This is a genomic window from Pinisolibacter sp. (assembly GCF_036782435.1).
Classification (GTDB): Bacteria; Pseudomonadota; Alphaproteobacteria; order Rhizobiales; family Ancalomicrobiaceae; genus CALBKH01.
This window is the reverse complement of sequence record NZ_DAIPZB010000045.1, coordinates 1-40,493: the sequence shown is the minus strand read 5'-3', so window position 1 is coordinate 40,493 and position 40,493 is coordinate 1. Positions and strand designations below refer to the sequence as shown.

Annotated in this window: 37 protein-coding genes; 14 read left to right on the top strand and 23 right to left on the bottom strand. The window is 68.9% G+C overall.

Annotation, left to right across the window (positions count from 1 at the left end; translation table 11 throughout):
* Positions 1 to 175: 175 nt before the first annotated feature.
* Both V7Q42_RS17220 and V7Q42_RS17215 read right to left on the bottom strand, forming a co-directional pair.
* Positions 176 to 628, bottom strand: a complete 453-nt coding sequence (locus V7Q42_RS17220) for a hypothetical protein (RefSeq protein WP_333825344.1) — start codon at positions 626 to 628, stop codon at positions 176 to 178.
* The gene (locus V7Q42_RS17215; protein ID WP_333825343.1) at positions 625 to 870 is read right to left on the bottom strand and encodes a hypothetical protein; all 246 of its coding nucleotides are present in this window, start codon (positions 868 to 870) and stop codon (positions 625 to 627) included. The genes V7Q42_RS17220 and V7Q42_RS17215 overlap by 4 nt, the downstream gene beginning before the upstream one ends.
* Positions 871 to 986: 116 nt before the next feature.
* Here V7Q42_RS17215 and V7Q42_RS17210 point away from each other — a divergent pair, with 116 nt between their 5' ends.
* Positions 987 to 2,831, top strand: coding sequence for a cation:proton antiporter domain-containing protein (locus V7Q42_RS17210; protein ID WP_333825342.1), 1,845 nt, complete (start codon positions 987 to 989; stop codon positions 2,829 to 2,831).
* Between the two features lie 108 nt (positions 2,832 to 2,939).
* On the top strand, positions 2,940 to 3,839 hold the full coding sequence (locus V7Q42_RS17205; RefSeq protein WP_333825341.1) for a PfkB family carbohydrate kinase: 900 nt from the start codon (positions 2,940 to 2,942) through the stop codon (positions 3,837 to 3,839).
* Between the two features lie 78 nt (positions 3,840 to 3,917).
* Here the strand turns inward: V7Q42_RS17205 and V7Q42_RS17200 are convergent, their stop codons facing one another.
* From V7Q42_RS17200 to V7Q42_RS17165, 8 genes are all read right to left on the bottom strand, one after another.
* Positions 3,918 to 4,613 carry a cytochrome b/b6 domain-containing protein gene (locus tag V7Q42_RS17200; protein ID WP_333825340.1) on the bottom strand — a complete coding sequence of 232 codons (696 nt, stop codon included), beginning with the start codon at positions 4,611 to 4,613 and terminating at the stop codon, positions 3,918 to 3,920.
* 4 nt (positions 4,614 to 4,617) lie between these two features.
* Positions 4,618 to 5,052: a c-type cytochrome gene (locus V7Q42_RS17195; RefSeq protein ID WP_333825339.1), complete on the bottom strand. Its 435-nt coding sequence runs from the start codon at positions 5,050 to 5,052 to the stop codon at positions 4,618 to 4,620.
* A 222-nt stretch (positions 5,053 to 5,274) separates the two neighbouring features.
* A complete protein-coding gene (locus tag V7Q42_RS17190) occupies positions 5,275 to 6,867 on the bottom strand; it encodes a peptide chain release factor 3 (RefSeq protein ID WP_333825338.1) in 1,593 nt (530 codons plus the stop codon).
* Positions 6,868 to 6,949: 82 nt separating this feature from the next.
* Positions 6,950 to 7,510, bottom strand: coding sequence for an HPP family protein (locus tag V7Q42_RS17185; protein WP_333825337.1), 561 nt, complete (start codon positions 7,508 to 7,510; stop codon positions 6,950 to 6,952).
* A gap of 1 nt (position 7,511) precedes the next feature.
* Positions 7,512 to 8,396, bottom strand: coding sequence for an RNA polymerase sigma factor RpoH (gene rpoH / locus V7Q42_RS17180; protein WP_333825336.1), 885 nt, complete (start codon positions 8,394 to 8,396; stop codon positions 7,512 to 7,514).
* Positions 8,397 to 8,592: 196 nt separating this feature from the next.
* The gene (locus tag V7Q42_RS17175) at positions 8,593 to 9,396 is read right to left on the bottom strand and encodes a creatininase family protein (RefSeq protein WP_333825335.1); all 804 of its coding nucleotides are present in this window, start codon (positions 9,394 to 9,396) and stop codon (positions 8,593 to 8,595) included.
* A 67-nt stretch (positions 9,397 to 9,463) separates the two neighbouring features.
* Positions 9,464 to 10,267 carry a hypothetical protein gene (locus V7Q42_RS17170; RefSeq protein ID WP_333825334.1) on the bottom strand — a complete coding sequence of 268 codons (804 nt, stop codon included), beginning with the start codon at positions 10,265 to 10,267 and terminating at the stop codon, positions 9,464 to 9,466.
* Between the two features lie 49 nt (positions 10,268 to 10,316).
* Entirely contained in the window at positions 10,317 to 11,657 is a 1,341-nt protein-coding gene (locus V7Q42_RS17165; protein ID WP_333825333.1) for an 8-oxoguanine deaminase, read from the bottom strand.
* A gap of 83 nt (positions 11,658 to 11,740) precedes the next feature.
* Here V7Q42_RS17165 and V7Q42_RS17160 point away from each other — a divergent pair, with 83 nt between their 5' ends.
* The 4 genes from V7Q42_RS17160 (at position 11,741) to V7Q42_RS17145 (ending at position 15,388) form a co-directional block, all read left to right on the top strand.
* Entirely contained in the window at positions 11,741 to 12,532 is a 792-nt protein-coding gene (locus tag V7Q42_RS17160) for an ABC transporter ATP-binding protein (RefSeq protein WP_333825332.1), read from the top strand.
* A 67-nt stretch (positions 12,533 to 12,599) separates the two neighbouring features.
* Complete coding sequence (locus V7Q42_RS17155) at positions 12,600 to 13,088, top strand: MarR family winged helix-turn-helix transcriptional regulator (RefSeq protein WP_333825331.1); 489 nt, start codon at positions 12,600 to 12,602, stop codon at positions 13,086 to 13,088.
* Positions 13,089 to 13,312: 224 nt separating this feature from the next.
* Complete coding sequence (locus V7Q42_RS17150) at positions 13,313 to 14,221, top strand: DMT family transporter (RefSeq protein ID WP_333825330.1); 909 nt, start codon at positions 13,313 to 13,315, stop codon at positions 14,219 to 14,221.
* Between the two features lie 120 nt (positions 14,222 to 14,341).
* Entirely contained in the window at positions 14,342 to 15,388 is a 1,047-nt protein-coding gene (locus V7Q42_RS17145) for a LacI family DNA-binding transcriptional regulator (protein WP_333825329.1), read from the top strand.
* A gap of 245 nt (positions 15,389 to 15,633) precedes the next feature.
* Here V7Q42_RS17145 and V7Q42_RS17140 read toward each other — a convergent pair whose 3' ends face one another.
* The 5 genes from V7Q42_RS17140 to V7Q42_RS17120 all read right to left on the bottom strand — a co-directional run bounded on the left by V7Q42_RS17140 (position 15,634) and on the right by V7Q42_RS17120 (position 22,610).
* The gene (locus V7Q42_RS17140; protein ID WP_333825328.1) at positions 15,634 to 16,071 is read right to left on the bottom strand and encodes a GlcG/HbpS family heme-binding protein; all 438 of its coding nucleotides are present in this window, start codon (positions 16,069 to 16,071) and stop codon (positions 15,634 to 15,636) included.
* 121 nt (positions 16,072 to 16,192) lie between these two features.
* Entirely contained in the window at positions 16,193 to 17,509 is a 1,317-nt protein-coding gene (gene glcF / locus V7Q42_RS17135; protein WP_333825327.1) for a glycolate oxidase subunit GlcF, read from the bottom strand.
* A 4-nt stretch (positions 17,510 to 17,513) separates the two neighbouring features.
* The gene (locus tag V7Q42_RS17130; protein WP_333825326.1) at positions 17,514 to 18,716 is read right to left on the bottom strand and encodes an FAD-binding protein; all 1,203 of its coding nucleotides are present in this window, start codon (positions 18,714 to 18,716) and stop codon (positions 17,514 to 17,516) included.
* 4 nt (positions 18,717 to 18,720) lie between these two features.
* Positions 18,721 to 20,214 (bottom strand): FAD-linked oxidase C-terminal domain-containing protein, encoded by a 1,494-nt coding sequence (locus tag V7Q42_RS17125; RefSeq protein ID WP_333825325.1) that lies wholly within the window; start codon positions 20,212 to 20,214, stop codon positions 18,721 to 18,723.
* Between the two features lie 227 nt (positions 20,215 to 20,441).
* Positions 20,442 to 22,610: a malate synthase G gene (locus V7Q42_RS17120; RefSeq protein WP_333825324.1), complete on the bottom strand. Its 2,169-nt coding sequence runs from the start codon at positions 22,608 to 22,610 to the stop codon at positions 20,442 to 20,444.
* 232 nt (positions 22,611 to 22,842) lie between these two features.
* Here V7Q42_RS17120 and bhcR point away from each other — a divergent pair, with 232 nt between their 5' ends.
* Both bhcR and V7Q42_RS17110 read left to right on the top strand, forming a co-directional pair.
* A complete protein-coding gene (bhcR, locus tag V7Q42_RS17115) occupies positions 22,843 to 23,700 on the top strand; it encodes an HTH-type transcriptional regulator BhcR (protein ID WP_333825323.1) in 858 nt (285 codons plus the stop codon).
* Between the two features lie 76 nt (positions 23,701 to 23,776).
* Positions 23,777 to 24,319, top strand: coding sequence for a DUF3124 domain-containing protein (locus tag V7Q42_RS17110; RefSeq protein ID WP_333825322.1), 543 nt, complete (start codon positions 23,777 to 23,779; stop codon positions 24,317 to 24,319).
* Between the two features lie 112 nt (positions 24,320 to 24,431).
* On the opposite strand, the gene bcsN is transcribed toward V7Q42_RS17110, so the two are convergent.
* From bcsN to bcsA, 5 genes are read right to left on the bottom strand one after another with little or no spacing between them, the layout of a single operon-like run.
* The gene (gene bcsN, locus V7Q42_RS17105) at positions 24,432 to 25,370 is read right to left on the bottom strand and encodes a cellulose biosynthesis protein BcsN (protein ID WP_333825321.1); all 939 of its coding nucleotides are present in this window, start codon (positions 25,368 to 25,370) and stop codon (positions 24,432 to 24,434) included.
* Between the two features lie 4 nt (positions 25,371 to 25,374).
* On the bottom strand, positions 25,375 to 27,339 hold the full coding sequence (locus V7Q42_RS17100) for a hypothetical protein (RefSeq protein WP_333825320.1): 1,965 nt from the start codon (positions 27,337 to 27,339) through the stop codon (positions 25,375 to 25,377).
* Positions 27,330 to 28,460, bottom strand: a complete 1,131-nt coding sequence (locus tag V7Q42_RS17095; protein WP_333825319.1) for a glycosyl hydrolase family 8 — start codon at positions 28,458 to 28,460, stop codon at positions 27,330 to 27,332. Before V7Q42_RS17095 ends, V7Q42_RS17100 begins: the two co-directional genes overlap by 10 nt.
* The gene (locus V7Q42_RS17090) at positions 28,457 to 30,835 is read right to left on the bottom strand and encodes a cellulose biosynthesis cyclic di-GMP-binding regulatory protein BcsB (protein WP_333825318.1); all 2,379 of its coding nucleotides are present in this window, start codon (positions 30,833 to 30,835) and stop codon (positions 28,457 to 28,459) included. Before V7Q42_RS17090 ends, V7Q42_RS17095 begins: the two co-directional genes overlap by 4 nt.
* 49 nt (positions 30,836 to 30,884) lie before the next feature.
* Positions 30,885 to 33,107, bottom strand: coding sequence for a UDP-forming cellulose synthase catalytic subunit (gene bcsA, locus V7Q42_RS17085; protein WP_333825317.1), 2,223 nt, complete (start codon positions 33,105 to 33,107; stop codon positions 30,885 to 30,887).
* 493 nt (positions 33,108 to 33,600) lie between these two features.
* Here bcsA and ykgO point away from each other — a divergent pair, with 493 nt between their 5' ends.
* The 4 genes from ykgO (at position 33,601) to V7Q42_RS17065 (ending at position 35,878) form a co-directional block, all read left to right on the top strand.
* Positions 33,601 to 33,726 carry a type B 50S ribosomal protein L36 gene (gene ykgO / locus V7Q42_RS17080; RefSeq protein ID WP_333825316.1) on the top strand — a complete coding sequence of 42 codons (126 nt, stop codon included), beginning with the start codon at positions 33,601 to 33,603 and terminating at the stop codon, positions 33,724 to 33,726.
* 122 nt (positions 33,727 to 33,848) lie between these two features.
* Positions 33,849 to 34,499, top strand: coding sequence for a tetratricopeptide repeat protein (locus tag V7Q42_RS17075; protein WP_333825315.1), 651 nt, complete (start codon positions 33,849 to 33,851; stop codon positions 34,497 to 34,499).
* 33 nt (positions 34,500 to 34,532) lie between these two features.
* Positions 34,533 to 34,925 carry a YbaN family protein gene (locus V7Q42_RS17070; protein WP_333825314.1) on the top strand — a complete coding sequence of 131 codons (393 nt, stop codon included), beginning with the start codon at positions 34,533 to 34,535 and terminating at the stop codon, positions 34,923 to 34,925.
* Positions 34,922 to 35,878 carry an alpha/beta fold hydrolase gene (locus tag V7Q42_RS17065; RefSeq protein WP_333825313.1) on the top strand — a complete coding sequence of 319 codons (957 nt, stop codon included), beginning with the start codon at positions 34,922 to 34,924 and terminating at the stop codon, positions 35,876 to 35,878. The genes V7Q42_RS17070 and V7Q42_RS17065 overlap by 4 nt, the downstream gene beginning before the upstream one ends.
* A gap of 22 nt (positions 35,879 to 35,900) precedes the next feature.
* Here V7Q42_RS17065 and pyk read toward each other — a convergent pair whose 3' ends face one another.
* The 3 genes from pyk to V7Q42_RS17050 all read right to left on the bottom strand — a co-directional run bounded on the left by pyk (position 35,901) and on the right by V7Q42_RS17050 (position 39,069).
* Positions 35,901 to 37,340, bottom strand: coding sequence for a pyruvate kinase (gene pyk, locus V7Q42_RS17060; RefSeq protein WP_333825312.1), 1,440 nt, complete (start codon positions 37,338 to 37,340; stop codon positions 35,901 to 35,903).
* Positions 37,341 to 37,526: 186 nt separating this feature from the next.
* Positions 37,527 to 38,015, bottom strand: a complete 489-nt coding sequence (locus V7Q42_RS17055; RefSeq protein ID WP_333825311.1) for a DUF1036 domain-containing protein — start codon at positions 38,013 to 38,015, stop codon at positions 37,527 to 37,529.
* Positions 38,016 to 38,172: 157 nt separating this feature from the next.
* Positions 38,173 to 39,069, bottom strand: a complete 897-nt coding sequence (locus V7Q42_RS17050; RefSeq protein ID WP_333825310.1) for a DMT family transporter — start codon at positions 39,067 to 39,069, stop codon at positions 38,173 to 38,175.
* Positions 39,070 to 39,183: 114 nt separating this feature from the next.
* On the opposite strand from V7Q42_RS17050, the gene V7Q42_RS17045 reads away from it, so the two are divergent.
* Together V7Q42_RS17045 and V7Q42_RS17040 are read left to right on the top strand one after the other, a co-directional pair.
* Positions 39,184 to 40,014, top strand: coding sequence for an N-formylglutamate amidohydrolase (locus V7Q42_RS17045; RefSeq protein ID WP_333825309.1), 831 nt, complete (start codon positions 39,184 to 39,186; stop codon positions 40,012 to 40,014).
* A 163-nt stretch (positions 40,015 to 40,177) separates the two neighbouring features.
* Complete coding sequence (locus tag V7Q42_RS17040) at positions 40,178 to 40,441, top strand: DUF2312 domain-containing protein (protein WP_333825308.1); 264 nt, start codon at positions 40,178 to 40,180, stop codon at positions 40,439 to 40,441.
* The last annotated feature ends 52 nt before the right edge of the window (positions 40,442 to 40,493 follow it).

Sequence of the window (40,493 nt, the reverse complement as noted above, 5' to 3'; positions counted from 1 at the left end):
AATCACGTCAGTAGACGGTCGTCGAGGGCTATCCGCGCACAGGTCTCCTCATACCGAGCGGATGAAGTTCCGACCTGTTCGGAACTTCATCCGCGAAGGCGAGCCCGAACGGGCGTCGGCCGGTCAGGCCGCAACCCACGAAATTCGGACGAGTCCGAATTTCGTGGGCTCGGTATCAGGCGGCGCGCGCCAAGGATGCTTCGATTTCCACGCGCCAGCCGCCGATCATCGCGGCGAAGCGCGTCTCGTCGAGGTCGGCGAGGTAGGCTTCGCCCGCCGCCGTCAACGCGGTGTGGTCGTAGCCGACCGCGACCTCGGTCCGCTCCGCCCCGATGGCGCGGCAGACGACGTCGACGAAACCGAAGCGCGACGTCGGCGTCACCCGCGCATAGCGCACGTGATGCGCCTCGGGCCGCCACAGGACGCAGCCCCACAGCGTCGTCTCGTCGTCGTGGAAGGTCCGGAAGACCATTCCCTCGGCGATCTCGCCATCCGCCGGATGGAGATACTCCGGCGCCCATCCCGGCGCCCAGGCTTCCTCGCCCTTCGGCGTGAACAGTGGAAAGACCCGATCGATCGGACGGTCGATCTCGATCGTGTGGCGACGCTCGACACGGGTCGCGGTCATGTTCCCTCCTCCTCCAGTCGGTGGGCGTCCGCCGCCGTGAGGTCGAGGCCGTAGATCTCCTTCAATCTGCGGATCACCTCGAGCGTCTCCACTGAGAACGGCGCCTTGCCCTCGAAGGCGTGGAGCACGATGCCCTCGACGAGGTCGCCGAGACCGATGTCCTTCGCCTCCGCCAGTCCCTTGAGGACCTTGACGAGACGCCTCTCGAGCCGGATGCCGGTTTGGATGCGTTCGATCTTCATGGTACCTTTGTACCAAAATAACACCCTGATCGCAACCGGTCGGTCCGTCGCTCGGGTCTTTCTCGCGCCGCACACATGGTCCACTGTGAACCGAACGCAACGGGACGGATTCGGACATGGCGGGCGCGGCGGTCGACATCGCGGTGATGAAGGACGTGTTGGTGGTGCTCGGCACCGCCGGCGTCGTCGTGCCGTTGATGCACCGCTTCAAGGTCGGCTCGGTGCTCGGCTTCCTCCTCGCCGGCGCGGTGCTCGGACCGCACGGCCTCGCCCGGTTCGAAACCGCCGTGCCCTGGCTCGACTGGTTCACCGTCGACAAACGCGAGGAACTCGCCGGCATCGCCGACCTCGGCGTCGTCTTCCTGCTCTTCGTCATAGGTCTCGAGCTGTCGGTCTCCCGCCTCGTCGCCATGCGGCGTCTGGTGTTCGGGCTCGGTCCGCTCCAGGTGTTGCTCTCGGGTGCGCTGATCGGCGCCGCCGCCCTCCAATTCGGCCAGAAGCCCGCCGCCGCGCTGGTGCTCGCGGCCTGCCTCGCCCTGTCGTCGACGGCCGTCGTCGTCGAGGTGCTCGCCGAGCAGAAGCGCCTCGCGTCGACCACCGGCCGCACCGCCTTCTCGATCCTGCTGTTCCAGGATCTCGCGGTGATCCCGATCCTCTTCATGGTGGAGACCCTCGGCTCCACCGGCGCCGCCGCCCGCGGTGTCTGGGGCGGCCTCGGCTGGGCCCTGCTCCAGGGCCTCGTCGCCGTCGCGGTCATCGTCGTCATCGGCCGGGTGCTGCTCAGACCGCTCTTCCGCGTCGTCGCCGAGACGTCCTCGTCCGAGCTGTTCATGGCGGTCATCCTCTTCGTCGCCATCGGCACCGGCGTCGCCGCGTCCCTCGCCGGCATGTCGATGGCGCTGGGCGCTTTCGTCGCCGGCCTCCTCCTCGCCGAGACCGAATACCGCCGCGCCATCGAGACCTCGATCGAACCGTTCAAGGGCCTGCTGCTCGGGGTCTACTTCTTCTCCGTCGGCATGAGTGTCGATCTCGACTTCGTCGCCGCCCATCCGCTCTCCGTCCTCGCCGGCGCCTTCGCCCTGGTGGCGGTCAAAGGCACCGTCACGACGCTCGGCGCCCGCCTCTTCGGCGTCGCGCCGTCCAACGCCGTCAAGACCGGCCTGCTCATCGGTGCCGGCGGCGAATTCGCCTTCATCGTCGTCGGTCTCGCCGCGTCGCTGAAGATCGTCGACGCCACCACCGCCACCTGGGTGATCGCCGTGGTGTCGCTCTCCATGGCGGCGATCCCCTTCTTCGACGTCGTCGGCCGCCGCCTGTCGCGCGAGATCGACCGCCGCGCCCCTCCCGATCCGGCCCTCCTCGCCACCCCACCGGAGAACCTCGAGGCGCGCGCCCTGATCGTCGGCTTCGGCCGTGTCGGCTCCCTCGTCGCCGCCATGCTGGAGGAGCACGGCATCACCTATGTCGCCGTCGACCGCGACGCCGGCAACGTCGTCGACGGCCGCAACGCCGGAAAGCCGGTCTACTTCGGCGATGCCACCAATCCCATGTTCCTCAGGAGCTGCGGCGTCGAGACCGTCTCGGCGGTGATCGTCACCATGCACGCCACGGCCGGTGTCGACGCCGTGGTCGAGGCGGTCCGCGGCTTCCGGCCCGACGTCCCCCTGGTGGCGCGCGCCCGCGACGCCTCCCACGCCCGCCGCCTCTATCGCAAGGGCGTCAGCGACGCCGTCCCCGAAACCATCGAGGCGAGCCTGCAACTGTCGGAGGCGGCTCTCCTCGGCCTCGGCGTCGCCATGGGACCGATCATCGCCTCGATCCACGAGAAACGCGACGAATTCCGCCGCGACCTGACGAGCGCCGCCGTGAACGCGCCGGCGGCCTCGGAGAATGCCCGCAAGGGGCGCACCCTGCGCGGCCGCCGCTCTGCCTCCGAAGCGGGCGGTGCGCCCACCTCCTGACGTTGCCGCACGAGTCCCGCCGTGGTCTCCTCGGCGCGTCGTCCTCGAAATGGTAACAATTCGAGGTATAGAGATTTCTTGCCGAATCGAGCCCTGGGGGAATCCGAGATGCCGACCGTCCTCGTCGCCGGCGCCGCCGTGCAGGACTTCATCTATCGCTTCGACGCCGCGCCTGCCCGCGGCACCAAGGGGCGCGCCAAGGACTTCATCTCCATCGGCGGCGGCTCGGGCGCCAACGCCGCCGTCACCGTCGTCCGCCTCGGCGGCGCCGGCCAGGTTCTCGCCCCTCTCGGCGACGATCTGATCGGCGAGATGATCGTCCGCGGCCTCGTCACCGAGGGCGTCGACACCTCCAAGATCCTGCGCATCCCGGGGCGCGAATCGCCGGTCTGTTCGTCGATCGTCGACGGCGACGGCGAGCGCACGATCCTCACCTGGCATCCGCCGCACGTCGCCCCGCCGGTGATCGACGACGCCGATGTGCTCGTCGCCGACGTCGACGCGCTCCTGACCGACGACCGCTATCCCTCCCTCGCGGTGCCGCTGCTCGAAGCCGCCAGGAAGCGCGGCATCCCCGGCGTCCTCGACGGCGACCGCGCCGAAGGCGACGCGCCGCAGATGATTCGCGCCGCCAGTCACGTGGTCTTCGGCACGCCCGGCCTGCGCGGCACCTCCGGCATCTCCGATCCGACCAAAGGTCTCCTCGCCATCCGCAAGCTGACCGACGCCTTCCTCGCCGTCACTCTCGGCTCCGGCGGCGTGCTGTGGCTCGACGGCGATCGGGTGCGGCGCCTGCAGTCCTTCCCGGTCCACGCCGTCGACACGCTCGGCGCCGGTGACGTCTTCCACGGCTCCTTCGCCCTGGCGCTGGCCGAGAAGATGTCCGAACCCGATGCGCTGCGCTTCGCCTCCGCCGTCGCCGCCATCAAGTGCTCGCGCTTCGGCGGCCGCGCCGGCGTGCCGACCCGCCCCGAGGTCGAGGAGTTCCTGGCGATGCATCCCGCCTGAGGCGGCGGTTCCTCGAGCCCGCAACGACGACGGGGGCCTCGCGGCCCCCGTTTCTGTTGCGATCACGGCAGGAGTGGCTCACCCGCCCGCGGCGCGGATGCCGAGCCAGACGATCGCCGTCGCCGCGGCGAGACAGGCGAGCGCCGTACCGATCGCCCCCGGCGTCGCCGCGGCCGCGTCGACGTAGGAGCCGGCCGGCTTCTTGCCGGTCACCATCGCCGGCACCAGCCGCTCCTTCTTGACCACGGCGTGGAACACCACCGCCGCGACGTGCAGCACGACGGCGATGATCAACACGTCGAAGAGCTTGTGATGGAGCTTGTGGGCGAGCGTCACCGTCGCGTCGGACACGGTCTTGGCGAGCGGCCCCTCGATGATCATGCGATCGACGTCGGCGTTGTAGAGGCCGGTCAGTGCCATCGCCGCCGGCAACGCCAGGAGCGCCAGCACCATCCAGGCGCCGAGCGGGTTGTGGCCGAGATAGTGGCCCTCCCGCCCCTTCAGGAGCGCCAATCCGTAGCCGATCGACGTCCCCGGCGACGGGACGAAACGCGTGAACCGCGCCGTCGAGCCGCCGACGACCCCCCACAACACGCGGAACACCACCAGGATCAGGACGATCCGACCGTTGAGCTTGTGGAGGTCCGGATTGCCGCCACCGATCTTGTCGCTGGCCCAGGCGACGACGATCGTCGCCACCAGGGCCCACTTGAACAGCCGAGTCGGCAGATCCCAGGCGAGTACCTTCGCCGTCGTCGTGGGGGTGTCGGTCATGGCGTCACTTCTTCTCCCGGAAGTCGTCGTGGCAACCCTTGCAGTTGCCGAGAACCTTGGGGAAATTGGCCTTGAGGCTCGCCTCGTCGGTGATCGCCGCTTCGGCCGCCGAGGCCTCCTTGGCGAGCTTGGCGAAGAGCCCGTCGAAACGCGCCTTCTCCGCCCAGATACGCGGTGAAGCCTCGGTTTTACCTGTCCGCGAGTTGTCCGGGAAGAGCGCCGGCAGCTTGGCCGCCCCGTCGGCATAGGCCGCGAGCGCCGCCTTGGCCTTGGCCACGTCGACAGGCGCCTCGCCCTTGAGCATGGCGGCGACCGGGCGGGTGGCGTCGCCCCAGCCCTTGAAGATCGCCTGGCGATCGGTCATCGGATCGGCCGCGAAGGCCGTGGACGTGGCGAGGAAGCCGACGAAACCGGCGGCGGCGAGGGAAAGAAGCTTCATGACGGGAAAATCCTCTGGTCGTGCGGCGCGGGCCCGAGCCCGCGAGGAGGAGAAGGAGGAGAGATCGCCGGCGCGGCCGACGACCTACCTCGGCGCGCCGGCTCGACGGCCGACGCGAGGTCCGTGACGACCCGATGGTTGCACCGGCCGCCACTCGAATTCCAATGAATTTCCGGTAATCTTTCGCACCGCGGTACGAAGCGTCGCGACGAAGCCGGCACTCTACTTCTGATAGTCCTTCACGTCCGTGAACTTCAGCATCTCCCAGCGATCCTCTTCGTACTTGAGCGCGAAGGGCGAGGTGGCGAGATGGACCGGATCGCCGTCGAGGTCGGTGCAATTGGCCGAACTGTCGCGCCGCGAGAACTCCTCGATCTTCGCCGGCTCCTCCGACGTCACCCATCGGGCGACCGAGAACCGCGTCGTCTCGAACGAGATCTCGAGACCGTATTCGGCGGCGAGCCGTTCCTTCAGCACGTCGAGCTGAAGATTGCCGACGACCCCGACGATCGGCTGCGAGCCGTCGCGCGGCTGGAACACCTGGACGACGCCCTCCTCGGCCATCTGCTGGAGCGCCTCCTTGAGCTTCTTCGCCTTCATCGCGTCGCCGACGCGGACGCGACGCAGGATCTCCGGCGCGAAGGACGGGACGCCGCGGAAGACCAGATCCTCGCCTTCCGTCAGCGTGTCGCCGATGCGCAGCGTGCCGTGGTTGGGGATGCCGACGATGTCGCCGGCGAAAGCCTCGTCGGCCACCGTCCGGTCCTGGGCGAAGAAGAACTGCGGCGCGGTCAGCGCGATGTTCTTGCCCGTGCGGACGAGCTTCGCCTTCATGCCGCGCTGCAGCCGCCCCGAGCACACCCGCATGAAGGCGATGCGGTCGCGATGGTTCGGATCCATGTTCGCCTGGATCTTGAAGACGAAGCCGGTCATCTTCGGCTCCCCGGCCTCGACGACGCGGGTCGCGGCGTGCTGCTCGCGCGGCGACGGCGCGAACTTGCCGAGCGCGTCGATCAGATCCTGCACGCCCATGTCGCGCAGCGCCGAGCCGAAATAGACCGGCGTCAGATGGCCCTCGAGGAAGGACTGGGCGACATAGGGCTTCGACGCCCCTTGCGCCAACTCGACCTCGTCCTTGAACTGGGCGAAATCCTGCGGCGGCAGCAGCGCCTCGATGCGCGGATCGCCGGGCCCGGAGACCGGGATCGGCTCCTCGGCGTCCTTCAGTCGGATGGTGTTCGTGTCGAGATCATAGGTGCCGGCGAAGGCCTTGCCGCGGCCGATCGGCCAGGACTTCGGCGTGGTGTCGAGGGCGAGCGAATTCTCGATGTCGTCGAGCAGCTCGAACGGATCCATCGTGTCGCGGTCGCACTTGTTGACGAAGGTGACGATCGGGATGTCGCGCAGGCGGCACACCTCGACCAGCTTCAGCGTCCGAGCCTCGACGCCCTTGGCCGCGTCGAGCACCATGACGGCGGCGTCGACCGCGGTCAGCGTCCGATAGGTGTCCTCCGAGAAGTCCTCGTGGCCCGGCGTGTCGAGCAGGTTGAACACCCAGTCGCGGTATTCGAAGGTCATGACCGAGGTCATCACCGAGATGCCGCGCTCCTTCTCGATGCCCATCCAGTCCGACCGCGTGTTGCGCCGATCGCCCTTGGCCTTGACCTGCCCCGCGAGCTGGATCGCCCCGCCGAAGAGCAAGAGCTTCTCGGTCAGCGTCGTCTTACCGGCGTCCGGATGCGAAATGATCGCGAAGGTGCGGCGACGGGCGACGGGATCGGCGGTGTGCGAAGGCACCGGATGATGGGCGGTCATGAACGGTCTCGGAGGGGCGGTTTCGTGCGCCGTTGATAAGCCGGACGAGGCGCGTGTCAATGCCGGGGCCGCCGGCACACGCTCACGGGCGGACCTTGCGCTGTTCCTCGTCGGGGAAGGTGAGGCCGGTCACGCGTGAGTGCCATGCCGTCGCCAGGAGCACCAGGACCGTCGTGCCGAGGAGGACCGTCGTCGTGACGAAGAGGACGTCGGCGCTCTGGCGGGCGATCATGATGATCGGGTCGGCGCCGGCCGGCGGATGCAACGATTTCGTCGCCAGCATCAGCCACAGCGCGATACCGACGGTCGGGCCGATGCCCCACCACGCCCCGCCGGTGATCTTGTAGGCGAGAAGACCGACGATCGAAGACAGCACGTGGCCGCCGACGACGTTCCACGGCTGGGCGAATTCGCTGTCGGGCACGGCGAAAAGGAGGATGCTCGACGCGCCGAACGAGCCGATCACCAGGAGATTGCCGGTCGACCGCTCCAGCGCCGACAGCACGGTGAGCCCGATCATCACCCCGACGACGACGGTGCGGATGGAGAACTCGCGCTTGCCCTCGCCCGGCCGGGCGCGGCGCAACGGCGCGGCGATCCGTTCGAAGATCTCGTCGAAACGATTGCCGACCGCGCCCCACATGTCAGGCCGGGGCGAGCGCCTTGGCGCCCTTCATCACCGCGTCCTGGACCTTCTCGAAAGCGCGCACCTCGATCTGGCGCACGCGTTCGCGGCTGATGCCGAATTCGCTCGAGAGCTCCTCGAGGGTGATCGGATCCTCGGCGAGACGGCGCGCCTCGAAGATGCGCCGTTCGCGCTCGTTGAGCACACCCAGCGCCTGCGCCAGCAGCGCCTTGCGGCCGTCGAGCTCCTGGGTCTCGGCGAGCTTCGTCTCCTGGCTCTCGGCGTTGTCGACCAGCCAGTCCTGCCACTCCGCCCCCTCCTCGTCGGCCCGCACCGGCGCGTTGAGGGAGGCATCGCCGCCGAGACGACGGTTCATCGACACGACGTCCTCTTCGGTGACGCCGAGCTTGGTGGCGATCTTCTTGACGTGATCGGGGTGCAGGTCGCCCTCGTCGAGCGCCTGGAGCTGGCTCTTGACCCGGCGCAGATTGAAGAACAGCCGCTTCTGATTGGCGGTCGTCCCCATCTTCACCAGCGACCACGAGCGCAGGATGTATTCTTGGATCGCCGCCTTGATCCACCACATGGCGTAGGTGGCCAGCCGGAAGCCCTTCTCCGGCTCGAAGCGCTTGACCGCCTGCATCAGGCCGACGTTGCCTTCCGAGATCACCTCGGCGATCGGCAGGCCGTAGCCGCGATAGCCCATGGCGATCTTGGCCACCAGTCTGAGATGCGAGGTGACGAGACGTTCGGCGGCTTTCGGATCTTCGTGCTCGCGCCAACGCTTGGCGAGCATGTATTCCTCTTCCGGCTGCAGCATCGGGAAGCGGCGGATCTCGTCGAGATAGCGCGACAGACCGCCTTCGAGCGAAGCGAGCGCGGGAAGCGTGGTGCCCTGGGCCATGTGATCAGCGCCCTCGTGCCTGTTTTTCGGGACCGGGGTATCCGATCCCGAGGAGACCCCGCAAGGGCGATCCCCTCGTCACGCGGCGCCCGCCCCTGCGGCACGCCGGACGCCGATCATATCGCAACTCGTGGCGAAATCGCGACCGCATTCGTGATCACGTTCCCGGGATGGTGAAGGCGACGCCGCCCGCACCTCATCGTCCGGCACGCCACAACCGCGCCGGATCGAAGGCCGCGACGTCGGAAAGCAACTCGATGAAGCCGGTGACGGCGTGGTCGATCGCCGCCTCGCCCTTCTGCGCCGTGGCGAGGATCGCCGCGCCGATCGCCCCGGTCGGGTTGAGATCCTGCGCCTTCCAGCCGAACTGGCTCGGCCCGTAGGCGCGCAGGTGGGCGAACTCCTTCTCGAACCGCATCTGCGCCGAGGGGAAGTCGGCGAGTTGTTCGACGCGGACGAGATCGGGGCGGATCGCCATCACCATCGAGGTCTCGATGTCGCCGCCGTGGATGCCGAACCTGCGCTCACGCTCGTCGAAGAGGCCGTGCGGCCGCCCGAACCGCGACCACGAGGTGGCGACCGCCAGCATGTCGTGACGGACGCGTAACTCACGGGTGACGAGATCCATGACGGGAACGTTGCCGCCGTGGGCGTTGACGATGACGAGCTTGCGCAAGCCCGCCCGCGCCACGCAGGCGCCGATGTCGAGCCACACCTTGGTGACGGTGTCCCAGTCGAGCGTCAGCGTCCCCGGCGAAGAGACGTGTTCGAGCGACCAGGCGATCGACTGGACGGGCAGGAACACGGCCGGCAGGTCCGGCGGCAGCCGCTCGATGGTGCGCGCCACGTGGCCTTCGGCGATGACCGTGTCGGTCGAGAGCGGCAGATGCGGCCCGTGCTGCTCGATCGCCGCGACGGGAAGCACGGCGATCCACTCGGCGACGTTCGGCCGCTTGAAATCCTCGGTGGTCAGCTCCGACCAGTGGCGCCGTGGCGGCATGAGACCACCCCTCAAAACGACTTCTCAATTCCCCTTTGCACGAAGGCTCCTCTATATACCCATCAAACTAAGCAACCAATACGATATGTATCGATCTAACTAACAATATTAATGCATAACATACCGCAAGTATGTAAAACATCCAACATAAAGCCCGCATAATCAGGCGAGACTTATCCGTGGTATCTTCCAATAATTCAAGATATCGATCATCTATATTTATAGTAGACCCGGAACTATTTGTAATATGAATATTAAGCATCTTAGTCCCCCCGAAGTCAGACTTCAATTTAAGCTCCTTGGGTGCTCCTGCGGAAAATGCAAACAACGCGAAAGATACATAAAGTGAAATTAGGTATGTTATCTTAAAATTTATCGGTAGCGCAAATGATTTGAATATTTCAATCTGAAAAAAATTATACTGTATCAATGATACCGCTATAGGAATTAGCACCATTGCGAAGTATGAAATCTTTGCTAATTGCTGGTTGCCAAAATTTTGTAGTTCAATCCAAGTGGGCGTCCTAAATAGAGTTGAAAATATGTTTTTAACACCCAATACTTCTAAAATGACTGAAATAATTACATATACAATTATTAGTATTGTAATCCATATAAGCCAGTGTATAGATTTTATAACCCCGGTCATTGAAGAAATATATATTAATTCTAAAATACTTATATCACTAAAAAATGCACCATATATACCAAATATGCCTTCAATTAAAACAACAGATACGAATAAATATTCCAGTACGATTCTAGTATGATTATAAAATCTAAGTCTACTATCTATAAGTCTTACTTCAATCTCTTTATTTATTTTAGAAATCTTGTCATCAATCTTAATTTTAATTTCATCGCTCGACATCTAATGCCTTTCTCTTCAATATTAATCAATATGCTGCCTTGGTGGCATCTCACCCGTCTTGCAGAAACACCTTCGCCGCCTCCCCATGTTCCCACCTGAGCCGCGCGACGTCCACATCGACCGGTATCCCGTCGACCACCTTCCACTTGCCGGCGATCATCACCCGGTCGGCCCGATGCGCCCCGCACAACACCAGCGCGGCGAGCGGATCGCCCGCCCCGGAGAAGCGCAGCTCGTCGAGCGTGAACAGCGCCAGATCCGCCTCCAGCCCGACGGCGATGCGGCCGATGTCGCTCCGCCCGAGACAGCGCGCCGAGCCCTCCGTCGCCCAGCGCAGCGCGTCGAGATGCGTCACCGTGGCGTCGTAGGTCAGCCGGTTGATCATCAGGGCGTGACGCACCCCTTCCATCAGGTTCGAATTGTCGTTCGACGCCGAACCGTCGACCCCGAGCCCGACGGCGACGCCCGCCGCTTCCAGCTCCCGCGTCCGGCAGTGCCCCGAGGCGAGCACCATGTTGGAGGTCGGGCAGTGGCACACCCCGACCCCGTGGCGGCCGAGGCGGCGGATCTCGTCGTCGTCGAAATGGATGCCGTGGGCGAGCCAGGTGCGGTCGCTCATCCAGCCGACCTCTTCGAGATAGTCGACCGGCCGGCACTGGAAGGTCTCGAGGCAGAAGGTGTTCTCGTCGTTGGTCTCGGCGAGATGGGTATGGAGCCGGCAATCGTGCTTCGCCGCCAGTTGCGCCGTCTTCTCCATCAACGACCGGGTCACCGAGAAGGGCGAACACGGCGCCAGCGCGATCTGCGTCATCGCCCCCGGCTTCGCGTCGTGGAAGAGGTTCAGCACCCGCTCGCTGTCGGCGAGGATCGTGTCCTCGTCCTGCACCGCGGCCTTGGGCGGCAGGCCGCCGTCCTCGACCGACAGGTTCATCGAGCCGCGCGTCACCGTCATGCGCATCCCGAGCGCCCGCGCCTCGTCGACCTCGATGTCGACCGCGTCCTCGAGCCCGGCGGGAAAGATGTAGTGGTGATCGGCCGCGGTGGTGCAGCCCGACATCATCAGCTCGGTGCCGGCGAGCCGCACCGCGAGGCGGAAGGTCTCCGGATCGAGCCCCTTCACCCAGACCGGATAGAGCGCCTTCAGCCAGGGAAAGAGTTCCTTGTTGATCGCGTCGGGGTGGGCCCGCGTCATCGTCTGATAGACGTGGTGATGAGTGTTGATCAGCCCCGGCAACATCACGTGGCGCGACGCGTCGAAGATGGCGTCGACCGGCGCCACCGGTTCGCGCCCCCGCCCCACCAGCTCGACGATCCGGCTGGCCTCGACCACGACACCGCGCTCGGCGCCATCCGCCAGCACCGCGAGCGGATCCTTCAACCACAGACGCATGATGTCCCCCGTTCGATCGACGCGAGACTAGCGGAACGCCGCCCGCCTCCGCTAGGCTCGCGCCGCCGAACCACGAGCCCGAGATGCCGGATCCACACCCCGCCGCGCCCCATGTCGTCTTCGACCGCGTCTCGAAGACCTATCGCAACGGCACACGCGCCCTCGCCGACGTCTCGCTCACCGTCGCTCCCGGCGAAGTCGTCTCGCTCATCGGCCCTTCCGGCTGCGGCAAGTCGACCCTGCTCAGGATCGCCGCCGGCCTCGAGACCGCCGACACCGGCACCGTCACCCGCCCCGGACGCGACATCGGCTTCGTCTTCCAGGACCCGACCCTGATGCCCTGGGGAACGGTCGCCGACAACGTCGCCCTGCCGCTGCGCTTCGCCCGCACGCCCCAACCCCAGATCGCCCCGCGCGTCGCCGAGGCGCTCGCCCGTGTCGGCCTCGCCGACGCGGCTGTCGCCTATCCGCGCGAACTCTCCGGCGGCATGCGCATGCGCGCCTCGATCGCCCGGGCGCTGATCACCCGCCCGAAGATCCTGCTCCTCGACGAGCCCTTCGCCGCCCTCGACGAGATCGGCCGTTTCGCCCTCGACCTCGAGCTGCTGCGCCTCGCCGCGAGCGAGGGTCTGACGGTGATCTTCGTCACCCATTCGGTCTACGAGGCGGTGTTCCTGTCGTCGCGCGTCGTCGTCATGGCCGCCGGCCCCGGCCACATCGTCGCCGAGACGCCGATCGCCTTCGACGGCCTGCGCGACGAGGCCCTGCGCGACCGCGCCGACTTCACCGGGCGCTGCGCCGAAGTCTCGGCCCAGTTGCGCGCCGCCGTCGCCTCGTCGAGCGGCGAGGTCGACCGTGACGGCGCGACGCGGTAGTCTGGCACCGTTCTTCGGTCGTCACGATCGTCATGAAACCGTTACATCGATCGGTTAGGTGTCGTACATGACCTTTCAACACCGAAAATCCGTCACCCACCGACTGGCCATGGCGGCCAAAGCCCACCGCGCCCGCTCCGGCTCGCATCTTGGGCGCATCGGCCTGCATGCCGGTCAGGAAGCGGTGCTCAAGGCGCTCGCCGACGAGGACGGCCGCACCATGAGCCAGCTCGCCCAGGTGCTCGGTGTCCAGCCGCCGACCGTCACCAAGATGGTGTCGCGTCTCTCGGCGCAGAACCTACTGAAGCGCGTCCCCTCCGAGACCGACGGCCGTCTCGCCCGCGTCCACCTGACCGACGAGGGCCGCGCCAAGATCGAAGAGATCGATCGCATCTGGAAGCGCATCGAACGCGAGGCGCTCGCCGGCTTCGACGACAAGGACCGCAAGAAGCTCCGCAAGCTCCTGCGCGCCGTCGAACGCAATCTGACGCTGCAGCTCGACGCCCTCGACGAGGTCGAAGTGGCCGAGGAGCCGGAGGACGATCCGGAGGAGTGAGCCCGGCTCGCCGCTCACGTCCCCCCCGGCCCCACCCGCCGCATGGCAGCCATACGGCCGCGTACCTCGTCCCGCGCTGGACCCCGCCCCCTCGGACGGATACGTAGAACCCACCGTCGAAGCTCGGATCTCCTCGCTTCGCCGGCCGTATCTCGTGTGGGTACGGTCGCTCGCGGCGACGGATCGAGAGGAAGACATCGGTGGCACGGGCGGGAGCGATGGCGGTGGCGCCGCGAAACGACGGGCCGGAGCCCTCGCGCCGTCTCGTCGGCATCGGCCTGATGATGGGCGCACTCGTCTGCTTCACCGCCATCGACACCTCGGCGAAATGGCTGGGCCGATCCCTGCCGCCGCTCGAGATCTCGTTCTTCCGCTATTTCATCGCCTTCCTCGTCTCGGCGATCGTCTTCAATCCGGTCACCGCCCGCCACGCCTGGACGACACGCCGCCCCGCTCTGCAGATCCTGCGCGCCCTCTTCCTGCTCGGTTCGACGGTCTTCAACTTCATCGCCCTGCGCCATCTCCAGCTCGCCGAGACCATGTCGATCATCTTCGGCGTGCCGTTCCTCGTCGCCCTCCTGGCGGTGCCGCTGCTCGGCGAAACCGTCGGCGGCAAGCGTTGGGGCGCGATCGCGGTGGGCTTCCTCGGAGTGCTCCTGGTGACACGTCCGACCGCGGCGCATTTCGATCCGGCGATGCTCTGGGCCTTCGCCGCTGCGATCTGCTACGCCGGCTATGTCCTCGTCACCCGCATGTTGTCCGGCATCGATTCCACCGCCAGCCTGTTGCTGCTGCCCGCCGGCGCGGCCGTGGTGATGCTGGCGCCGGTACTGCCGTCGATCTGGGTGACGCCCGCGACGACCCACGATTGGATGCTGCTCTGTGTCACCGGGCTCGGCGGCGCCGCCGGCCACTTCCTGCTCATCCTCGCCTATGCGCGGGCCCCGGCGTCGGTGTTGTCGCCCTTCATCTACGCCCAGATCGTCTGGATGACGCTGTCCGGCTGGCTCGTCTTCGGCGACGTGCCGGGCGCCTGGACGATCGCCGGCGCCACGGTGGTGATCGCCAGTGGCCTCTGGCTGGTCCAACTCGAGCGGGGGCGACGAAACGTCGCCACCACGGCGGCCCGATGAACCCCTTCGAAACGCGAGATCATCCGCGGTTGCAGGTATGTTGTTGCGAGTGGCCCCCGGTTCCGGCACAAACGGAGCGGAGCGGCGCGTGGCGGCGTGCGCACGAAGCCCCGGACAAAGATGGTCGGTGACATGGAAAGCGGTGGTGCCACGCCCAAGCGGCGTCTGACCCTGGCGATGATCGCGGAGAAACTCGATCTCTCCACGGCGACGGTGTCGCTCGCCCTGCGCAACTCGCCGCTGGTGGCCGAGGAGACGCGCAAGCGCGTCCACGCGCTCGCCGAGGAACTCGGCTACATCTACAATCGCTCGGCGGCGTCGCTCCGGACGGCGCGCACCAACATCGTCGGCCTCGTCGTCCACGACATCCTCAATCCCTACTTCGCCGAACTGGTCGCCGCGGTCGAGAACGAACTCGGCCGCCACGGCCAGACCGTCATCCTCTACAACCACGGCGACGACCCGCTGCGCCAGCGGGTCTTCCTCGAAACCCTGCTGCAGTATCGCGCCGACGGCATGATCCTGTGCCCGGCGGCCGGGTCCAAGCCGAGCGACGTGTCGCGCATCGTCGACGCCGGCCTGCCGACCGTGCTCATCGCTCGCGAATTGCCCGACCTGCCCGAGGTGCCCGTCATCCGCGGTGACGACCGCACCGGCCTGCGCTGCGCGGTCGAACATCTGATCGGCCTCGGCCACCGCCGCATCGCCCTCGTCGGCGGCCAGCAGGACTCCTCGTCCGCCTCCGAACGACGCGCCGGCTACGAGGATGCCCTCACCGCCGCCGGCATTCCCGTCGACCCGGAACTCGAGTTTCCCGCCGCCTCCAGCCGCCGCGCCGGCCGCGACATCTGCGGCCACGTGCTCGTCGCCCGTCCCACCGCCATCGTCTGCTTCAACGATCTCCTCGCCTTCGGCATGATGATGGAGCTGAAGCGCCGCGGCATCGAACCGGGCCGCGACATCTCGCTCACCGGCTACGACGACATCGACGAAGCCTCGGTCTGGTCGCCCGGCCTCACTTCGGTGTGGAACGGCCAGCAGGAGGTCGGCCGTCTCGCGGCACTGACCCTGCTCGACGTCGTCGCCGGCCACCCGCCGCGCGACATGCGGGTTCTGGTCGAACCCGAACTGCGCATCCGCGAGACCACCTGCCCGCCGAAGGCGTGAGGAACGGTTCCGGCCTGAGGCCGGCTTCGTGCAATGGTCCGTTCCGACGGACGACCACCGACGACGTGTCGGCGTCCGAAGCAGGCGCGCGATGCTTCGAGACGAGCGGCTTCGCCGCTCCCTCGGGATGAAGCTCTTGTTTTCACTCGTGGAGCGATGAACGCCTCATGCCGAGGAGGGCGCGGAACGCGCCCGTCTCGAAGCATCACGCACCGGTTTCCGAGGGGCGGGCCGAAGCCCCGTCCTCAGCCGCAGTCGGCCACCAGCCCGACCGACTCGATCGCCGCCACCAGCGCCGCTTCGTCGTTGTCGGAGGTGTCGCCCGACATGCCGCAGGCGCCGACCAGGCCACCGGCGGAATCGCGGATCAGCACGCCGCCCGGCACCGGCACCGCGCCGTTGGCATCCGAGAGGAGGCCGGCGAGACCGACGAAGAAGTGCGGACGTTCGACCGCGATGGCGTTGATCCGACGCCCGCCCGAACCGAACTTGACGCAGACGTTGGCCTTGCCCAACGCCACCTCCCACCGGAGGATCGGGCAGCCGTCTTCCGCCGCCGCCGCCTTGAGCGAGCCGCGGGCGTCGAGCACGACCACCGCCATCGGCTTGAAGTTGCGCTCCCGCGCCACCTTCAGCGAATGATCGGCGAGAGCCCGGGCGGTGGCGAGAGTGAGTTCGGTCATGGGATGGATCCGCTGCTGGACGTTGAAGGGAGATCGAACGGCGGGGTAGCGACCACCGTCCTCCGTCGCTCGGACCGTCGCACGGACCCGACCGACCGGGAAATTCGTTTTGCGCGCCCGATCACCCGAACGCCTTCGCCGCGACGAGCCCGGCGAGTTTCTCGGGCACCGGCCCGCCGGTCGCCCAATCGAGCAGTTCGACCGTGTGCAGGATCGGCGTCGACGTCCCCGAGGCGATCTGCATGATGCAGCCGATGTTGCCGGCGGCGATCACCTGCGCCCCGGTCGTGGCGATGTTCGCCACCTTGCGGTCGCGCAGTCGCGCGGCGAGATCGGCCTGGAGAATGTTGTAGGTGCCGGCCGAGCCGCAACAGACGTGGCTCTCGGGGATCGCCGTCACCTCGAAGCCGGCCCGGCCGAGGAGCTCCATCGGCAGGGTCGTGATCTTCTGCCCGTGCTGCATCGAACAGGCGGAGTGATAGGCGAGTTTCGGCCGGCGGTCTTTCATCACCGCCGAGGCGAGGTCGAGTTCGGCCAGCACCTCCGAGACGTCGCGGGCGATCGACGCCACCTTCGCCGCCTTCGCCGCCAGATGCGGGTCGTTGCGGAACATGTGGCCGTAGTCCTTGACCGTGGTGCCGCAGCCCGAGGTGTTGATCACGATCCGGTCGAGCCCGCCCGCCTCGATCTCCGCCGACCACGCCTCGATGTTGGCCGCCGCATGGGCATGACTGCGGTCCGTCGCCCCCATGTGGTGATCGAGCGCGCCGCAACAGCCCGCCCCCTTCGCCACCACCACCTCGCAGCCGAGGCGGGTGAGGAGCCTGACCGTCGCCTCGTTGATCGCCGGATCGAGCACCGGCTGGGCGCAGCCGTTGAGCAGCGCCACCCGCATCCGCCGCGGCGCCACCGCCGCGACCACCTGCGGCGTGTCGATCGGCGACGGGCTCGGCGGCCGCCTCGGCATCAGCAGGAACGGCGCGGCGAGCCGTTTCGGCAGGAGCCCGGCGAGCGGCCGCACGATCGCCGCGCAGATCAGCGCCAATCGGAACAGCGTCGGCCGGGTCAGCACGATGGCGAGCGACCGGCGGATCACCCGATCGATAAGAGGCCGGCGGTAGGTCTTCTCGACATGCGTCCGCGCATGGTCGATCAGATGCATGTAGTCGACACCCGATGGGCAGGTGGTCATGCACGAGAGGCACGACAGGCAGCGATCGAGATGCTTCACCGTCTCATGATCCGCCGGGCGGCCGGTCTCCAGCATCTCCTTGATCAGGTAGATGCGGCCGCGCGGACTGTCGAGCTCGTCGCCGAGTTCGAGGAAGGTCGGGCAGGTCGCCGTGCAGAAGCCGCAGTGGACGCACTTGCGCAGGATCTTCTCGGCGAGCGCGGTATCCGGATCGGCGAGGAGGTGGGGCAGGAAGTTCGTCTGCATCGCCTCAGATCTCCGCCGTGAGCCGACCGGGGTTGAACAGCCGGTCGGGGTCGAAGGCGCTCTTCACCCGTGCCGAAAGCTCGGCGAGCGCCGCCGGCTGCGGCTGGAACACCGGCACCGCCGAGCGCACCGCCGCCTCGGCCCGCACCAGCGTCGCGTGACCACCGACGGTCGCGACCGCCGCGCGGACCGCCGTCGCATGGGCGTCCGCCGCCGGCTCCACCGCAGCCCAGACGAGCCCGCCGGCCCAGTCCCAGAAATGACCGGCGAGCGGCACGCCGGCCGCCCTCATCGCCGCGACGAGCCTCGCGCCCTCGGTGGGCGCCACCGAGATGCGCCAGACCTGAGTGTCGCCGCCGGCGATCGGAGCCGCCTCGCGCAGCGTCGCCCACAAGGCCCGCGACGCGTCCTCGCCGAGGATCTCGAGTCCGCCCCGATCCTTGTAGCGCGCCGTCAGATCGGCCTCACGGCTCGCCACCGACACCGCCGGGCCCTCGAGGCGCAACAGCGTCGCCGAGGCGTCGCCGAAGGGGCCGTGTAGGCCCGCCGGCAGATGGGCGAAGCAAGCGACCTCCTGCGGACTGCCCGAGGCCTCGCGCAGCAGCGCCAGCCCCTGTTCCTCGTCGAGCCCGAGAATGGCGATCGTCTCTTCCGTTTCGGCCCGCGGCAACACCTTGACCGTCACCTCGGTGAGGACGGCGAGCGTGCCGTAGGACCCGGCGACCAGCTTGGAGAGATCGAAGCCGGTGACGTTCTTCATCACCCGCCCGCCCGACTTGAAGGCGTCGCCGAAGCCGTTGACCCCACGGAAGCCGAGCAGGTGGTCGCGCGCCGAGCCGATCTTCAGCCGCCGCGATCCGGCGGTTCCGACCCCGATCGTCCCACCGATCGAGCCGCTGCCGCTCGCGTGCCCGAGGAGCGCCGAATGGTCGACCGGCTCGAAGGCGAGTTCCTGGTTCGACGCGGCGAGGGTGGCGACGATCTCGGAAAGCGGCGTGCCGACCCGCGCCGTCAAGACGAGTTCCGACGGCTCGTAGAGGGTGATGCCGGTGAGGCCCGAGAGATCGACGGTGTCGGTGGCCGCGACCGGCCGGCCGATGCGGCGGCGGGTGCCGCGGCCGACGACTTCGAGCGTCGTCTTCGCCGCGCGGGCGCGCCGGACGAGGTCGACGAGATCCTGTTCGTCGCGGGGGGTGAGGATCGCCATCGCCTCAGAACCTCGGGATCTCGGGGAAGGGCAGAGCGCCGGCGCGGACGTGCATGAAGCCCATCTCGGCGCAGCGGTGGAGCGTCGGGAAGACCTTGCCGGGGTTGAGCCGGTGCGCCTCGTCGAAGGCGCATTTGACCCGCTCCTGCTGGGCGAGATCGACCTCGTCGAACATCTCGGTCATCAGATCGCGCTTCTCGACGCCGACGCCGTGCTCGCCGGTGAGCACCCCGCCGACCTCGACGCAGAGCCTGAGGATGTCGGCGCCGAAGGCTTCCGCCTTCTCGGTGTCGCCGGGGATGGCCGCGTCGTAGAGGATCAGCGGATGCAGGTTGCCGTCGCCGGCGTGAAAGACGTTGGCGACGCGCAGACCGTGCTTCGCCGCCAACTCGTCCATGCGCCGGAGCACCGTCGCCAATTCCTTGCGCGGGATGGTGCCGTCCATGCACAGATAGTCCGGCCCGATGGCGCCCACCGCCGGGAAGGCGTTCTTGCGGCCGAACCAGAAGCGCAGCCGCTCGGCCTCGGAGGTCGAGACGTGCACCGAGGTGGCGCCGCGCCCGCGGGCGATCTTCGCCACTTCTTCGGTGAGGTGATCGACCTCGGCCGGCGTGCCGTCGAGTTCGACGATGACCAGGCCCTGCGCGTCCTGCGGATAGCCGCAGGGCTGGAAGGCTTCGGCTGCGTCGATCGCCGGCTTGTCCATCATCTCCATCCCGCCGGGGATGATTCCCTGCGCGATGATCTCGGCGACGCAGTCCGCGCCCGCCTCCACCGACGGGAAGCCGAGGAGCACGCCGCGCGCCACCTGCGGCTTCTGCAGGATGCGCACGGTGACCTCTGTGACGACGCCGAGCAGCCCCTCCGACCCGGTGATCACCCCCATCAGATCGTAGAGATCGGTGTCGAGATGCTTGCCGCCGAGGCGGATCACCTCGCCGCCCATCAGCACCATCTCGATGCCGAGCAGGTTGTTGGTGGTCAGCCCGTACTTCAGGCAATGCACCCCGCCGGCGTTCTCGGCGACGTTGCCGCCGATCGAGCAGGCGATCTGCGACGACGGATCCGGCGCGTAGTAGAAGCCCTTGTGCTCCACGGCTTTCGAGATGGCGAGATTGGTCACCCCCGGCTGCACCACGGCGCAGCGGTTCTCGAAGTCGACCTCGAGCACGCGGTTGAACTTCGACATGCCGAGCAGGATGCCGTCGGCGAGCGGCAGCGAGCCGCCGGACAGCGACGTCCCCGAGCCGCGCGGCACCACCTTGACGTTCAGCTCCTGCGCGAGCTTCAGCACCGCCGAGACCTCGGCGACCGTCTCCGGCAGCACCACCACCAGCGGCGGCTGGCGATACATGGTCAGCGCGTCGCACTCGTAGGCCGAGAGCTCGCGGTCGAGATGGATGACGTTCCCCGGCCGGACGATCGCCTGCAGACGCGAGACGATGTCGTCGCGCTTCTCCAGGATCTCCGGCTCGGGCAGGGGCATCAGGAGCGACATGGAGGCGGCCTCTTCGGCGAAGGGGTCGTGTGGTCAGGTTTCCTTACCACGAGGCGTCGTGAACGTCGACGGGTCGACGGACCAGCGCGTGGTCGCGACGCCGCGAGGCCTCGCGTGTTCGCGAAATCGTCCCCCCTCCCTGTCCCTCCCCCTCGAGGGGGGAGAGGACGTTGGGGAGATTTCGCCGGCAACATCCAGCGCCTCCCCAGTCGAGAAGACCGCGAGCTTCACCCCGCCGCCTTCGCCTCGCGCCGGAACCTGGTCAGCAGGAACTCGGTGTAGCCGTTGGGCTGCGCCCGCCCCTCGAAGACCAGCGCCAGCGCAGCGCGGAAGGCCGGGCCGTCGTAGGCCGGCGCCATCGGCCGGTAGGCCGGATCGCCGGCGTTCTGGCGGTCGACCACCAGCGCCATGCGCTTCATCGTCTCGACGACCTGAGCCTCGGTGGTGATGCCGTGGGCGAGCCAGTTGGCGATGTGCTGCGACGAGATGCGCAGCGTCGCCCGGTCCTCCATCAGGCCGATGTCGTGGATGTCGGGCACCTTGGAACAGCCGACACCGAGATCGACCCAGCGCACCACATAGCCGAGGATGCCCTGGGCGTTGTTGTCGAGCTCCTCCTGCACCGCTTGTGGAGCGAAGTTGGAGGTGGCGAGCGGGATCGTCAGGATGTCGTCGAGCTTCGCCCGCGCCCGACCGGCGATCTCGTGCTGGCGCGCCGCGACCGAGACCTCGTGGTAGTGCAGCGCATGCAGCGTCGCCGCCGTCGGCGACGGCACCCAGGCGGTGTTGGCGCCCGACTTCGGGTGACCGATCTTCTGGGTCAGCATATCGGCCATCCGGTCCGGCGCCGCCCACATCCCCTTGCCGATCTGGGCATGACCCGGCAACCCCATCATCAGACCGACGTCGACGTTGGAGTTCTCGTAGGCCGAGATCCACGCGGTCGACTTCATCTCGTTCTTGCGGACGACCGGCCCGGCCTCCATCGAGGTGTGGATCTCGTCGCCGGTGCGGTCGAGGAAGCCGGTGTTGATGAAGACGACGCGGCTCGAGGCGGCGGCGATACAGGCGGCGAGGTTCACCGTGGTGCGGCGCTCCTCGTCCATGATACCCATCTTCAGCGTATCGCGGGCGAGGCCGACCACGTCCTCGATACGGCCGAAGAGTTCGACCGCCAGAGCGACCTCCGCCGGGCCGTGCAGCTTCGGCTTGACGATGTAGACCGAGCCATTGCGCGAATTCTTGGTGGCGCCGCTGCCGAAGAGATCGTGGCGAGCGACGAGCGCGGTGACGGCGCAGTCGAGGAAGGTCTCGGGGATCTCGCGACCCTCGGCGTCGAGCACGGCGTCGGTCGTCATGTGATGGCCGACGTTGCGGGCCAGCATCAGCGCACGGCCGTGCAGCACCAGCTCCGAGCCGTCGGCCGCGGTGAAGCGACGATCGGCGGAGAGCCGCCGCGTCATCATCCGCCCGCCCTTCTCGAAGGTCTCTTCGAGCGTGCCGTTCATCAGGCCGAGCCAGGAGCGATAGACCGCCACCTTGTCGGCCGCGTCGACGGCGGCGACCGAATCCTCCATGTCCATGATCGAGGAGAGCGCCGCCTCCAGGATCACGTCGGAAATGCCGGCCGGGTCGCTCGATCCGACCGGGGTCGAGCGATCGACCACCACCTCGGCGTGGAGACCGTTGTGCTTCAGGAGAATCGAACTCGGCCGCTCGTGCTCGCCGCGGAAGCCGGCGAAGCCCTGCGGATCGGCGAGACCGCACAGGCGGTCGTCCGCCAGCGAGACGAGCAGCGCCCCTTTCTCCACCGTGAAGCCGACGACGTCGGCCCAGCCGCTCTTCGCCAGCGGCGCGATCGTGTCGAGATGCGTCTTCGCGGCGGCGACGACGCGCGCCCCGCGCGCCGGATCGTAGCCGCCCCCGGCCGGCAGATCGCCGAGCGCGTCGGTGCCGTAGAGCGCATCGTAGAGGCTGCCCCAACGGGCGTTGGCGGCGTTGAGGGCATAGCGCGGATTGTTGATCGGCACGACCAGTTGCGGCCCGGCGAGGCGGGCGATCTCGTCGTCGACGTTGCTCGTCGTCACCGACCGCGGCGCCGGCTCCGGCAGCAGATAGCCGATCTCGACGAGGAAGGTGCGATAGGCGCCGGCGTCGTGCGGCTTGCCGCGACACTCCGCGTGCCAGGCGTCGATCTTCGCCTGCAACGCGTCGCGGGTGGCGAGAAGCGCCGCGTTCTTCGGCGCCAGATCCGCCACCACCTTGGCGAAGCCGGCCCAGAAGGCCTCGGCCGTCACACCCGTTCCGGGGCAGGCCTCGTCGGCGACGAAGGCGGCGAGCTGCGGATCGACCGAAAGGCCGGCGAGAGCGACGTGGCGCGGGGCGGAGGTGGTCATGAGAACTCTCCCGATGCCGGCGCGAGACGCGCGCCGGCCGTTGGCACATGATCGGGAGAATGCCCGCGCCGTCGCCGTCGGTCAATTTTTCTGGAAACTTTTTTCATCGAATTCGAATATCGTTCATAATATTGATTTTTATCGGTTTATATAGATTTCATGATATCGAGGATGAATTTGTTGAAAACATTTTCCATTTCTGCTTCCCTGCTCCTGTGACGAGGAGGCGACGATGAACGCGACACGAACCGGAAGAGCGATGCGCGGTCGGCCGCGTGGCAGCGGCGGCAAGACGCCGGTCGCCTCGGTCCAGGCGCTCGACCGCGCGCTGCAACTGCTCGAACTCGTCGCCGGCACCGACGGCATGACTCTGACGGCGCTCGCCCATGCCTCGGGCCTGCCCGCCTCCACCGTCCATCGCCTGCTCGCCACCCTCGCCGCCCACGGCTTCGTCGAGAGCGACGAGCCCGACCAGACCTGGAGCATCGGCGTCGAGGCCTTCCGCGTCGGTCAGGCGTTCCATCGCCGCTTCAAGGTGGCGACCATGGGTCGGCCGATGATGCGCGAACTGATGGAGGCGACCGGCGAGACCGCCAACATCGGCATCTTCGAGGGCGGCGACGTCGTCTTCATCTCGCAGGTCGAGAGCTCCGAACCGATCCGCGCCTTCTTCCGCGCCGGCGAGCGTCGTCACGCCCACGCCTCGGGCATCGGCAAGGCGCTGCTCGCCGAGATGCCGCGCGAGCGTGTGGCCCGCCTCGTCCGCGACAGAGGCCTGCCGCGCTTCACCGACGCCACCATCACCGATCCCGATCGCCTCTACGCCGACCTCGACGAGATCCGTCGTCGCGGCTGGTCGCTCGACGACGAGGAGAGGAGCCGCGGCATGCGTTGCATCGCCGCCCCGATCTTCGACGAGAACGGCGAGGCGATCGCCGGCCTGTCGATCTCCGGCCCGAGTGGCCGATTGGAATCGGAGCGCATCGAACGCCTCGGTCCGGTGGTGCGCCGCGCCGCCGACGCCGTCACCCGCGCCATCGGCGGACGTCCGCCCGGCGCGCAGAGCGCCCCCGTAACCGACCCACGTTGACGGCCGACCCCGTCGGCTTCACCGTGGTCTTCGCGACGCGGATCCGCGCCGAGACGAGAGAGGCACCGAGTGGTCCATGACGAAGACGAGCCTGCGGACCCTCCTCACCGTTCTCGCCCTCTTCTGTGGCGTCTCGATCGCGGCGGCGCAGATGGCGCCGAACGATCCGCTCTTCGCCTCCCGCGAGGCGCTCGTCCCCGGCGGCGTGGTCGGCGCTCCGGTCGTCTCCGGTGAGATCTACGTGCCGACCCATTCGTCGATCCGCGCCGGCGACAGCCGCACCCGGGTCGATCTCGCCGTCACCCTGTCGATCCACAACGCCTCGGAGGATCGTCCACTGGCGCTCACTCGCATCGACTACTACGACGGCGCCGGCCGCCTGGTGCAGCGCTACCTCATGGCCCCGGTGCTCGTCCGTCCCTTCGGCACGCTGGAGATCTTCGTCGCCAAGAACGACGTGCGCGGCGGCACCGGCTCGAACTTCCTGGTCGGCTGGTCCGCCGACGGCGACATCGCCGAGCCGGTGGTCGAGGCGGTGATGATCGGCGACTTCGCCAACCAGAGCTATTCCTTCGTCAGCAACGGCCGCCGTATCGAACGCACCGGCCCGCGCCGCTGATCCCACCACCCCGGACCTCCCGGAACGACGAACCCTCCCGACCGTGGACGATCGGGAGGGTTCGTTCGTTCCGAGGCGGTCGCAGGGGGCCCGACCTCGCCTCGGGGAGAGGTCAGCCGCCGGAGGGCAGCGGGATCGGCGGCGCCGTGACCGCCGGCGCGACGCCGGCGAGCGGCGGCGCGGCGCGGCCCGACGCGACGACCGGCGGCGGAACGACGGTGGCTTTCGAGGCAGACGGATCGATCGATCGGGAAACCGGCTTCACCGGGCGCACCGGCGTCGACGGCTCCGCCCGCGCGACACGCGGCGTCGCGACCTTCGCCACCGTGGCCGGCGCGCGGGAATATCCGCCCGCCATGGTCTGTGCGCCGTAGCCCGCCGTCGCCAGGGCGTCGACCCCGGTCGGACCGGAGGCGAACCCGCTGCCGAGCGGCACGACGTCGGCGCGCAGCCGCAGTCCCTCGACGAGGGCGATCGCCCGCTCTTCCGTCAGTCCCTGGCGGCACAACCGCACCCGCACCGAAACGTCGACCGCGTCGGTGTCGAAGACGCCGCCGCGGCTGCGGCTCGGCCGCGTCCTGGTCTCCTGCCAGGCGTAGACGCAGGTCTCGCCGCGCCCGCCGCGTCCGGTGGCGAGCCCGACCGGACCACCGGCGCCGGCGATCACCTGCGAACTCGTCCGCATGTCGACGTCAGGCAATTCGGCGGCGAGTTCGGCGGCGATCGCCTCTTCGGTCGCGCGGCGCGAGCGGCCGGGCTCGTGGGTCTCGGCGACGACGCGAATGCGGTTGGTGCCCGGCGTCGCGGCGTCGCCGGCGAGCGCGATCGTCTGGGTCAGGCGATCCTTCTCGCGCCGTTCGGTGACCGAAACCACCGCACCGGCCTCGGCCGGCAGCCCCGCCAACGCCTGCTCGGGCGCCACCTCGACGGCGAGCGTGGCCGGCAGCGAGGCGGTGGCGAAGGGCGCGGTCGTCCGCATTTCGGTCATGTCGGCGCAGGCCCCGAGGGGCACGACGGCGAGAAGGGCGAGGAGCGATCGGGTCGGGCGCATCGTGTCAGTTCCTCGCGGTCGGTCCGACGGTGGCGGCGGCGAGACCCATGCGGGACTCGCGCGTCGAGAACTGCGCATCGAGCGTCACGAAGACCTCGTGCGCCTCCCCCTTCAGACCGAGGTGGTAGAGAGCCCAGCCGCGCATGGTCATCAGGTCGCGCGGCTCGGAGGCATGGCGACGCCGGCGATCGAGCGTGTCGAGCGTGCCGCGATAGTCACGGGCGTCGAAGCGAGCGATCGCCTGCTGGGCGAGCGCGATGCGACCGATCTCGTCGCGCCGCGTCGTGGTCAGCTGGCCCGAGGCGGCGACCGAGGCGGCGGCATCGGTGCGTCCGGCCCTCAGATGCGCCAGAGACAGTCCGTAGGACGCTTCCGCCGCCAGCCGCCCGTCGCCGGTCCGCGCCTTGTCGAAGGCGGCGATCGCCTCTTCGCCGCGGGCGAGATCCATCAGGCACCAGCCGGCGGCGAGGTCGTCGCCGGCGGAGCGCCGTCCGTTGGCGCCGAGGAGGACCGCGCAGGACTTCTTCGTCGGCCCGCCGCGCTTCGCCACGGTCACCGTCGCGAATCCCGGCACCGGCACCATATCGGCGAAGCGGTCACGATAGTCGGCCGAGAGCTTGTCGAAGGCGGCGCGATCACCCGCCGCCTTGACGGCGAGGAGATGGCCCTCCGCCGACTTCGCCGACGGACGCCACGCCATCGCCTTGGCGAACCACGCCCGCGCCGCGTCGAATTGACGCGCATCGTAGGCGTACCAGGCGAGCGCCTGCGCCGCGTCGCCGGATTCGAGCTTCTCGATCGCCTGGGCGAAGCGCTTCGCCCGCTCGGGCGACAGGGTGCGCCGCGTCGGTCCGGTGACGTCGGCGGTGACGAGATCGAGGAACATCGCCCCGACCTCGGCGTCGTCCGCTCCGGTCGCGGCGAGATCGCGCGCCTCGTCGCGCCGTCCGGCCCGATCGGCGGCGAGCACCGAACCGAGCATCGCCTTGGAGTCGCCGCCGCGCGTCCGTGCCAGGGCGAACCAGTCGTAGGCCACGGCCGGCTTGTCGCGCTTCAGTTCGAGCCAGCCGAGCAGCGTCGCGTCGCCGGCCGTGCCGTCGCTCTTGCGCGCCGCCGCCGTCAGTCGCGTCACGTCCTCGTCCGCCGGCGCAGCCGTCGATCCCGGCTTCAGTCCGTCACCGATCCGCGCCCGCGCCAGATCGAGGCGCAGCGGCTCGAATTCGCCGTGGCGCTCCTCGGCGACGAGCGGCGTCACCGCGTCGGCACCGAGCGCCGCCATCGCCTTGCGCACCGTCGCCAGACGCTCCTCCGGCCCCGGCGAGGCCGAGAGCGCCAGCTTGTAGAGGTCGAGCGCCCGCTCCTGCGTCGTGGTCTTCGCCATCGCCTCGGCCACCCGCCAGATGACGTCGAGATCGGCGCCGTCGAGCAGCAGCGGCTCGCGCTCGGCGAGCCCGGTCACCTGCGCCCAGTCGCCGCGATCCGACGCCGCGACGAGATCGAGGCGCATCTCCTTGCGGCGAAGCTTCGCCACCATCTCCGGCGACGGCCGCCAGCCCGGCCGCACCGCCATACGGCGATCGATCGCCAGCTTGAGATCGTCGATGCGATCCTTGCCGAAGAGGTCCCACAGCGCCTGATCCTCGCCCGGTCCGGCCGGACGGTTGAGATCGGTGGGCGGTTCCCAACCGGGATAGAGGGCACGCAGACGGCGGATCTCCGCCTCGACCCGCGCCTGGGCGCGCTCGGCGGCGTAGTAGCGCAGGGCGCTCTCGTCGACCCGCACGATCGGGTCGGCCGAACCGTCGACCGCCGGCCGCGCGAAGGCCCGCTCGGCCTCCTCCGGGGAGATCGCCGCGGCATCGACCGCCGCGGTCCATTCGATCGCCCGCGGCGCGGCGTCCGCCCGTGGCACGGCGACGAACATCGTCACCGTCACGGCGCACGACAGGGGAGCGAACCTCACCAACATGTCGGATACCTCTGATTGACCGCAACCATCGCCAGGGCACGCAGCGTCGTCGGGTAGTAGTGATCGGTATCGGCGCCGCGCAGATCGTCGGGGAACCGCCGACCTTCGAGCGCACAGGCGACGACCGCCGCCACCGCCCGGTAGCCCGGATCGATCAGCGGCTCGGCGTCCCGCCCGCTCGCCAGATCGACCACCGCCATCGTCGCCCTCGGCTCGGCCTCACCGCTCCACCGCGCCATGAACGGCGCCAGGCGTTCGCGTCGACCGCTCTCGCCCCAGGCGAGATGCAGCGGCACCCGCACCGCGTTGTAGCCGAAGGTCGCCGGGAAGCCGTCCGCCGGCCGCACCGCACCGGCGATCGACACCCATTCCGCCGGCAGGTTCGCCGGACCGAAACGCGCTTCGGCGAGGAGTTTCTCGCCCGACGCCGCGACCCCGCGCCAATCGAGATCGGGGGTCACCTCGGCGAGCCGGGCGAGCGCCGGAAACACCCAGTAGGACGGATTGACCACCGGCCCGTCCTTGCGCGCGCCGGCGCCGAAGCCGGTGGCGCCCGGCAGCAAGGTCGGTCCGAACCGGGTCGGGACGACGTTCGCGGCGAAGACCGCGCGAGCGATGCGCCGCGCCGCGGCGGTGGCGGCGGCGTCGTTCCACGCCTCGCCCGCCTCCATCAGCGCCCAGGCGATCAGGATGTCGCCGTCGGAGGCGTTGTTGGGGTCGTCGACGTGCGGCTTCCGGTCGGCCCGCCAGCGCCAGGCGGCGAGGCCGTCCTTGCGCAGCGACAGATGGGCGCGGGTCCAGTTCCACAGGGTGCGGAACGTCTCGCGGTCGTCGGCGGCGACCGCCAGCAACATGCCGTAGCCTTGGCCCTCCGAATGACTGACCCCGCCGTTGGCGTCGTCGATCACCCGGCCTTCCGACGCGACGAAACGCGCCTTCCAGGCGGCCCACAGCGCCGGGACCGGCAGGGTGCCGCGCAGGCCCGGCGTCTTCCCCGTCTCGGCGGCGAAAGCCGTCGGCGCCGGCACCGGGCCGGCCGGCGCCACCGAGGTGGCGAAGATCGACCCGGCGGCGAAGGCGGCGGCGAGCGCGAGGCCGAAGGGGCGGCGGGACGCGGTCATGACTTCACCGAACCGAGACGCGGCAGCAGCCGCGCCGTGGCGAAGCCGAGCGCGGCGGTCACCAGGAAGGCGGCGAGGATGTAGCCGTAGGGGTAGTCGGAGGCGAGCGCCGCGGCGACCAGACGGAAGTTGGCGAAGTCGAGATCGGCGGTGGCGAGGAAGCCGACGTGGCCGGCCGGCACCGTCGTCACCTTCTCCTCGACCCGATCCCACGACGCCGCCGCACCACGCAGCCGCGCCCAATCCTCGCCGGCGACGACGGTGGCGATCGTCTCCGCCAGGACCGCCGACGACGGCGCCGTCACCAGCGTCCAGGCACCACCGGCCGGCGACATCGCCTGCGCGATCACCAGTCCCGTCGACGGCGTCGGTGCGAAACCCTCGAGCGAGCGCGTCGCGCCGAAGGCCGGGAGATAATCGAAGAGCTTTTCGAAGCGAACCCCGGCCTGACGGCCGAAGGCGGCCGGCGACCAGGGCGATTCCATCGACCGGCGCCAGCGATCGACCAGATCGCCGTCGCGTGCCGGCAGCGCCGTCAGCACCCGCCCCTGCAGCGAGCCGGTGACGATCGGATCGACGTCGGCGATCGACACCGCGGCAGAAAGCCCGGCGACGCGACGCACCAGCGCACTCGCGCCGCGGGTCGGCGTCACCGTCGCCTGCTGGTCGTTCGGCCGGCGCGCCCAGGCCGCACGAACCTGACCGATCTCCAGCCCGACCGCCCCGACCACCGTCGCCGGCAGATCGGCGAGAGCGCCGACGACGACCGCCGACGGCGCGTCGACCGCCGGGTTGCGGAAGACGATCGGCTGCGCCTCGACCCGACCCGCCGCCACCGCGATGCGAGTGGCGAAGGTCGCCGCCGCCGACAGCGCCGCGAGGTCGGGATGGGGTACGTACAGCGTCGGCCGCGCGTCCGGCGAGAGCCGCCCGAGCACGCCGGAAGCCGTGGCGGCGAGATCCGGCAGACGGGCGAGGCGAGCGAAATTCGGGAACACCAGTTCGCTGCGATCGACGAACAGGAAGCGCTTGGCGCCGTCGATCTGCACCGCCGGATCGCAGGTCTTGTCGGCCGCCGCCGGCACCGCCGCTTCGATCTCGACGCGGTTGTGACCCGGCTTGAAGGCGGAGAGCGGGATCGACAGCGTCCGCCCCTCGAAGACCTCGCCGTTCGGCGCCACCAGCGGCTGACCGGCCGCCTGCTGTCCGTCCACGCGCACGGTGAGGCGCGCGGCGCGATCGAGCCCGGGGGCGAGGCCGCCGGCGAGCTTCAACTGCACCTTGGCGTAGTCGGCCGGATAGAGATCCGCCGGCAGGCGAAGGTCGAAGCCGACGCGGAACAGCCGGCCGTTGAATTCCTTGGACGCGACCCCGAGTTCGGCGAGCTGCACCCGCTCGCCCGAAGCGATCGCGCGACCACCGACGGCGGTCCGCGCCGCGAGGCCGGCTTCGCTGCCCTCGGTCGGCCGTCCCGCCAGTTCGGTGAGCCGCTCCAACGCCCGGTCGACCTCGGCATCGGAGCCCGGAATGACCACGGCGAGCCGGTCGGTCGCGCCGTCGTCGAGAACCGCGATGGAGCCCGCCTGGAGGGTCGCCACTTCGCCGTCGAGTGTCGCGGCCGCCCGCCCGACCATCACGTCGAGGCCCGGCGCGGTCTCCGGCTTACGCGTCACGGTGACCACCGGATCGAGAAACCCGCCGATCAGCGCCAGCGCCTCGGCCGCCCGCACCGCCCGTTCGAGCTGATGCGGCTCGGGCTCACCCGGGCTCACCAGACGGATCGTCACCCGGCCGTTCTCGTCGGGCGCGATGCCGGCGATGTCGGCGATGCCGCGCCGCTCCGGCCGATGGCCGGCGGGAAAGACGAAGCCGGAGCGGGCCCGGTCGATCTCGGTCCACAGCTCCCAGGTCGATGCGACGGAACAGTCGACCCGGTGGCGCTGGTCGACACCGATGCGCACAGCGTTCCAGCCCGGCCGCAGAACACCTCCCGGGACGGTGATCTCGGTGGAGCGCGCGCCACCGCCGGCGCCGATCGCCACGTCGGAGAGCGTCCGGTCGTTGACCGCCACGGTGAGGCGCGACGCCTCCGGCATGACCGAAACGGCGGCCACGTGGGCGAGCCGCAGGGTGACGCCACCCGCCGCTTCCGACGGCGTCAGCCAGACCGGGAAGGCGAGCGCGTCGGTTTCGCCGGTGAGCCGGGTCGAGCGCATCGTCGAGGGCAGACGGCGGAGCACCCGCGCATCGACGCTCGTCGCCGCCGACAGGCCCTCGAGCGTCGTCGGCAGCTCTCCGGCCCGTGTCGATACCGCGCCGAAGGCGAGCGCGCCCAGCGTGGCGAGGATCACGGAAGAGGCGAAGCGGATGGTCATGGCGGCTCCGATCGGATCGGCGACGTGTCGGGTGGACGAGCGTGTGGGATCAGGCGAAACGGGTCTTTTCGTCCTGGACGGCAAGCGGGATCAGCTCGCCGGAAACGGCGATCTCCTTGGTCGAAGGCTTGCGCCGCAGGGCGAGCTTCATCGCCCGGCCGGACTGGCCGACGGCCCAGCCGAGGAACTGCGCCGACCCGGCGAGGAGGCTCTTGCCCGAGCGGCGGCGCTCGCGGAACCGGGAGAGCACCGCGGCCTGGCCGTACATGACCTCGGCCACCGCTCGATAACCGGCGCTGGTCAGCCGCTCGAACTGCATGCCCCAGAAGACGCCCTGGCCGTCGGCGCCGATGCGGCGGGCCCGCACGGTGATGCGCGCCGGCACCTCGGCCCGTTCGGTCTCGACGATCAGGGTACCGGTCGCCCCGGCGAGCTTGAGGCCGGTCGGCACGGCGCCGAGCGGCCGCAGCCGGACGCCGCCGATCGAGATGTCCTCGACCACCACCGGCACCACGGTGTCGCCGACGACGAATTCCGCCTTGCGGGCGACGTCGAGTCGCTGGGCGCGGCGACGTTCCGGCCGTTCGGCCACGACACCCAGCGCCACCCCGGCGATCACCAGGTTGAAGGTGTTCCACAGACCGACGACCAGCATCAGGTCGTTGATCTCGGGATCGGAGAAGAAGCGCTGGAAGGCGACGGCCGAAGCGACGGCGAGCACCGCGAAGATCACGAAGTAGGGCTTCGACAGTTCCGACAGTCGCGCCTCCTCGGTGACCACGCCCTTGGCGGTGACGTTGAAGGTCGGCTTGCGCGGATTGAGGATCACCGTGCCGATCGCCCGGACGAGATAGGGCATCTGGATGTACTCGTAGAGTTCCGAGATCCAGGGCCAGCGCACTCGCCCGTAGAGGTGGTTCTGCATCAGCATGTTCACGATCATGTAGACGACCGTGTAGGCGACGAACTCCTGCGCGTTGGCGACATAGAGCTTCACGCCGAAGAAAATGTAGAGCAGCGGCGCGATCACGAAGATCAGGCGCGGCAGCGGGAACAGCCAGAACAGCGAACTCGACAGATAGGCGATGCGCTGCGCGAAGGAGAGCCCACCCTTGAACAGCGGGTTCTTCATCATCAGGATCTGGACCATGCCGCGGCACCAGCGCGACCGCTGGCCGATGAACTGGGCGAGCGTCTCCGGCTGCAGGCCGGCGATCATCGGCTTGTCGACGAAGCGCGAGGTCCAGCCGCGCGAATGCAGGTCGAGCGCCGTCTCGCAGTCCTCGGTGATCGAAATGCCCGAGAAGCCGCCGGCCTCCTCCAGCGCCGTCCGGCGCAGCACCGCCGCCGAACCGCAGAAGAAGGCGGCGTTCCAACGGTCGAGGCCGCGCTGGATGACACTGTAGAACATCTCGTTCTCCGACGGCATGCGCGCCCAGGTGACGAGATTTTTCTCGATCGGATCGGGGTTGAGGAAGAAGTGCGGGGTCTGCACCAGGAACAGCCGCGGGTCCTCGGCGAAGTGACCGACGGTCTCGCGCAGGAAGTCGTGGGTCGGCGCGTGATCGGCGTCGAAGATCGCGATCAGATCGCCCGCGGTGTGCTCGAGCGCCGCGTTGAGGTTGCCGGCCTTGGCCGAGACGTTCTTCTCGCGGGTGAGATAGATCGCCCCGAGGCTCTCGGCGAGCGCCTTCATCTCGACGTGGCGGGCTTCCGCCGCCGCCGCCTTGATCGGATCAGCGTCGTTGCGCTTCTGCACCGTGCCGCCGTCGTCGAGGAGATGGACGCGCAGCTTGTCGGCCGGCCAGTCCATGGTGGTGGCGGCGGCGAGGGTGGCGGCGACGAGATCGGCCGCTTCGTCGTAGCTCGGCACGAAGACGTCGACGCTCGGGCACTCCTCGTCCCTCAGCCGGCGCGCCGGCGGGCGGCGCAACGGATCGGCGATGACGAAGAGCGAGACGAACAGCATGCCGACGCAGAACATCTCCGCGGCATAGAGTACCACGCCGGCGGAGAAGCCGACGACGTCGTCGGTCGACGGCAGCGTCTCGGTGGTGCGCCACCACACGTAGCGCAGCACGATCAGCGTCCCGAGCGCCAGATAGGTGTGGCGCTGGACCGCGCCCGAACCGGTGCGCTTGACCGCGAACATGGCGACGACCACCGCCGATCCGAGCGCGAGCTCGGCCGTCACCCCGATCGGCGCGGTGGCGAGCGCCAGCATGGCGATCGTCGCAGCGGCCCAGCCGAGAAGAGTCGAGAGCGGAGGCATGTGTTCGATCCTGATCGTTTCGTCGTCCGATCAGATCTAACCGTGGGGCATTACCGATTCACTCGGCAAAATTTTCTGTCGAATTTTACGGAAAACAGTAGGTTGACGTTCACCGTTAACAAGGAGTGAACGAGTTGCTCATGGTTACCGAGTGGTATACGAGGTGACCGAAGACGTGCCGGGGGGACGAGGGCGTCGCCATCTTCATCCGTCAGGCTGTTCGGCGAACGCTGCGGGCGCCGGCCACACGTCTCGGCTGCGGCGAAAGTGGTCGTGGAGAGGCGCGCGAAGCGATTGACACGGCGGGGCGCGATGCCTATGGTCCCGGCCGAATTCACGAGCGCGGGCGATCCGCGCTCGTTTCATTGTTCCTCGCCGCATTCCACGAGGGGCCCCGCAGGCGGGTTTCCGAGGAAGACGGCATCCGAGCGAAGCGCCGGACCGTTCGACGGGCTACGGATCTTCGTATCGGATCAACCTCGGATCGCCGGACATGAAGATCAAGAACTCGCTCAAGTCGCTCCGCACGCGCCATCGCGACAACCGTCTGGTGCGCCGCAAGGGCCGCGTCTACATCATCAACAAGACCAACCCGCGCTTCAAGGCGCGCCAGGGTTGATCGAAGCGCCGACGGCGACCGTATCGACGGCCGCCGGACGGAAGCCTCTCGACGAGCCGCGGAACCGGGTCCAAGATCCGTTCATGCGGCTCGTTTCGTTTTTCACCGCCCCACGCCCGTTCGTGACCGCTCGTAGCGGCTCGCCGAAACGCGCAGCGGCCCTCGCCCTGGCGGTCGCGGCGACGCTCTTCGCGCCGCCGGTCTGGGCGCTCTCCGCCGATCTCCCGCCGGCCGAGATCCCCGCCGCGCCGGAGCGTCCGGATGTCGACCCGCCGACGGGACGACCGACCAGCCGATCGCTCGACTTCTATTTCGCCGCCCTGGCCGCCGCCCGCGACGACGCCTCGGCGCAGCGCGCCCGCGAGCGGATCGCCGTCCATTGGAAGCGATCCGGCAGCGACACCGCCGATCTCCTCTCCGCCCGGGCGACCGCCGCGCTGCATTTCGGCGACCGCGCCCTCGCCCTCGACCTCGTCGACGCGGCGATCGTCGTCGCCCCGCACTGGCCGAACGCCCGCTTCCATCGCGCCGCGATCCACCTCTCCCGCCACGACATCGACCGCGCACTCGCCGATCTCTCCGCCACTTTGATCATGGAGCCGCGCCATCTCGATGCGATGGCGGCGCTCGCCGCCATTCTCGAAACCGCCGACCGCAAACCGGAAGCGTTGAAATGGCTGCGCCGTCTCGCCCACCTCGACCCGCGCAATCCCGCCGTCGCTGCCGAGCGCATGGAGAGATTGATCATCGAGGTGGAGGGACGCGAACTGTGACGCACCCGAGGATGCCACCCGCCGGAGCCGCCGATGCTGGTGCGTAGTTTCCATTTCGCCGTCGGCGTGACCGCCACCGCCCTGGCGATCGCCGGAGCGGTGCTGCCGCTGTTGCCGACGGTTCCCTTCCTGTTGATCGCCGCCTGGGCCTTCGCCCGCTCCTCGCCGCGGCTCGAGGCGTGGTTGCTCGACCACGCCCGCTTCGGCCCGCTCATCGCCGACTGGCGCCGCAACGGCGCCATCGCCCGCCCCGCCAAACGCCTGTCGGCGATCGCCATGGTCGCGACCGTCGCCGTCGCCGCGGCCGCCGGCCTGCCGACGCTTCTCCTCCTGATTCAGGTCGCCGTGCTCGTTGCGGTTTCGCTCTTCATCTGGACGCGGCCGGACCCGGACACCGGTCCCCGAACTCCGGGAGCGCGGCGATGATCGTCTCCTGGCTCGCCCCCACGCTGCTGCTGCCCGCCGGCGCCGCCGTGGCGCGGAGACTTTCCCGCCGCGCCGCCGAGACGGCTCACCCGCCGGTCGGCGAGCTGGTGCGGCTCGGCCATCGCACCGTCCATCTCATCGACCGACCGGGCAGTGACTCGCGCGCCCCGGCGATCGTCTTCGTCCACGGCGCCAGCGGCAACGCCCGCGACCCCGCCCTCGCCTTCACCGACGCCTTCCCGCGCCATCGCCTGATCTTCCTCGATCGCCCCGGTCACGGCTGGTCGAGCCGCCACGGCTCCGAGGACGCCGCCCCCGCCGCGCAGGCCGCGGTCGTCGCCGAACTTCTGGAGGAGAAGGGGATCGAACGGGCGGTCGTCGTCGGCCATTCCTGGGGCGGATCGGTCGCCGCCGCCTTCGGCGTGCACCATCGCGAAGCGACCGCCGGCCTGGTCTTCCTGGCGCCGGCCACTCACCCCTGGCCCGGTGCGGTCATCGGCCCGCTCTATCGCATCGCCGCGCGACCGATCGCCGGCGCCTTGCTGCGCCACGTCGCCGTGCCGACCATCGGACGCCTCACCATCGAGAAGTCGATCGCCGAGGTCTTCGCCCCCGACCCGACGCCGGAGAACTATCGCGCCGCCATCGGCGCCGATCTGATTCTCAGGCCGGAGGAGTGGCACGCCAACGCCGAGGACGTCTTCCGCCTGCACGGCCACCTCAGTGAACTCTCGCCGCGCTACGGCGAGATCGACGCGCCGACCCTGATCGTCTCCGGCACCGACGACCCGATCGTCCGCGCCGACATCCACGCCGAAGGCCTCGCCCGCGACATCCCCGGCGCCCGTCTGGTCTGGCTGGAAGACATCGGCCACATGCCCCATCACGCGGCGCGCGACAGGGTCGTCGAGGAGATCAAGGAGCTGATCCGCGAGATCGAAGCGGGCGGCTGACGCCGACCGCGCAGGCGGATCCTCACAGCGCGCCCGAGCCGTCGGCGCCGACGAAGGCGATGCGCAGCATGTTGGTCGAGCCGGGGGTGCCGAAGGGCACGCCGCCGACCACCACGACGCGCTGGCCGGGACGGGCGAAGCCCTGGGTGAAGGCGGCGCGGCAACCGCGATCGACCATGTCGTCGACGTCGCGCGCGTCCTCCGCCACGACGCAGTGGACGCCCCACACCAGGGCGAGGCGTCGGGCCATCGCCGGCGAGGCGGTGAGCGCGATCACCGGCACGAACGGCCGTTCGCGTGCCGCCCGCAGACCCGTCGAACCCGACTGGGTCAGGCAGACCATGGCGGCGACGTTGAGCGTCTCGCCGATCGAGGCGGCGGCCGAGGTGATGGCGTCGGCGCCGGTCGCCTCCGGCGGCGGGCGCTGCGGCGCCACGATCGGCCGCCAGGTCGGATCGTGCTCGGTCGCTTCGGCGATCGAGTTCATGGTGCGGACGGCTTCGACCGGGTACTTGCCGGCCGCACTCTCCGCCGACAGCATGATCGCATCCGCCGCCTCGTAGACGGCGATGGCGACGTCGGAGACCTCGGCTCGGGTCGGCACCGGCGAGGTGATCATGCTCTCCAGCATCTGGGTGGCGATCACCACCGGCTTGCCGACCTTGCGGCAGGCGCGGTTGATCTGCTTCTGCAAGCTGGGCACCTTCTCGAGCGGCATCTCGACGCCGAGGTCGCCGCGCGCCACCATGATCGCGTCGGAGAGCTCGATGATCTCCGCGAGCCGCTCGATCGCCTGCGGCTTCTCGATCTTGGCCATGATGCCAGCGCGGTTCTTGGCGATCTTGCGCACCTCGGCGAGATCCTCCGGCCGCTGCACGAACGAGAGCGCGATCCAGTCGACCTTCTGGGCCAGTGCCGCGTCGAGGTCGTTGCGATCCTTCTCGGTCAGCGCCCCGATCGGCAGATCGGTGTCGGGCAGGCTGACGCCCTTGCGATCGGAGATGCGGCCGGCCACCACCACGGTGGCGACGATCGCGGTGCCGTCGCGTTTCTCGATGCAACGCAGCTTGACCTTGCCGTCGTCGATCAGCAGGTGATGCCCGACCTCGACCGCCGCCAGGATCTCCGGATGCGGCAGGTGCACCCGGCCGACGTCGCCCGGCGTCGGATCGCTGTCGAGGACGAAGGTCGCCCCGGCGGCGAGATCGACAGGGCCGGAGCCGAACTTGCCGACGCGGAGCTTCGGCCCCTGCAGGTCGGCGAGGATGCCGATCGGCCGGCCGATCTTGGCCTCGACGGCGCGGATGTCGGCGACGAGCGTGGCGAGGCGCGCGTGGTCGGTGTGGCTCATGTTGATGCGGAACACATCCGCGCCGGCCATGAACAATTGTTCGATCACGGCCGGATCGGAAGAGGCCGGCCCCAGGGTCGCCAGGATCTTGACCCGTCGATTGCGCTTCATCTCGTCACTCTGTCGATGCTCGTATGGCAGTCCCTCTTAGACCCGCGCACGACGTCTGCACAGGAAAAAAACGTCGAGATCGGCAAATTCTTGCATCGATCGGAAATTATTGCAGTGCCATGACGCCACGAGAGGTCTTCCGTTCCACACGCATCGCGACACTTCGGCGGCGCCGCCGCCTCGTCGTCACTGTCCGGCGGCGGTCGACGCGCGACCCGGCTCGGTCAGCTGCACCGTCCAGGTACGCTGTTCGCCGGTGTCGATCTCGAAGAAGCCGGTACGCTCGAAGCCGCGCTTCAGGCAGTCCTCGATGCCCTTGATGGTGAAGGTCTTCTCCTGGGTGCACATGAACGAGCGACCGCTCCATTCGCCACCCCGGTCGTAGTCCACGGCGTAGAGGTAATAGTAGCGCGACACCAGCGGACCGGCGAGCAGCGTCTCGCAGGAATTGGCCTGGAGGTTCCACCAGCCCTCGGTCTTCCAGGACTCCTCGTCCTTGTAGCCGACGGCGATACCGACACGGCTGGTGGTCTTGTTGCAGATGCGTAGATCGGCGAGCGCCGATGTCGCCCCTCCGGCGAGGACGGCGACCGCCACCGCCACGACCGCCCCGGCGCGGACGCGCGGCACGGCGAATCGGTGGCCGATCTCGGCGGGAGCGGTACGGGGCGTCATTCGTTCTCGTCTTCTCGTCCCAATCGCGTGCACGTTGGCAATCTCGGAATGGTCCTGTCAACCGCTCGTCCGGCGACGGAGACCATATCGACACGCGACTTGCGTCGAAACCCACCTTGCCGAGAAATTCCGGCGAAGGCACGGCCGACCGTCCGCCTCACCCGCCGTCTCGCGGCCGCGCGATCCAGATGCCGGCGAGGATGGCGACACCACCGGCGATCTGCCACGTCCCCAGCGTCTCGCCGAAGAAGGCCCAGCCGAAGAAGGCCGCCGCCAGTGCCTCGAGAAAGATGACCAGAGACGAGAATGCCGCCGACAGATGGCCGAGCGCATAGGCGAGCAGCCCCTGCCCGCCGACGTGGCTGACCGAGGCCATCAGCACCAGCGCCACCACGCCGGAGATCCCGGCCGGCACCCAGGCGTTCTCCGTCATGCCGGCGACGATCGCCAGCAGCGCAGCCGTGACGACCGTCGAGCGGAACAGCACCGCTCCGGTCGAGCCGTCGCGCCGCGCCACCCGCACCGCCAGGAAATAGAGCCCGAAGCCGAGCGAGGTACCGATCCCGTAGAGATCGCCGACGAAGCGTTCCGGCGCCAGTTTCAGGCTGGAGCCGACCAGCGCCGCGCCGCCGACCACGCACAGGCCGAGGCCGGCGACCATCACCCGCGTCACCCGCTCGCCGATGGTGAGCGAGAACAGCATCACCCACACCGGCGCCATGGTGGCGAGCAAGGTGGCGTTGGCGATGGTGGTGTTGAGGATCGCGAGGTGCCAGAAGAACAGATCGAGGGTGAAGAACACCCCCGCCAGGATGACCGCCCGCGTCCAGCCGCGATCCGTCGGCGCTCCGTCCCGTCGCGACTCGATCCGAGCCCAGATCCACAGCAGCGGCAGCGCGAGGAACACCCGGTAGAACGCCGAGGTGAAGGGCCCCACCTGGGCTTCGCGCACGAACACCGGCGAGATCCCCATCGCCACCGCCGCCGCCACGAGGGCGGCGAAGGCGAAAAGCGCGACGGCGCGCGGGTCGGAAGAGCGCGAGGACGAGGTCATGGAGAGCGGAGACGATCCACTGAGGAGGGAAGTCGGCGAGCGACCCGCCGAAGGGCTGGTCAGGCATTCTGCGAACGCCTACCATCTTCTCGTGAGTTTCGCATCGTGAGATCCATGACCACCGTGCATACCGCCTCTTTCCCCCCGTCCACCGCCGACGACGCCGCCTTCGAGATCGTCCCCGGCGAGGCCGGCGCCGGGCTCGTCCTGATCGCCGATCACGCCTCCAACCACGTCCCCGCCGATCTCGGCGATCTCGGTCTGCCGCCGTCGGAATTCGCCCGCCACATCGCCTTCGACATCGGCGTCGCGCCCCTCACCCGAGCCCTCGCCGCCCGTCTCGGTGTTCCGGCGGTGCTGTCGCGGTTCTCCCGCCTCGTCATCGACCCCAACCGCGGCGACGACGATCCCACCCTGGTGATGCGCCTCTCCGACGGCGCCGTGGTCCCCGGCAACGCCCATCTCGACCGCGCCGGCCGGCAGGCGCGCATCGACCGCTTCTGGCGCCCCTACGACGACGCCGTCACGGCGACCATCGACGCCGCCTTCGCGAGCGGCCGCCCTCCGATCCTGTTCTCGCTGCACTCGTTCACGCCGATCTGGCGCGGCGTGCCGCGGCCCTGGCACTGCGGCGTGTTGTGGGACGCCGATCCGCGCCTGCCGGAGTTCCTGCTCGCCCGCCTACGCGCCGATCCGAGCCTCGTGGTCGGCGACAACGAGCCCTACGACGGCGCCCTCGAAGGCGACACCATGTATCGCCACGGCACCCGCCGCGGCCTCGTCCACGCCATTCTCGAGGTCCGTCAGGACCTGATCGGCGATGCGCCCGGCGTCGACGCCTGGGCCGATCGCCTCGAACCGATCCTGCGCGAGGCGATGGACCGCGCCGAATTCGCCGAACCGCGCCTCTTCGGCTCGCGCTGCGGGCCGGTCGTCCCGGCCTGAGCGAGCGATCCCGGCCCCACGCCCCACCGACATCTCGGCTTCGTGGCGTGGCGACTTGACCGCGAGGGGGGACTCGGGGATTCATCCCCGACCCGGCCGGCCCGTCCGACCGCCCGATTTCGCCGGCCCTCGCCTGTCGCGGCCCGCCTTTCAGGAGATACCCATGTCCGATCCCGCCGGCGTCGCCGCCGACCAGCTGAAGTCCTTCGTCGAGCGCATCGAGCGGCTCGAGGAGGAGAAGCAGACCATCGCCGACGACATCAAGGACGTCTACGCCGAGGCCAAGGCCAACGGCTACGACACCAAGATCCTTCGTCAGGTGATCCGCATCCGCAAGCAGGACAAGTCCGAGCGCGAAGAGATGGAAGCGCTGCTCGAGCTCTACATGCAGGCGCTCGGCATGGGCTACGGCCGCGTCACCGAGTGATGAGACCTGTGCGCGGATAGCCCTCGACGACCGTCTGCTGACGTGATTCACT

Coding starts and splice junctions, on each gene's coding strand:
- V7Q42_RS17040 (WP_333825308.1), top strand. CDS start 40,178: ATGTCCGATCCCGCCGGCGTCGCCGCCGACCAGCTGAAGTCCTTCGTC.
- V7Q42_RS17110 (WP_333825322.1), top strand. CDS start 23,777: ATGACGAAGACGAGCCTGCGGACCCTCCTCACCGTTCTCGCCCTCTTC.
- V7Q42_RS17055 (WP_333825311.1), bottom strand. CDS start 38,015: ATGACGCCCCGTACCGCTCCCGCCGAGATCGGCCACCGATTCGCCGTG.
- V7Q42_RS17190 (WP_333825338.1), bottom strand. CDS start 6,867: ATGACCGCCCATCATCCGGTGCCTTCGCACACCGCCGATCCCGTCGCC.
- V7Q42_RS17220 (WP_333825344.1), bottom strand. CDS start 628: ATGACCGCGACCCGTGTCGAGCGTCGCCACACGATCGAGATCGACCGT.
- V7Q42_RS17175 (WP_333825335.1), bottom strand. CDS start 9,396: ATGCCGCCACGGCGCCACTGGTCGGAGCTGACCACCGAGGATTTCAAG.
- bcsN (WP_333825321.1), bottom strand. CDS start 25,370: ATGCGCCCGACCCGATCGCTCCTCGCCCTTCTCGCCGTCGTGCCCCTC.
- rpoH (WP_333825336.1), bottom strand. CDS start 8,396: ATGGCCCAGGGCACCACGCTTCCCGCGCTCGCTTCGCTCGAAGGCGGT.
- V7Q42_RS17215 (WP_333825343.1), bottom strand. CDS start 870: ATGAAGATCGAACGCATCCAAACCGGCATCCGGCTCGAGAGGCGTCTC.
- V7Q42_RS17160 (WP_333825332.1), top strand. CDS start 11,741: ATGCCGGATCCACACCCCGCCGCGCCCCATGTCGTCTTCGACCGCGTC.
- V7Q42_RS17100 (WP_333825320.1), bottom strand. CDS start 27,339: ATGTTGGTGAGGTTCGCTCCCCTGTCGTGCGCCGTGACGGTGACGATG.
- V7Q42_RS17155 (WP_333825331.1), top strand. CDS start 12,600: ATGACCTTTCAACACCGAAAATCCGTCACCCACCGACTGGCCATGGCG.
- V7Q42_RS17130 (WP_333825326.1), bottom strand. CDS start 18,716: ATGGCGATCCTCACCCCCCGCGACGAACAGGATCTCGTCGACCTCGTC.
- bhcR (WP_333825323.1), top strand. CDS start 22,843: ATGAACGCGACACGAACCGGAAGAGCGATGCGCGGTCGGCCGCGTGGC.
- pyk (WP_333825312.1), bottom strand. CDS start 37,340: ATGAAGCGCAATCGACGGGTCAAGATCCTGGCGACCCTGGGGCCGGCC.
- glcF (WP_333825327.1), bottom strand. CDS start 17,509: ATGCAGACGAACTTCCTGCCCCACCTCCTCGCCGATCCGGATACCGCG.
- V7Q42_RS17045 (WP_333825309.1), top strand. CDS start 39,184: ATGACCACCGTGCATACCGCCTCTTTCCCCCCGTCCACCGCCGACGAC.
- V7Q42_RS17120 (WP_333825324.1), bottom strand. CDS start 22,610: ATGACCACCTCCGCCCCGCGCCACGTCGCTCTCGCCGGCCTTTCGGTC.
- V7Q42_RS17070 (WP_333825314.1), top strand. CDS start 34,533: ATGCTGGTGCGTAGTTTCCATTTCGCCGTCGGCGTGACCGCCACCGCC.
- V7Q42_RS17200 (WP_333825340.1), bottom strand. CDS start 4,613: ATGACCGACACCCCCACGACGACGGCGAAGGTACTCGCCTGGGATCTG.
- ykgO (WP_333825316.1), top strand. CDS start 33,601: ATGAAGATCAAGAACTCGCTCAAGTCGCTCCGCACGCGCCATCGCGAC.
- V7Q42_RS17050 (WP_333825310.1), bottom strand. CDS start 39,069: ATGACCTCGTCCTCGCGCTCTTCCGACCCGCGCGCCGTCGCGCTTTTC.
- V7Q42_RS17165 (WP_333825333.1), bottom strand. CDS start 11,657: ATGCGTCTGTGGTTGAAGGATCCGCTCGCGGTGCTGGCGGATGGCGCC.
- V7Q42_RS17205 (WP_333825341.1), top strand. CDS start 2,940: ATGCCGACCGTCCTCGTCGCCGGCGCCGCCGTGCAGGACTTCATCTAT.
- bcsA (WP_333825317.1), bottom strand. CDS start 33,107: ATGCCTCCGCTCTCGACTCTTCTCGGCTGGGCCGCTGCGACGATCGCC.
- V7Q42_RS17185 (WP_333825337.1), bottom strand. CDS start 7,510: ATGTGGGGCGCGGTCGGCAATCGTTTCGACGAGATCTTCGAACGGATC.
- V7Q42_RS17125 (WP_333825325.1), bottom strand. CDS start 20,214: ATGTCGCTCCTGATGCCCCTGCCCGAGCCGGAGATCCTGGAGAAGCGC.
- V7Q42_RS17145 (WP_333825329.1), top strand. CDS start 14,342: ATGGTCGGTGACATGGAAAGCGGTGGTGCCACGCCCAAGCGGCGTCTG.
- V7Q42_RS17195 (WP_333825339.1), bottom strand. CDS start 5,052: ATGAAGCTTCTTTCCCTCGCCGCCGCCGGTTTCGTCGGCTTCCTCGCC.
- V7Q42_RS17170 (WP_333825334.1), bottom strand. CDS start 10,267: ATGTCGAGCGATGAAATTAAAATTAAGATTGATGACAAGATTTCTAAA.
- V7Q42_RS17095 (WP_333825319.1), bottom strand. CDS start 28,460: ATGACCGCGTCCCGCCGCCCCTTCGGCCTCGCGCTCGCCGCCGCCTTC.
- V7Q42_RS17140 (WP_333825328.1), bottom strand. CDS start 16,071: ATGACCGAACTCACTCTCGCCACCGCCCGGGCTCTCGCCGATCATTCG.
- V7Q42_RS17090 (WP_333825318.1), bottom strand. CDS start 30,835: ATGACCATCCGCTTCGCCTCTTCCGTGATCCTCGCCACGCTGGGCGCG.
- V7Q42_RS17210 (WP_333825342.1), top strand. CDS start 987: ATGGCGGGCGCGGCGGTCGACATCGCGGTGATGAAGGACGTGTTGGTG.
- V7Q42_RS17065 (WP_333825313.1), top strand. CDS start 34,922: ATGATCGTCTCCTGGCTCGCCCCCACGCTGCTGCTGCCCGCCGGCGCC.